At 62.9% G+C, this 45,553-nt stretch carries 43 protein-coding genes and 1 pseudogene; 17 read left to right on the forward strand and 27 right to left on the reverse strand.

The genetic code is table 11. The features are described 5' to 3' along the window. Positions 1-180 precede the first annotated feature (180 nt). The 3 genes from ACVOLS_RS15510 to ACVOLS_RS15520 all read left to right on the forward strand — a co-directional run bounded on the left by ACVOLS_RS15510 (position 181) and on the right by ACVOLS_RS15520 (position 3,978). Positions 181-969 (forward strand): ferredoxin--NADP reductase, encoded by a 789-nt coding sequence (locus tag ACVOLS_RS15510; RefSeq protein ID WP_481546348.1) that lies wholly within the window; start codon positions 181-183, stop codon positions 967-969. Between the two features lie 112 nt (positions 970-1,081). Beyond that, positions 1,082-3,490, forward strand: coding sequence for an AAA family ATPase (locus ACVOLS_RS15515; RefSeq protein WP_481546349.1), 2,409 nt, complete (start codon positions 1,082-1,084; stop codon positions 3,488-3,490). Positions 3,491-3,600: 110 nt separating this feature from the next. Next, positions 3,601-3,978, forward strand: a complete 378-nt coding sequence (locus tag ACVOLS_RS15520; RefSeq protein ID WP_481516121.1) for a DUF6970 domain-containing protein — start codon at positions 3,601-3,603, stop codon at positions 3,976-3,978. Between the two features lie 62 nt (positions 3,979-4,040). Here ACVOLS_RS15520 and ACVOLS_RS15525 read toward each other — a convergent pair whose 3' ends face one another. Further along, positions 4,041-4,523, reverse strand: a complete 483-nt coding sequence (locus tag ACVOLS_RS15525; protein WP_481546350.1) for a glutathione peroxidase — start codon at positions 4,521-4,523, stop codon at positions 4,041-4,043. A 154-nt stretch (positions 4,524-4,677) separates the two neighbouring features. On the opposite strand from ACVOLS_RS15525, the gene ACVOLS_RS15530 reads away from it, so the two are divergent. Continuing rightward, the gene (locus ACVOLS_RS15530; RefSeq protein ID WP_481546351.1) at positions 4,678-6,849 is read left to right on the forward strand and encodes a M3 family metallopeptidase; all 2,172 of its coding nucleotides are present in this window, start codon (positions 4,678-4,680) and stop codon (positions 6,847-6,849) included. 435 nt (positions 6,850-7,284) lie between these two features. Here ACVOLS_RS15530 and ACVOLS_RS15535 read toward each other — a convergent pair whose 3' ends face one another. The 7 genes from ACVOLS_RS15535 to ACVOLS_RS15565 all read right to left on the reverse strand — a co-directional run bounded on the left by ACVOLS_RS15535 (position 7,285) and on the right by ACVOLS_RS15565 (position 13,534). After that, positions 7,285-8,286 carry an HlyD family secretion protein gene (locus ACVOLS_RS15535; RefSeq protein WP_481546352.1) on the reverse strand — a complete coding sequence of 334 codons (1,002 nt, stop codon included), beginning with the start codon at positions 8,284-8,286 and terminating at the stop codon, positions 7,285-7,287. 9 nt (positions 8,287-8,295) lie between these two features. Then, the gene (locus ACVOLS_RS15540; RefSeq protein ID WP_481546353.1) at positions 8,296-8,493 is read right to left on the reverse strand and encodes a DUF1656 domain-containing protein; all 198 of its coding nucleotides are present in this window, start codon (positions 8,491-8,493) and stop codon (positions 8,296-8,298) included. Beyond that, a complete protein-coding gene (locus ACVOLS_RS15545; RefSeq protein ID WP_481546354.1) occupies positions 8,483-10,627 on the reverse strand; it encodes an FUSC family protein in 2,145 nt (714 codons plus the stop codon). The genes ACVOLS_RS15540 and ACVOLS_RS15545 overlap by 11 nt, the downstream gene beginning before the upstream one ends. A gap of 7 nt (positions 10,628-10,634) precedes the next feature. Further along, positions 10,635-11,129 (reverse strand): MarR family winged helix-turn-helix transcriptional regulator, encoded by a 495-nt coding sequence (locus ACVOLS_RS15550; protein ID WP_481546355.1) that lies wholly within the window; start codon positions 11,127-11,129, stop codon positions 10,635-10,637. 90 nt (positions 11,130-11,219) lie between these two features. Continuing rightward, positions 11,220-12,335 (reverse strand): cyclopropane fatty acyl phospholipid synthase, encoded by a 1,116-nt coding sequence (gene cfa, locus ACVOLS_RS15555; RefSeq protein WP_481546356.1) that lies wholly within the window; start codon positions 12,333-12,335, stop codon positions 11,220-11,222. A gap of 17 nt (positions 12,336-12,352) precedes the next feature. Next, the gene (locus ACVOLS_RS15560; RefSeq protein ID WP_481546357.1) at positions 12,353-13,180 is read right to left on the reverse strand and encodes a DUF3298 and DUF4163 domain-containing protein; all 828 of its coding nucleotides are present in this window, start codon (positions 13,178-13,180) and stop codon (positions 12,353-12,355) included. Positions 13,181-13,240: 60 nt separating this feature from the next. Further along, entirely contained in the window at positions 13,241-13,534 is a 294-nt protein-coding gene (locus ACVOLS_RS15565; RefSeq protein WP_481546358.1) for a GNAT family N-acetyltransferase, read from the reverse strand. Between the two features lie 199 nt (positions 13,535-13,733). Between ACVOLS_RS15565 and ACVOLS_RS15570 the strand changes: the two genes are divergently transcribed. Next, a complete protein-coding gene (locus tag ACVOLS_RS15570; protein ID WP_481546359.1) occupies positions 13,734-13,898 on the forward strand; it encodes a hypothetical protein in 165 nt (54 codons plus the stop codon). Between the two features lie 132 nt (positions 13,899-14,030). Here the strand turns inward: ACVOLS_RS15570 and ACVOLS_RS15575 are convergent, their stop codons facing one another. Then, positions 14,031-14,651, reverse strand: a complete 621-nt coding sequence (locus tag ACVOLS_RS15575) for a rhomboid family intramembrane serine protease (protein ID WP_481546360.1) — start codon at positions 14,649-14,651, stop codon at positions 14,031-14,033. A 2-nt stretch (positions 14,652-14,653) separates the two neighbouring features. Continuing rightward, positions 14,654-16,222, reverse strand: a complete 1,569-nt coding sequence (locus ACVOLS_RS15580; RefSeq protein WP_481546361.1) for a POT-type proton-dependent oligopeptide transporter — start codon at positions 16,220-16,222, stop codon at positions 14,654-14,656. Between the two features lie 226 nt (positions 16,223-16,448). On the opposite strand from ACVOLS_RS15580, the gene ACVOLS_RS15585 reads away from it, so the two are divergent. Then, positions 16,449-17,210 carry an endonuclease/exonuclease/phosphatase family protein gene (locus ACVOLS_RS15585; protein WP_481546362.1) on the forward strand — a complete coding sequence of 254 codons (762 nt, stop codon included), beginning with the start codon at positions 16,449-16,451 and terminating at the stop codon, positions 17,208-17,210. A 222-nt stretch (positions 17,211-17,432) separates the two neighbouring features. On the opposite strand, the gene ACVOLS_RS15590 is transcribed toward ACVOLS_RS15585, so the two are convergent. After that, positions 17,433-18,044, reverse strand: coding sequence for a superoxide dismutase (locus ACVOLS_RS15590; RefSeq protein WP_481546363.1), 612 nt, complete (start codon positions 18,042-18,044; stop codon positions 17,433-17,435). A gap of 261 nt (positions 18,045-18,305) precedes the next feature. Here ACVOLS_RS15590 and ACVOLS_RS15595 point away from each other — a divergent pair, with 261 nt between their 5' ends. Beyond that, positions 18,306-18,770, forward strand: coding sequence for a guanyl-specific ribonuclease (locus ACVOLS_RS15595; protein ID WP_481546364.1), 465 nt, complete (start codon positions 18,306-18,308; stop codon positions 18,768-18,770). Further along, entirely contained in the window at positions 18,767-19,213 is a 447-nt protein-coding gene (locus ACVOLS_RS15600; RefSeq protein WP_481508428.1) for a barstar family protein, read from the forward strand. The genes ACVOLS_RS15595 and ACVOLS_RS15600 overlap by 4 nt, the downstream gene beginning before the upstream one ends. A 3-nt stretch (positions 19,214-19,216) precedes the next feature. Here the strand turns inward: ACVOLS_RS15600 and ACVOLS_RS15605 are convergent, their stop codons facing one another. The 4 genes from ACVOLS_RS15605 to ACVOLS_RS15620 form a co-directional block, all read right to left on the reverse strand. Beyond that, entirely contained in the window at positions 19,217-19,744 is a 528-nt protein-coding gene (locus tag ACVOLS_RS15605) for an SRPBCC family protein (protein WP_481546365.1), read from the reverse strand. A gap of 322 nt (positions 19,745-20,066) precedes the next feature. Then, positions 20,067-20,495: a VOC family protein gene (locus ACVOLS_RS15610; RefSeq protein ID WP_481546366.1), complete on the reverse strand. Its 429-nt coding sequence runs from the start codon at positions 20,493-20,495 to the stop codon at positions 20,067-20,069. An 86-nt stretch (positions 20,496-20,581) separates the two neighbouring features. Beyond that, positions 20,582-22,471, reverse strand: a complete 1,890-nt coding sequence (locus tag ACVOLS_RS15615) for an ATP-binding cassette domain-containing protein (RefSeq protein ID WP_481546367.1) — start codon at positions 22,469-22,471, stop codon at positions 20,582-20,584. A gap of 35 nt (positions 22,472-22,506) precedes the next feature. Then, positions 22,507-23,412, reverse strand: coding sequence for a LysR family transcriptional regulator (locus ACVOLS_RS15620; RefSeq protein WP_481546368.1), 906 nt, complete (start codon positions 23,410-23,412; stop codon positions 22,507-22,509). Positions 23,413-23,539: 127 nt separating this feature from the next. Here ACVOLS_RS15620 and ACVOLS_RS15625 point away from each other — a divergent pair, with 127 nt between their 5' ends. Further along, positions 23,540-24,568 carry a YeiH family protein gene (locus ACVOLS_RS15625; protein ID WP_481546369.1) on the forward strand — a complete coding sequence of 343 codons (1,029 nt, stop codon included), beginning with the start codon at positions 23,540-23,542 and terminating at the stop codon, positions 24,566-24,568. Between the two features lie 241 nt (positions 24,569-24,809). Here the strand turns inward: ACVOLS_RS15625 and lysS are convergent, their stop codons facing one another. Together lysS and prfB are read right to left on the reverse strand one after the other, a co-directional pair. Then, a complete protein-coding gene (gene lysS / locus ACVOLS_RS15630; RefSeq protein ID WP_481546370.1) occupies positions 24,810-26,330 on the reverse strand; it encodes a lysine--tRNA ligase in 1,521 nt (506 codons plus the stop codon). Positions 26,331-26,430: 100 nt separating this feature from the next. Further along, positions 26,431-27,556 (reverse strand): peptide chain release factor 2 gene (prfB, locus tag ACVOLS_RS15635; protein ID WP_481546371.1). Its coding sequence is split into 2 segments (ribosomal slippage): positions 26,431-27,480 and positions 27,482-27,556, totalling 1,125 coding nucleotides; the frame shifts between segments, so codons are not numbered across the junction. 173 nt (positions 27,557-27,729) lie between these two features. Here prfB and ACVOLS_RS15640 point away from each other — a divergent pair. Then, positions 27,730-28,893: a pre-peptidase C-terminal domain-containing protein gene (locus ACVOLS_RS15640; protein ID WP_481546372.1), complete on the forward strand. Its 1,164-nt coding sequence runs from the start codon at positions 27,730-27,732 to the stop codon at positions 28,891-28,893. Positions 28,894-29,007: 114 nt separating this feature from the next. Further along, positions 29,008-30,354 (forward strand): ABC transporter substrate-binding protein, encoded by a 1,347-nt coding sequence (locus ACVOLS_RS15645; protein WP_481546373.1) that lies wholly within the window; start codon positions 29,008-29,010, stop codon positions 30,352-30,354. A 182-nt stretch (positions 30,355-30,536) separates the two neighbouring features. Here the strand turns inward: ACVOLS_RS15645 and ACVOLS_RS15650 are convergent. The 6 genes and pseudogenes from ACVOLS_RS15650 to ACVOLS_RS15675 all read right to left on the reverse strand — a co-directional run. Continuing rightward, positions 30,537-31,031: pseudogene (locus ACVOLS_RS15650) on the reverse strand (YfaP family protein); the annotation flags it as partial. Continuing rightward, the gene (locus ACVOLS_RS15655) at positions 30,982-31,629 is read right to left on the reverse strand and encodes a VIT domain-containing protein (protein ID WP_481546374.1); all 648 of its coding nucleotides are present in this window, start codon (positions 31,627-31,629) and stop codon (positions 30,982-30,984) included. The gene ACVOLS_RS15655 and the pseudogene ACVOLS_RS15650, both read right to left, overlap by 50 nt. A 552-nt stretch (positions 31,630-32,181) precedes the next feature. After that, complete coding sequence (locus ACVOLS_RS15660; protein ID WP_481546375.1) at positions 32,182-32,532, reverse strand: hypothetical protein; 351 nt, start codon at positions 32,530-32,532, stop codon at positions 32,182-32,184. A gap of 284 nt (positions 32,533-32,816) precedes the next feature. Continuing rightward, on the reverse strand, positions 32,817-33,275 hold the full coding sequence (locus ACVOLS_RS15665; protein ID WP_481546376.1) for a hypothetical protein: 459 nt from the start codon (positions 33,273-33,275) through the stop codon (positions 32,817-32,819). Between the two features lie 215 nt (positions 33,276-33,490). Continuing rightward, positions 33,491-34,273 (reverse strand): hypothetical protein, encoded by a 783-nt coding sequence (locus ACVOLS_RS15670; protein WP_481546377.1) that lies wholly within the window; start codon positions 34,271-34,273, stop codon positions 33,491-33,493. 79 nt (positions 34,274-34,352) lie between these two features. Continuing rightward, entirely contained in the window at positions 34,353-35,258 is a 906-nt protein-coding gene (locus ACVOLS_RS15675; RefSeq protein ID WP_481546378.1) for a LytTR family DNA-binding domain-containing protein, read from the reverse strand. Between the two features lie 154 nt (positions 35,259-35,412). On the opposite strand from ACVOLS_RS15675, the gene ACVOLS_RS15680 reads away from it, so the two are divergent. Next, positions 35,413-36,606, forward strand: coding sequence for an acyltransferase family protein (locus tag ACVOLS_RS15680; protein WP_481546379.1), 1,194 nt, complete (start codon positions 35,413-35,415; stop codon positions 36,604-36,606). A 14-nt stretch (positions 36,607-36,620) separates the two neighbouring features. On the opposite strand, the gene ACVOLS_RS15685 is transcribed toward ACVOLS_RS15680, so the two are convergent. Further along, a complete protein-coding gene (locus ACVOLS_RS15685) occupies positions 36,621-37,208 on the reverse strand; it encodes a TetR/AcrR family transcriptional regulator (protein WP_481546380.1) in 588 nt (195 codons plus the stop codon). 101 nt (positions 37,209-37,309) lie between these two features. Here ACVOLS_RS15685 and ACVOLS_RS15690 point away from each other — a divergent pair, with 101 nt between their 5' ends. Beyond that, the gene (locus tag ACVOLS_RS15690) at positions 37,310-38,248 is read left to right on the forward strand and encodes an ABC transporter six-transmembrane domain-containing protein (protein ID WP_481546381.1); all 939 of its coding nucleotides are present in this window, start codon (positions 37,310-37,312) and stop codon (positions 38,246-38,248) included. A gap of 130 nt (positions 38,249-38,378) precedes the next feature. Here ACVOLS_RS15690 and ACVOLS_RS15695 read toward each other — a convergent pair whose 3' ends face one another. Together ACVOLS_RS15695 and ACVOLS_RS15700 are read right to left on the reverse strand one after the other, a co-directional pair. Beyond that, positions 38,379-39,506, reverse strand: coding sequence for a fatty acid desaturase family protein (locus ACVOLS_RS15695; protein WP_481546382.1), 1,128 nt, complete (start codon positions 39,504-39,506; stop codon positions 38,379-38,381). A gap of 3 nt (positions 39,507-39,509) precedes the next feature. Then, positions 39,510-40,562 carry a ferredoxin reductase gene (locus tag ACVOLS_RS15700; protein ID WP_481546383.1) on the reverse strand — a complete coding sequence of 351 codons (1,053 nt, stop codon included), beginning with the start codon at positions 40,560-40,562 and terminating at the stop codon, positions 39,510-39,512. Between the two features lie 93 nt (positions 40,563-40,655). Here ACVOLS_RS15700 and fabR point away from each other — a divergent pair, with 93 nt between their 5' ends. Further along, positions 40,656-41,318 carry an HTH-type transcriptional repressor FabR gene (fabR, locus tag ACVOLS_RS15705; RefSeq protein WP_282266051.1) on the forward strand — a complete coding sequence of 221 codons (663 nt, stop codon included), beginning with the start codon at positions 40,656-40,658 and terminating at the stop codon, positions 41,316-41,318. 359 nt (positions 41,319-41,677) lie between these two features. Here the strand turns inward: fabR and ACVOLS_RS15710 are convergent, their stop codons facing one another. Next, positions 41,678-42,760 carry a DUF1615 domain-containing protein gene (locus ACVOLS_RS15710; RefSeq protein WP_481546384.1) on the reverse strand — a complete coding sequence of 361 codons (1,083 nt, stop codon included), beginning with the start codon at positions 42,758-42,760 and terminating at the stop codon, positions 41,678-41,680. 119 nt (positions 42,761-42,879) lie between these two features. Here ACVOLS_RS15710 and ACVOLS_RS15715 point away from each other — a divergent pair, with 119 nt between their 5' ends. The 3 genes from ACVOLS_RS15715 (at position 42,880) to ACVOLS_RS15725 (ending at position 45,357) form a co-directional block, all read left to right on the forward strand. Then, positions 42,880-44,073, forward strand: coding sequence for a GGDEF domain-containing protein (locus ACVOLS_RS15715; RefSeq protein WP_481546385.1), 1,194 nt, complete (start codon positions 42,880-42,882; stop codon positions 44,071-44,073). 137 nt (positions 44,074-44,210) lie between these two features. Then, a complete protein-coding gene (locus ACVOLS_RS15720) occupies positions 44,211-44,987 on the forward strand; it encodes a HipA family kinase (RefSeq protein ID WP_481546386.1) in 777 nt (258 codons plus the stop codon). After that, positions 44,965-45,357: a DUF3037 domain-containing protein gene (locus ACVOLS_RS15725; protein ID WP_481546387.1), complete on the forward strand. Its 393-nt coding sequence runs from the start codon at positions 44,965-44,967 to the stop codon at positions 45,355-45,357. The genes ACVOLS_RS15720 and ACVOLS_RS15725 overlap by 23 nt, the downstream gene beginning before the upstream one ends. Positions 45,358-45,553: the final 196 nt, after the last annotated feature.

The following is a 45,553-nucleotide window of genomic DNA, read 5'->3' on the forward strand; positions in this document are numbered from 1 at the left end:
GTTATTTCTGTTGGTGTTGTTCTCCTCTGGCCTGGCCGTGCGTTTGTGGGGTCTTTTTAAATACCTTCCCTCCCGCCGCCCTGCCCCCCCCCCCACTACAGCAACCCGGTCAAATGAGATTCATTCCCATTTATGGGAAATCGGCTAGAATAGGCCGGTCTCCAATCTACGAATCACGGCATGTCTTCCGCTTTTGGCGCCGAAACGGTGCTTGAAGTCCGTCATTGGACGGACGCCTACTTCAGCTTCTCCACCACCCGCGACAGCGGCTTCCGCTTCGAGAATGGCCAGTTCGTGATGATCGGGCTGGAAAACGAAAACGAAGGTGCCCGTCCGGTATTGCGTGCCTATTCCATCGCCAGCGCCAACTGGGAAGAGCAGCTGCACTTCTTCAGCATCAAGGTGCAGGAAGGTGCGCTGACCTCGCGCCTGCAGCACCTCAAGCCCGGCGACAAGGTGCTGGTCGGCAAGAAGCCCACCGGCACGTTGCTGATCAGCGATCTGCACCCCGGCAAGCACCTCTACCTGCTTGGCACCGGCACCGGTCTGGCACCGTGGTTGAGCGTGGTCAAGGACCCGGAAACCTACGAGCGTTTCGAGAAGGTGATCGTCTGCCACGGCGTGCGCTACGAGAAGGACCTGGCCTACCGCGAGTACTTCGAACAGGAACTGCCGAACGACGAGATCCTCGGCGATATCGTCCGCGACAAGCTGCTGTACTACCCAGCGGTAACCCGCGAGGCCTTCCCCAACCAGGGCCGCCTGACCTCGCTGATGGAAAGCGGGCAAATGCAGGAAACACTCGGCCTGCCGCAGCTGGATCCGGCCAACGACCGCTTCATGATCTGCGGCAGTCCGCAGATGCTGGCCGACCTGCGCAGCGTGTTGGACGCACGCGGTTTTGAGGTGTCCACGCGCATCGGCACCGCAGGCCACTACGTGTTCGAGCGCGCCTTCGTCGAGAAGTAAGGCTTGTAGGGTTTTTACCGACCATTGGCGGCTATGAACCCGGACAATGATGGCGTAGCTTAACGGCCGGATCACACTGATCCGGCCGTTTTCAGTTCAGGGGAAAGGATTCATGGTTCCAAGTAGTTCCCGCAGCAGCTTCATCGACAACCAGCGCAGTGTTTTGCTTGAGGAGCTGGCGCAATGCCAGCAACGTGCCCAGACTGCCAAGCAGGCGATGGGCGCTGCCTACCCCGCCGCATGTGAGGCCGCCCAGGCAATGCGCCCGGCGTTCGAAGAAGGTCTGGCGCAGGCGCGCCGCAACACCCTGCAACATGGCCGCAAAGGCACCTTGGGGCCAGCGCTGAGTTTGCGCGCGACCTTGGGCAGCGGCGGCGTCCGCACCGTGACCTGGCTGCTGCTGCTCGGCAGCCTCGCGTTGTATGGACCGGTTAGGAACTTCTGCGGCCACCTGTCGTACACACTGCCCTTCCCGGCCAGCACGCTGTTCCTGTTGTTCGTCTACATTCCGCCTGGCCTGGTCCTGTATGCGCTGCTGGTCTGGTTGGGCCGCTACCGTATGTCAAAGCGCAATGCCGCTGCAGGGCTGGCATCGATCGATGCGCTGGGCAAACGCCAGCTGCAGCTGCACGCCTTCGGCAAGAAGAACGACGATGGCCGCAGCCACCCCTACCCTGTCATCCGCGCGCCCGCACCCTCGGTGGAGAAGATGGGCAACAGTTGGCAGCTCGGTGACAAGCACGACAACTCCAACGCGGTGATGGTCGGCGTGAGCACCGATGTCGCCAACGACAAGGACCCCGACATCTTCATCCGCCTACCGCTCAATGGCCACCCCGGCGGCCTCGTACGCGTCCGCGCCGAAGCGGATGAACACGCCGCGACGTGGACTCCAGTGGCCGCCGAACTGGCACCCATGCTGGCACCGCTGGCCCAGCCCATCCTCGACCTGCAGGCATTGAGCGCACCGCACGAGCGCGAGCTGCAGCTTCAGCAATCGCTGCTGGCCCGGCTGGCCTCGCTGGACAAGCTGGAAGCCAACTGGAAGGACGTCGCCATCCCGGAGCAGACCCTGGAACAGGTGATCAAGCTGGTGGACCGTTTTGCCGCTGGCACCCCGCCGCTGCCCAAGGGCATGCTGCTGTGGGGGCCGCCCGGCACCGGCAAGACCCTGATCGCGCGCAAGCTGGCCGAACACGTGGACTGCAACTTCGTCGCGGTGACCATCGCCGACCTGAAGGGCGAACACATCGGCCACACCGGGCCCAAGGTCAAGAAGATCTGGGAGAATGCGCGTAGCAAGGGCCCGACCATTCTGTTCGTGGACGAATGCGAAAGTGCCTTCGCCCGGCGTGGCAGCCGCGACACCGACAATTTCGGCAACGAACTGGTGCAGACCTTCATCGCCGAATGGGATGGTTTCAACCAGGGCAGCGGCAACGTGCTGGTGATTGGCGCCACCAACCGCCAGGAGCTGATTGATGACGCGGTGCTGTCGCGCTTCACTGTTTCCATCGAGCTTGCCGCGCCCAATGCCGAAGCGCGCGAGCGCATCCTGCTGGCTGAGTTCGGCAAGGCCCAACTGGCATTGCCGGTAACCGAAGCACTGGTGCGCGAAACCGCCGGCATGTCCGGCCGCGACCTGTCCACTCTGGTCACCAGCGTGGTTTCCACCCATCCGGCCGGGCGCCCTGCGCAAAGCGATTTCAGCGCTGCCATCGCGCGCCTGCGCGGCAAGAGCTCCACCTCGGTGCAGACGCTGGGTTGGGACGATGTGATCGTGCCGGCCAGCACCCGTGCCGAGTTCGAAAGTCTCGGCAAGGAATTGCTGCATGCCGAAGAACTGGCGCGGATGAACATCCCGGTGCCACGCGGCATCCTGCTGTATGGCCCGCCCGGCACCGGCAAGACCCAGATCGCGCGCGTACTGGCAAGCCAGTCCGGGCTGTCCTTCATCGCCGCCTCATCGGCGGAGGTCAAGGGCCAGTTCCTCGGCGACGGTGGCGCGCGGGTCAAGCAGCTGTTCGAGAAAGCTCGGGCGCAGGCACCGTGCATCCTGTTCCTCGATGAGATCGACACCATCGCCCCGCCGCGTGGCAGCGGCAACTCGGACAAGTTGAACGCCGAGATCGTCGCCCAGCTGTTGCAGGAACTGGACGGCATCAGCACCAAACAAGGCCAGGTATTCCTGCTTGCCGCCAGCAACCACCTCGAAGCCATCGACAGCGCCCTGCTGTCGCGGTTGGAGCGCAAGATCCAGATCGGCCTGCCAGACATCGACGCGCGCGCCGCCATCCTGCGCCTGCAGCTGGCCGGCAAGCCGCTGGATTTTGCCGTGGACGAGGTGCTTGGCACCTTGGCAGCCGCCACCGAAGGCAGCTCCGGCCGCGACCTGCAGTCACTGGTCACCGCCGCCACCCGCCGCGCCCTGCAACGGGCCATGGCCGAACACGGCGACCCGACCAAGGTGCAGCTGCAACAGAAGGACCTGCTGGACGAAGCGGAAACCGATCCGGTCTAGTTACCATCGCCCGGCGCCACTCAGCGCCGGGCACTCTTTGACACCTCAGCAACAAGCCAAATACCTTGTTCGCGAATTGAGATCGCCCATCTGTCAGCTGGGGTACGAGCATGAATCCGCGATTACTTCTGATCCTGCTTGGTTTATCCGCTACCAACACCTGCTTTGCGGAAGACCCTCCGCCTTTCGTCAAAGCGCTGATCAAACAATATGAGTCAGCCTCGCCCAGCGCGAGTCCCGGCTCGATCTGGCGCTACCAGTACGGCCGCCGCACGGTGTACTACGTACCCATGGGGCGCTGCTGTGACTTTCCGAGTGAGTTATACGAGCGAAATGGGCAGCGAATCTGCTTCCCCAACGGCGGTCTGTCAGGCAGCGGAGATGGTAAATGCCGCGACTTCTTCCAGCAACGAACTGCAGGCACCCGGATCTGGAGCGACCCACGAACAGTCCCGGCAAACGCAGCACCGGTGACGGTGCGCCCATGATTCAAGGTCTGAGAGCCAAGATTGATCCGGTTCTCAACTCAAACTGATCCCGACACCATTCCTCAACCCAACGCAGCCCGGATATCCGCTTCCAACGCCTCCGGGCGCGCGGTCGGCGCGTAGCGGGCAAGCACCTGCCCGTTGCGGCCGATCAGGAACTTGCTGAAGTTCCACTTGATCGCGGCGATGCCCAGCGCGCCGCGCTTCTGCCGCTGCAGCCACTGCCATAGCGGATCGGCATCGGCACCATTGACCTTGAGCTTCGCCGACAGCGGAAAACTTACGCCGTAGTTGATGCTACAGAAGTCCTGGATGGCGGCAGCATCGCCCGGCTCCTGATGGCCGAACTGGTCGCAGGGACAGCCCAGCACCACCAGCCCTTGCGGACCCAGTTCCTGCCACAGCTGCTCCAGCCCTTCGTACTGCGGGGTGAAGCCGCACTTGGACGCGGTATTGACGATCAGCAGCGCCTTGCCGTCAAAGGCCGCCAGCGGCAGCGGACTGCCATCCAGCGCGGTCAGCTCGAAATCGAAGGCATTGGGCATGGCGCGACTCCTGACAGGACCGCCAGCGTACGCCATCACGGCGCCAACGGCATGCAAGATGTGGCCTTTCAGCGCAACCATGCCATTCGACACACCCGTGCGGGCGCGCTGGCAGGTACCCTGAAAGATCAGTCTTTTTACCGGAGTTTCCGCCTTGAACACCCGTCTCGCCCTCGCCCTTGCCGCGACCCTGGGTCTTGCCCTGCCGGCTTACAGCCAGGCCGCACCCACTGCGACCACCCAATCGGCCCAGCAGGCCAATCCGTTCTTCGCTGAAAGCCCGCTGCCGCTGCACTACCCGCAGTTCGACAAGATCAAGGACGCCGACTTCGCGCCGGCCTTCGACGCTGGTATGGCCCAGCAGCTGCAGGAAGTGGAAGCAATCGCCAACAACCCGGCCGCTCCCACCTTTGAAAATACCCTGGTCGCGCTGGAAAACAGCGGCGCCGTGCTGGACCGTGCCACTACCGTGTTCTTCGCGCTGATCGGCGCCGACACCAACGACGCACGCAAGAAGCTGCAGGCCGACTACTCGGCCAAGTTCGCCGCGCACAGCGATGCCATCAATCTCAACGGCAAGCTGTTCTCGCGCATCGAAACCCTTTACAACAACCGCGCCAACCTGGGCCTGGACGCTGAAAGCCTGCGTCTGGTCGAGAAGTACCGCGACAACTTCGTCCGCGCCGGTGCCAAGCTGGGCGACGCCGACAAGGCCAAGCTCAAGGACATGAACGCCGAGCTGGCCAACCTGGGCACCAAGTTCAGCCAGAACGTGCTGGCCGAGGTCAACGCCTCCTTCATCGTGGTTGATGACGTCAAGCAGCTTGATGGCCTGTCGGCCGAGCAGATCGCTGCCGCCGCCGAAGCCGCCAAGGCCCGCAAGCTGGATGGCAAGTACGTCATCGCCCTGCTCAACACCACCGGCCAGCCGCCGCTGACCAACCTGGCCAACCGCGAGCTGCGTCAGAAGATCTACGAAGCCTCGGTCTCGCGTGGCAGCAAGGGTGGCGAGTACGACAACACCGCACTGGTGTCGCGCATCATGACTCTGCGCGCCGAGAAGGCCGCACTGATGGGCTTCCCGAACTTTGCCACGTATTCGCTGGGCAACCAGACCGCCAAGACCCCGGAAGCAGTCAACGCCATGCTCGGCCAGCTGGCCCCGGCCGCCGTCACCAACGCCAAGCGCGAAGCCGCTGACCTGCAGGCAATGATCGACAGCGAGCAGAAGGCCGCCGGCAAGCCGACGTTCGAGCTGCAGCCGTGGGACTGGGCCTTCTACAGCGAGAAGGTTCGCCAGGCCAAGTACAACTTCGACGAATCCCAGCTCAAGCCCTACTTCGAGCTGAAGAACGTGCTGGAGAACGGCGTGTTCTTCGCCGCCGGCAAGGAATTCGGCCTGAGCTTCAAGCAGCGCACCGACCTGCCGGTTTACCACGACGACGTCACCGTCTATGACGTGTTCGACGCCGATGGCAGCCAGCTGGCGATCTTCATCTTCGATCCGTATGCACGCGAGTCCAAGCGTGGCGGTGCGTGGATGAACGCCTACGTGTCGCAGTCGGGCCTGACCGGCGACAAGCCGGTGGTCGCCAACCACCTCAACATCCCCAAGCCGCCGGCGGGCAAGCCAACCCTGCTGACCTGGGACGAAGTGACCACCACCTTCCACGAGTTCGGCCACGCCCTGCACGGCATGTTCTCGGACGTGAAGTACCCGTACTTCGCTGGCACCGCGGTGCCGCGTGACTTCGTCGAGTTCCCGTCGCAGGTGAACGAGATGTGGTCCGACGAGCCGACCATCCTGGCCAACTACGCCAAGCATTATCAGAACGGCTCGGCAATGCCGCAGGCGCTGCTGGACAAGGTGATCGCCGCGTCCAAGTTCAACCAGGGCTTTGCCACCACCGAGTACCTGGGCGCAGCGATGCTGGACCAGAACTGGCACCAGATCGGTGTTGGCCAGATCCCGGCACCGAAGGACGTGATGAAGTTCGAGCATGAAGCGCTGGTCAAGGACGGCATCTACTACGCGCCGGTCCCGCCGCGCTACAAGACCCCGTACTTCAGCCACATCATGGGCGGCTACTCGGCTGGCTACTACGCCTACATCTGGTCGGAAGTGCTGGATGCCAACACCCAGAAGTGGTTCCGCGAGAACGGCGGCCTGTCGCGCGCCAATGGCGACCACTTCCGCAAGACCCTGCTGTCCAAGGGCGGCAGCGTCGATGCGATGGAGCTGTTCCGCAACTTTGCCGGCCACGAGCCGCAGATCGAGCCGCTGCTGGAGAATCGTGGCCTGACCACCGGTGCTGCTGCCAAGTAAGCAGTTGCTGGTTTTGATGGAAAGAAACGCCCGGCTTTGCCGGGCGTTTCTTTTGCTGCGTGCGGCAGATCAAAAGCCCCCCTCATCCGCCCTCCGGGCACCTTCTCCCGCAGGCGGGAGAAGGGAGTGGTCAGGCGCCGCGGGGGGCTGATGCATTGCTTGACTTCACGCATTGCGCGGCAAGCCATCAGTTCAAACAGCGCCTGCATTCCCTTCTCCCGCCTGCGGTAGAAGGTGCCCGGAGGGCGGATGAGGGCGCTTTGTGCTTCTCGCTTTGTGCTTCTCGCTTTGTGCTTCTCGCTTTGTGCTTCTCGCTTTGTGCTTCTCGCTTTGTGCTTCTGGCTCTGTGCTTCTGGCTTCTGGCTTCGGACTTCGGACTTCGGACTTCGGACTTCGTTCAACCAGCATCCGGTCAGCAAAAAATCCAACCCAACCTTACCGCCCCCGCTCCACAATCACCGTAGCGGTCATGCCATTGGCCAACACAACACCTTTCGCAACCGAGCCCGCATCCAGCTTGATCCGTACCGGAATCCGCTGCGCCAAGCGCACCCAGTTGTAGGTCGGATTCACATTCGCAAGCAGATCACTGCCAGTCGGACTATCCGCATCGGTAATGCCATGCGAAATACTTTCGATGTGCCCGTGCAGCTCCTGCCCGCTCATCAGCTGTACGCGCGTGCCATCGCCAACATGCAGCTGTGCCAGCTTGGTCTCTTCGAAGTAGCCGTAGACCCAGAACGAATCGGTATCGATCACCGCCAGCTTGGCCGCACCAGCGGTGGCGTAATCACCCTGCCGCACTTCGAGGTTGGTCACATAGCCATCCACCGGTGCACGCACCTGGGTGCGCTCCAGATTCAACTCGGCCGTATCCAATGCGGCCTGCGCCTGCTCTACCGCCGCCATTGCCTGCTGCTGCGAAGCACTGGCTTGCTGGCGACTGGCCTGCGCCTGCGCCACACCGGCACGCGCGGCCTGCGCGGCACTGAGCGCATCAGTCCGCGCCTCTTCGGAGATCAAGCTGCCCGTGATGCGCTGGCGTCGCTCGTACTGTTGCTCGTAGCGACTGGCGTTGGCGCTTTGCTGCGCGGCACCGGCTGCCGCGACCTGGATGCTTGCACCCGCTGCGCGTGCCGACGCCTGCGCTGCGGCCAGGTTGCCTCGTGCCTGATTCAAAGCGTTCTGGTAGCGCGCCGGGTCGATCTGATAAAGCACTTCACCGCGCTTCACCAACTGATTGTCACGCACCGCCACCGCGCTGACCGGGCCTGAAACATCCGGCGCCACCCGCACCACTTCCGCGCGCAGGCGACCCTCGCGGGTCCATGGCGAGTACATGTAATGACGCCACATCGCCATCGCGATCAGGGCGGCAATCACCACTGCCACTGCAGTGATGGAGAAACGAAGAATGGATTGGACTTTGGGGGTCATGGGAAGTTCTCAGAACAGCAGCAGGCCGAAGCCACCAAACAAGCAGATGAAGATCGCGGTACGGAACAAAGCCGGGTGCCAGACGTTGCGATACCAGCCACGACGGCCGGCCAGCGTGTCCAATGCCCACAGCACGATGCAGACCAGCAGGAACAACAACAGCAAGCCGGGAAACAGGGTTCCGGCGAATGCGATTTCAATGGGCATGTCGGGGTGTCTCCAGAATGTGATCCGCTGGCGCGATATAGGTCGCCATGACCGAGCTGTCATCCACCATCGCCAATCGCACAAGGCGCAGATGCAGCAGCACTCGCGCAGCAACACCACCCTCAACTGCCTGTATGCGGGCGAGCGCGATCGCCTCGGTCAGCGCAGCATCTGCGCGCTGCCATGCCTTCGCATCTGGCAAGGCGAAGAACTCGGCCAACGCCAGCACCACTGCGTCAACACATTGGTGCAACTGCGTCGATGCCGGCTCACGTGCAACATCCTGGCGCAGGTGGATCAATGCGCGGCCAGTTTCATTGACTGCCAAGGCCCAGGCCAACTGCTCGCGTGACTCATCGCTGCCGGCTGCGGTATGGGTGACGATCTGATGCAGCAGATCGCTGTTGATGCTCTCGAACCGGTGCTGGAGCCCACGCAGCGGCGCCTGCGCAGCCGAACCTACCTGCGCACGCAGAGCGACCATCTGCCGGCGGCGCAGCCAGGCCGTGCCCACCAGCGGCGGTATCAGCGCGAAACTCAACACCGCCGCCCCCATGGCGATCATATGTGACGTGCCTTCGTTGAAGAAGCGCACCGGGTCGAACGCGTGCACACCGGTAATGGCCAGGATGTTGACCAGCCCCATGGTGTAACCCAGACCGAATACCGCCAGCTTGGGCCGGCTGACCATGTAGGGCCCGACCATGAAAAACGGCAGCAAACCGGCAACCAACAAGGTAAAGCCCTCCATCCGGGTCAGCACCATGTAGTCACAGACGTAAGCCGCCAACACACCCACCAGATAGCCCCAGGCCACCTTGCTGGTCATCTGCGCGGCGTTCGGCATGGTGGCAAACAGGCCGGAAAAGATCGTCGCCAACAGCATCACATTGACCGCCATCGCCCAACCGCTGGCAGCCCACAATGCGCCCAGCAACAACATGGTGACGGCCGTGCGGGCGAACGCCACCGCGGCACCGAGATAGTCATTGCCGCGGATGAAGTGGGCACGTGCGTCCTCCTCGGTCGGCGCGACCTGCAGGGTCAGCTGCCGACGTGCATGCACGTACTGCTCAAGCTCCTTCACGAAGCGCCGCAACAACTGCGCGCCAACATCGAAGTCCTCTGTCTGCGCAGCACCGCTCAGTTCTCTGCGTAATTGGGCACCACGCGCCGCCAGGTTTCTACGCACATCATGGATCTGCTCGGCCAGCTGCGCCGGCGTCTGCTCGCTCGACTGCAGGGCCGTGCCCAGCGGCTGGTACAGCGTCTGCAAGGCCTGGCCGGCAGCTTGGTCTGGCTGACGCAACAGACGATTGATCAGATGGTGCAGCGACTGGAAACTGGTCGATGCCGCCATGAACCGTTGGTTGAAGCGCTGCAGATGCGCGCTGCGTGCACGTGCTTCACCGTCCTCGAAGATCACAGAACTACGCAGGTCTTCCAATGCCACCGCGTCCCGCACCACCCGCAGATGCGCCTGCTCCATGCGTTCACGCGGAACCTCCCCAAGCAGCGCACCGCGCATGAAACCCAGGAAGTTCTGGTACTGGTTGTTCACCGCCATACGCAAGGTGTCGCGCAGGCGCACCGGAAACACGGTGTCGCTGACCACCGCGGTCACCAACAGGCCCAACAGCACTTCGCTGATGCGCGCCACCGCCGAATCGAAGACCTGCCCCGGATGGGTGGAGATCACCGGCAAGGCGATGATGGCTGCGGTATAGCCGGCCAGCACGAAGGCATAGGATTTGAAGTTGCGATGCAAGGTAGCTCCGGCGGTGCAGCCGGCGATCCACAGCGCCATCAGCAGCAGGAATGGCTCGCGCTGCTGCGGAAACAAGCCCACGATCAACAACGCACCGGCCGCACCTACAAAGGTGCCGAGTACCCGGTAAAAGGCCTTTGCCAGCACCATGCCGCTTTGCCGGTGCATGACGATGACCGTGGTCATCATCGCTGTGCCTGGCTGCGGCAACTGCAGGCGCATCGCCAGCCAACCGGTCAGGAAGAACGCCACGGTCGTGCGCAGCACGAACAGCCAGGTGTCGGCCTCGCCCTTGAGGAAGCCGCGCATGCCGGCATGCCAAGGCGTCGTCGTGGGCGCGCTTACCGATGATGGGATGGCAGACATGGTGTACTCAGATGGCCTCGATGCCATCCAGCATCTTCTTCAGCAGCCGCTCGAGCTGATGCTGCTCACCCTCATCCAAGCCCTGCACCTGCAGGACCAACAGCTCCGCCATCTCCGGCAAAAGACGCTGGATGCAGGCCAGCCCCTTGTCGGTCAGGTGCAGCCCAAGTTTGCGTCGGTCATTGGTGTCGGGAATCCGCTCCAGCAGACCCTTGTTGCAGAGCTGGTCGGTGAGCCGGGTGATGTTGGCCGACTTCTCGGTGGCGGCCTCGGCCAGCTCCGACGGGGTCAGCGGGTGATCCGGCGTGCCGTACAACATCATCAGGATGTTGTATTCGGCGTGGCTCAGGTCGAAGTCACGCAACACCGCGTTGGCGCGGTCATGGACGGTCTTGTAGATGCCCTTGACCAGGCGCACCAGCACCGCCGGCTCACGCGGGAAGCCCGGCCAGCGGGCGCAGGTGGCATCAATCCGGGTTTCGGTCGCGTCGAAGCTGCTCATGGGCTATCCGGCTCATCGAGGAATGAGGCGGATAATACACATATGTAATATAAACTTCTAAAACAGTTTTGCGGTTACAGCGTTCCATGTTCAGCGTGGCGCCAGATAGCCCTCCCGAACCCCGCGTGGCGACAACAGCAACTGCCACAGCTGCGAGTGGCGGGTACGGAAGGTCGCCATCGAAGCAGCCAGATAGAAGCGCCACATGCGCCGGAAGCGCTCGTCGTAGCGCGCATCCAACTGCCCCCAGGTCGCCTCGACATTATCGCGCCAGGCCTGCAGGGTACGGTCGTAGTCGGTGCCGAAGTTGTGCCAGTCCTCCAGCACGAACAACCCTTCCATCGCATGGGTGATCTGCGCCGCCGATGGCAGCATGGAGTTGGGGAAGATGTACTTGGCGATCCACGGATCGGTGCGATCGCGGCTGACGTTGGTGCCGATGCTGTGCAGCAGGAACAGGCCCTGCTCGCCCAGGCAGCGCCGGGCGACTTCGAAGTAGCTGCGGTAGTTCTTGACCCCGACATGCTCGAACATGCCCACCGAAAACACGGCGTCGAAGTGCTCGTCCAGCTCGCGGTAATCCTGCAGGCGTATCTCTACCGGTAACCCGGCGCATAGCTGGCGGGCAAACTCCGCCTGCTCCTGCGAGATGGTTACGCCAACACCGCGCACGCCATAACGTTCGGCCGCGAACTTCAGTGCCTCGCCCCAGCCACAACCTATATCCAGCACGCGCATGCCCGGCTGCAGGCCCAGTTTGCGGCAGATCAACTCGAGCTTGGCTTCCTGTGCGTCATCCAGGGTGCTGGCATTGCGCCAGTATCCGCAGCTGTAAACCAACCGCTTGCCAAGCATGGCCCGGTAAAGATCGTTGCCCAGGTCGTAATGCCGCCTGCCGACTTCGTAACTGCCCTGCCCGCTCTGCAGGTTGAACAGCTTGGCCTTGAGCGCGTCCCAGACTTCGCCGCTGCCGTGCACGCGCTCGTCCAGCCGTGCATCCAGCAGGTGGGTGAGCAGGCCATCCAGCGAATGCGCCTGCCACCAACCTTCCATGTAGCTCTCGCCCAGACCGAGCGAGCCGTCGGCCAGCACCCGCGCATAGAAGCGCGGGTCGAGGATGTCCAGGTCCTGTGGCCTATCACCGCCAGGGGTGATATCGGCCTCCTGCAGCAGTGCTTCCACACGTCGTTGCAGCCCTGCATCCATCACTGACCTCCTGTGTTTCAGGGGTGCGCGAACAGCCCCTGGTAAGCCGCCGCCACATGCGGCAACAGCACCGCCGCCGGCACATCCACCGTCTGCGTGCCATCCGAATACGGCCCCACCTGATAGGGCGGGAACACGAACCGCAGTGCCGAAATCTTGCCCGCCGCGTCCAGCACCGGCTGGAACTGGCCGAAGTTGGTGGCGTCGGCCGTGGTGCCTTCGTCGATCATCTTGGACAGGTTGCGGACCTGGGCCTGCTGCTCTTCCGGCGACATGTCCTCACCCTGGGCACGCACCGTAGCCTGCTCCAACAGCTTGTCCTCGGTGAAATCACTGATCGCCTGCCAGCCCTTGGTCGTAGTGATCAGGTCTTCCGCCTTGAGCAGCTGCTGTTGCTCGGGCAGCCATACAAAACGCGCTACCAGCGGCTGGCCATGCGCGCCACCGGTGTAGCTGCTGCCATCGGCGGACACCGCGACCACCGTCGGCGATTCCACCAGCATGTCGAAGGCCAGCGACAGTTCGTACGGGGCGGTGGGCTTGTCATTGCCCAGCTCGGACACCGACTTCAACAGGTCAGCCTTGGCATGGCCTGCATAGTCGCTCAGCGCATTGGCCAGGCCCGGATACTTGGCGGCTGCCGGCGGGTAGCTGATACCAATGACATAGCTTGGGGTGTTCTCAATCACATCGCGCAGATCAGCTGCCGCAGGTGCGACCGCAACCGGTGCCTGCACCGGTTCCGCGGCCGGTGCGACCGGCGCACCTTGCTCATCCTGCTTGCAACCAGCCAATGCCAGCAGCAATACCGCTGCGGCAGACGATCCCCGTACCAACCTGTTCATGCCCTTTGATCCCTTGGAGGTGTGTGCGGCCGCCCGGTCGGGCTTGGCCATGCCAGCGAATTATCCCAGCAGGTCCGCATATTCGCCATGACGTTGCATGAAAGCGGCGGCATAAGCGCAGGCCGGTATCACCTTCCAGCCTGCAACACGCGCATGCTCCAGCGCGGATCGGGTCAATGCCGCGGCAATGCCACGACCGCCGATGGCCTCGGGCACCCCGGTATGGGTGATGACCATCACTCCGCCATCCAGCTCGTAATCCAGCACCGCGCGCTGACCATCGACCAGCGTCAGGAAGCGGCTTGCGGCTGCGTCATGTTCAATATCTGGAACTGGCGGTTTGTTCAAGCTCATGATTACTCCTGCTCAACTCGTGGGATTTGGTGAAAGCGAGGTGATGACGCGCGCTATAGGTCGGAAGCGCCACTTTGCGTCACTTTCCGACATCGGCGCCAGCTGCGCTACCGCAATCAAAGCATGGACTGCGTCTCAAAAGCTGGCACGGGATTTGCTGCGTATACCCGCAAACAACAGCTGATAGCCGAGGTGCCCCGTGTTCGACAACGACCGCACGATGCAGATCCCGTCCAACGACCACGACTCCACCCTGCTGGAAGGCCTGTTTCAACTGGCCGTCGCCGGCGACACCGACGGCTGGGAATTCAAGAAGATCGACAGCGAAGTCTATTCGCGCCTGCTCGACAGCTACGCCGCCTGAGCCAGCCACCAGCGTTCACGCACGCGGCGCGCCCAAGGCGCAGCGGCCATGAACGAAAAGGGGCCGCGACGACACGATGCGCGCGGCCCCTGGCATGTGGGGCGATACAGCCCCCAGCTCCCTACCCGCCGATCAGAAGCGGAAAGTAGGATTCATCAGACTCTGCAGGAAGTGCTGCACCAGCTCCGGCTCCATGATCAGCATGAACATCACACCGAAAGCGGCACCGGCCAGGTGCGCGCTGTGATTGACGTTGTCCCCGCCCTTCTTGTCCATCCAGATGCTGTAGCCGACGTAGAACGCGGCATACACGATGGCCGGGGCCGGGATGAACATCACCAGGATCAGCTTCCACGGCGCGATCAGGATGTAGGCGAACAGCACCGCCGACACCGCGCCTGACGCCCCCAGGCTCAGGTAGTTCGGGTTCTTCTGGTTCTTCAGGTAGGTCGGCAGGATCGATACCACCAGCGCCGACAGGTAGAACAACGGATAGACCCACCACTGCCCGGTCGTGCCGAGCATGATGACCTCGATCGAGCGCCCGAAGAAATACAGGGTGACCATGTTGAACAACAGGTGCCCGAAATCAGCATGGATGAACCCATAGGTCACCAGCCGGTCGTACTGCTTGTGTTTGTCGATGGCCGGCGGCCACAGGATCAAGCGGTCAGCCAGCTTGCGGTTGTTGAACGCCATCCACGACACCAGGGCAGTGACGGCGATCAGGATCAGGGTTATCGGTCCTTGCATGTTCAAACCGCCCGGTAGTTGTCGACCATCTTGTAACGGCGTGCGTAGATGCCGAATGCCAGTGCCGCAATGAAGGCAAAGCCGGCGAAGAAGAACATCAGGAACGCGGTCTCGCTCAAGCCGGTACTGGCAATACGGTCGGTGACCGCGTGGTTGCGCACCGCCGCATTGGACAGAAGCACCCACAGGTTACCGATGGTGGTGGTCAGGTTCCAGAAGCTCATCACCACGCCCTTCATCGACGCCGGCGCCTGGCTGTAGGCGAACTCCAGACCGGTCGCCGAAACCAGTACTTCACCGAAGGTCAGCAGCGCGTACGGCAGCACCTGCCAGAAGATCGACATCGCATCGCCACCGTCCATCACCACCTGGATGCCACCCACCACGATCCAGGCCAAGCCGCTGAAGGCGATACCGGCGGTCATCCGTCGCAGCGCGGTCGGCTCGAAGCCGAAGCGACGCAGGGCCGGGTACAGCACCAGATTGTTGAACGGGATCAGGATCATCACCAGCAGCGGGTTGAGCGCCTGCATCTGCGAGGCGGTGAACCAGCTCGGCATGCTCATCTGCTGGCCCTGCAGCACCCAGGTCGAGGCCTTCTGGTCGAACAGCGAGAAGAACGGGGTGGTCAGGGCGAAGATCACCAGCACCTTCAGCACCGAGCGCACGCCTTCGACAGCCGCCTCCGGGTGCACGCCACGGGCGCGGTCCAGCTGCAGCATGGTGCCGCCGCCAATACCGGCCAGCAACGAGACCAGCGCCAGACACAGACAGATCACGATGCCCAGGCTGGGCACCAACGCGAACGAAGCCAGCGCCAGCACCACGCCCAACACCGCCACCACAAGACCCATGCGGCCCTGGCCCGGGGCTTGTGCCAGCAGCGCTGTACGCACCACGTTGGCGAAGGAATGCGGGTCCTTGGGCGGCAGCGGCACCAGCACGTAGCGCTTGCGTCCCAGCCAGAACACGAAGGTGGCCACGAACATCAGGATGCCGGGAATACCGAACGCCCACTGCGGACCGAGGTTCTTCAGCGCCAGCGGGATCAGCAGCGAGGCGAACAGCGAGCCGAAATTGATGATCCAGTAGAACGCGTCAAACACGATCTTGGCCAGGTGCTTGTTGCCCTGGTCGAACTGGTCGCCCATGAACGACGCCACCAGTGGCTTGATGCCACCTGCACCCAACGCGATCAGCCCCAAGCCCAGGAAGAAGCCTTGCCGGTTGCCCTCGAACAGCGCCAGGCACAGATGGCCGACACAGTAGATCAGGCTGAACCAGAGAATGGTGTGGTACTTGCCGAAAAAGCGGTCTGCCAGCCAGCCACCGAGCAGCGGGAAGAAATACACGCCGATCATGAAGCTGTGCATGATGTCCTTGGCTTCGCCGGCCCGGCCTTCGGCGGTGATCTCCTGCAACAGCAGCGAGGTGATCAGGAACTGCACCAGGATGTTGCGCATCCCGTAGAAGCTGAAGCGTTCGCACGCCTCATTACCGATGATGTAGCCGATCTGGCGCGGCATCTTTGCCTTGGGGTTCGGGGCTGCTGCCACGTCGTTGGTCGTCATCTGCGGGCGATCCGTGAATACAAAGGTTGCAAGCGTAACGCATCAGGCTGCCCGCCAGACTGGATCCAACAGGTAAAACACCTACCGCCCACACCAGCAAGACCCCATTACAGCCGCCTGCACGCCCCTTCTACGCGGAAAGCATTAGGATGACAGTCCCTCATCTTGAGGCGTTGCAATGCTGCGCTGGGGCTGTTTCGGACTGCTTGTCCTGTCATTTGGCGTCATGGCTGAGCCGGTCATACCGGTCATCAAGATCGCCAACCTGCGCCTGCCCGACAGCGGCGAAATCTGGACCGGCCAGCGCGACCGGATCGCCGCGCTGATGGAAGACCTGCGGCCGGACGTGATCGTCGTGCAGGACGTGCGCCAGCTGGCCAACACCCCCAACCCCGCCTGCTGGCTGGGCAGCCGCCTCAAGTACAGCTGCGACTTCATCAGTGCCGACCGCCCCAGCCAGCCGGTGCGCCGCGGCAATGCGGTGTTGACCCGCCTGCAAGCCCAGCAGGACGGCATCACCCTGCTGCACGGCGATGACGCGCCAACCGCCGCCGGCATGCAGCGCCTGCAGCTGCAGCAGACCCAACTGAACATCTATGCCGCCAGTATGTGCCCCAGCGACAACAGCCCGGTCTCGCGCGGCCACCAGGCTGCGGATCTGCGCTCCTGGATGGATGCCACCGCCGAAGGCCTGCCGTCACTGATCATCGGCAACTTTGCCGCGCCCACCGAGGAACTGGTTCGGCAACTGCCCGGTTATCAGCCGGCACGCAGGAATCCGTCCAATCGCCGTGGTGATGCCCGCCTCGCAGCCGACGCCCAACACGGGCTGGACGTGCTGTACCAGGTCCGCAGCTTCGCCGACATCACCCAGCAGGCGATCCAACTACCGGCCAGCGACGCACAGCCGGCGCCCGAGCCGCTGGGCATGATGGCAACGTTGCGCGTCACCCGCATCCCCGCAACCGGGGACGCTGAGCAGCCCTGAGGCGGCAGTTGTCTACGGTCGTTTGTGGGAGCTGCGTAAGCCGCGAAGCTGAGGTTGTTGCAGCTGCGGGCATACATGCACTCCGATGATGTGTGTGCTTCGCGGCTGACGCCGCTCCCACAACATGGGGTTTGGGACGCCAGCAACGACAAAGGCCGGGCAATGCCCGGCCTTTGCTGGACCGGCCGTCCCAACCGGAACAGCCGCTTCATGTCACCGCTATCAGGCAATCGCTTCCTGGTAACGACGCTCGACTTCGTTCCAGTCGACCACGTTGAAGAACGCGCCGATGTATTCCGGGCGACGGTTCTGGTACTTCAGGTAGTAAGCGTGTTCCCACACGTCCAGCGCCAGGATCGGGGTGTTGCCGTCCATCAGCGGGCTGTCCTGGTTGGCCGAGGACTCGACGACAACCTTCTTGTCCGGGGTCACGCTCAGCCACGCCCAGCCGCTGCCGAAACGGGTCAGCGCAGCCTTGGTGAAGGCTTCCTTGAACTTCTCGAAACCGCCCAGCTGCGATTCGATGACCTTGCCGACGTCACCGACCGGCTGGCCGCCGCCGTTGGGCGACATCACGGTCCAGAACAGGGAATGATTGGCATGACCGCCACCGTTGTTGCGCACCGGGCCCTGCAGGTTCTCCGGCAGCGACTTGGTCTTCTTCACCAGCTCATCAACCGGCAGGTCGGCGTACTCGGTGCCTTCCAGCGCAGCATTGATGTTGTTGATGTAGGTCTGGTGGTGCTTGCTGTGGTGGATCTCCATCGTGGCCGCATCGATATGCGGTTCCAGGGCGTCGTAGGCGTAAGGCAGCTTGGGCAGGGTGTAAGCCATGAGGGATCTCCTTTGGATAGCCGGTTTCTGTGTCTGGTCGAAAAACCAGACGGTGCGCTGTCAATGGTAGGGACGAAGCAGCAACTTACCAAGGGTGTCGTAAAGGAAACTTTGTCCCGCACGCGGGCGGTGGACAGTGCAGGCGCGATCTGCGCGGACGTTGTTACTGCCACGTGAAACCTGCGTACTGAACCATCTGTTCAACAAAGACGCTGTCATGGCGTGATAATCACCGCCTGTTCCGGACTTCTCCTACTGCCCATGCGCAAGCCCATGCTCCTTGTCGTCGCCATCGTCCTGCTCATTGGCGGGCTGTGGGGCATGCGCGTACTGCAGCAACCTGCGCCTCCGCAGTTCGCGCCATCGCTTTCGCAGGACTTGCCCGCAGCGGCCGGGACCAGCCAAGCCGCACGCGCCGACGAACGCAGCAGGGACCCGCTCCCGGCTTTCCTGCCGGCAGAAGCGCGCGACACCATCGCCCTGATCCAGCGCGGCGGCCCCTACCCGCACCGCCAGGACGGCAGCACCTTCGGCAACCGCGAGCGCCAGCTGCCGCAGCGGCCGCGCGGCTATTACCGCGAGTACACCGTGGATACACCCGGGCTGAGTCATCGTGGCGCCAAGCGCATCGTCACCGGCGGCGACCCGCCGGATGCCTGGTATTACACCGATGACCATTACGAGAGCTTCCGCAGCTTCGAAGTCCCCGCCAGGAGTACGCCATGAGTGACAGCGGTTTTGACATGGGTCTGGAAGATGTCAGCCAGGCCGGCGTCTACGGTGTTGGCGACGGCGACCTCGGCGGCTTGGCAGCGGTAGCCCGCGATGCTGGCTTGCGCGTGTGCCGCATCGATCTGGAAGGCTGCGCCGACAAACGCACCTTGCTGATGCGCCTGGGCACCCAGCTCGACTTCCCCGCCGGCTGGAGCCGCAACTGGGATGCGCTGTCCGATGGCTTGCGTGACCTGTCCTGGTTGCCGGCCAACGGCTATGCCTTGCTGTTCAGCGATGCCAACGATCTGCGTCAAGGCAGCCCGGCTGACTTCGATACCTTGTTGGACGTGCTGTCCGAAGCCTCGGCCAGCTGGGCCGAGGACAAGGTGGCGTTCTGGGCCTTCCTGGAGCTGCCGGGTGGCGGCGAAGAGGCAGCTGGTGACGAGGAAGAATGATCCTCAGCGGGCGGCCTGCAGCCAGCGCGCCAGGCCATCCAATTGCTGCGCCTGGACCTTGTCCACAACTGGCGCCAGGGCACTGAGATCATCGGGGCTGTAACCGCCTGCGCGGTAGCGCCAACTTACCCGGGTTGAAGTGCCTTCTGCCTGCAGGGTCCACTCGGCGACACCGTGCAGGCCCATGCCCTGCATCGGCCCCAGCCCGCCGGTCATGCGCAGGGTTTTCTCCGGATCTACGAACACGACCTGCAGGTGTTGCGCCTGCTGTGCGCCTGCGCGCTCGCAGAAGCAGCCACCGGCGCGGGCATCGATGGAGAGCGTTGCAGCCTTTCCCCACCAACTGTGGTCTTTTGGCCACCAATGATCGATATCAGCCGTCATCGCCTGCCAGACGCGCGCTGGCGTGGCTGCGATCAGGACACTGTTTTCGACGGTGAAGCCACTGGGTGTGGCGTCTTTGACTTCGGCGTGCGCCGGCAAGGCGAAGGGTGTTGCGAGCAGCAGTAACGTATTGAGTCTGCGATGCATGGCTGCTGCTCTTGTTGAATGGCACGAGCATGCGCGGAGCGTGCTTGGCCCGCAAGCGCTAGCTCGTGCCAAGAGCCCTCCCCTGCACCTGCGCTGCAATGGAGGGAGCGTAGTGCCGAGCCATGCTCGGCAGGAGCGTTCCCAGCACCCCATCAGCGCCACAGCACCAAGCCGAACAACCCGTAGATCAACCGCCCAAAGCACCCCTCCCCGGCCCTCCCCTACGCCTTCGGTGCAAGGGAGGGAGCAAAACGTTCAGCCCTCCATTCTGCCGAGCAGCTGCTCCCTCCCTTTCGCGCAGCGAAGGGGAGGGAGCAGAGCATCAGTCCAAGTGCGCCGAAACCGGCCCCTTCAGCTCGATGGTGTTGCCATCGGGGTCCCTGAAGTACAACGACAGCCCATCCCCTTCAGCACCGAAATTCACCTCGGCAGCCGCCGACGGCGTTGCGCCGTGCAGGGAGAGATACGCAACCAGGCCCGCCTCATCGAAAGGCTCGATCCGCAGGCAGAGATGATCAACATTGCGCGCCTCCGGTCCCGGCCCGGCACCACCGCGCGCACCCAACGTGCCATCCAGACTGATCAAGTCGATCATCGACGCACCGGCACGCAGATGCACCAAACCAAGATGGTCGCGTCGTCGCACCACCTCGCAGCCCAGCACGGTTGAATAGAACGCAATGCTGCGCTCCAGGTCGCGGACCCGGAACACCACATGATCGATACGTGCAACGTCGAACGGCCGTTTCATCATCACCTCGCAGCATCCATGGACACCATCCTGCCGTCCTCGACGAGGACGGCAGGTGAAGCAACGCGTAGACCGTCAGCGCCGGATCAGGCGTCCAGTTCCTGCCAACGTGCGTAGGCGGCATCCAGTTCGGCCTGCACCTTGGTCAGCTGCTGCGTGTGCGCAGTGACTTCGGCGCTGGATCGGGTATAGAACGAGGGATCGTTCATCGCCGAGGTCAGGCCTTCCACATCCAGTTCCAGCTTCTCGATCTTCGCCGGCAGCTGCTCCAGCTCGCGCGCGTCCTTGAAGCTGAGCTTGCGCTTGGGCGCGGCATCGGCCACCGGAGCGGCAGGCGCAGCTGCAGGTGCTGCCGTCGCCGAAGCCTTGGCCACCGCCATCGCGGTCTGGGTCGGTGCCGGACGCTGGCGCAGCGAGTCACTGTAGCCGCCGATGTAATCGCCCACCTTGCCCTCGCCTTCCAGCACCAGCGTGGAGGTCACCACGTTGTCGAGGAAGTCACGGTCATGGCTGACCAGCAGCAAGGTGCCGGTGTAGTCGGCCAGCAGCTCCTCCAGCAGCTCCAGGGTTTCCACGTCCAGGTCGTTGGTCGGTTCGTCCATCACCAGCAGATTGGACGGCTGTGCGAACAACTTGGCCAGCAGCAGGCGGTTGCGCTCGCCACCGGACAGGCGGGTGATCGGCGCGCGTGCGCGTTCCGGGGTGAACAGGAAGTCCTGCAGGTAGGCATGCACATGCTTGCGCTTGCCGTTGAGATCGATGAAGTCCGCGCCTTCGGCCACGTTCTCGATCGCACTCCAATCCTCGCGCAGGGTGGCGCGGTACTGGTCAAAGTAGGCGATCTGCAGGTTGGTGCCCTGGCGCACTTCGCCGCTGTCCGGCTGCAGTTCGCCCAGCAGCAGCTTCAGCAAGGTGGTCTTGCCGCTGCCGTTGGGGCCGATCAGGCCGATGCGGTCACCACGCAGGATGGTGGTTTCGAAATCCTTGACCATCACCCGCTCGCCGAACGAGAAGGAGATGTTCTTGATGTCGATGACCTTCTTGCCGGAGTTCTCGGCACCGGCCGCTTCCAGCTTGACGTTGCCACCGAGCTCACGCCGCTGGCTGCGCTCGTTGCGCATGGCCTTGAGCCGGCGTACACGACCTTCGTCGCGGGTACGGCGCGCCTTGATGCCTTGGCGGATCCAGACTTCTTCCTGCGCCAGCAGCTTGTCGAAGCGGGCGTTTTCCTGCGCCTGCGCGTTGAGGCGCTCCTCGCGACGGCGCTCGTAGTTGTCCCAGTCACCCGGCCAGCTGGTCACCTGGCCGCGATCGATCTCGACGATGCGGGTGGCCAAGGCACGCAGGAAACGGCGGTCATGGGTGACGAACACCACGCAGCCGTTCCAGCCCTTGAGGAAGGTTTCCAGCCAATCGATGGCTTCGATGTCCAGGTGGTTGGTCGGCTCGTCGAGCAGCAGCACGTCCGGGCCGGCTACCAGCGCACGCGCCAGCAGCACGCGGCGCTTCATGCCGCCGGACAGACGGCCGAATTCGGCATCGCCATCCAGGTCGAGCTTGGTCAGGGTTTCCTCGACGCGCTGATCCAGACCCCAGCCATCGGCGGCATCGATCTTGGCCTGCACATTGCCCATGGCCTCGCCATCGAAGACTTCGGCGTGGCTCAGGCGATGGAACTCGGCCAGCCAGTGGCCGAGCTCGCCGAGGCCATCGGCGACCACGTCGAACACGCTGCCGGCAGCGCCATGCGGCACTTCCTGCTCGAGTCGGGTGACGCGCACGCCCTGCTGCACGCGCACCTCGCCGTCATCGGGCTTGAGCTCGCCAGCCATCAGCTTCATGAGAGTGGATTTGCCGGCGCCGTTGCGGCCGATCAGGGCGATACGCTCGCCAGTCTCGATCGACAGTTCGGCTTTTTCCAGCAACAACGGGCCGCCGACGCTGTAGTCGACGTTCTGCAAGGTAATCAAAGGCATGGGCGTATTGTACGGGCTCTGGCGGTCGACCGCGCTCAATCGTCGCTAAACACGTCCGCCGGCAGGCCGAGCAGCTGGCGCAGGCTGGCCGGAATCCGCTTGCCAGGGTGCCGCACCGCCCATAGCTGACGCTGCAATGGCGGCATGGGCGTCGCCAACACCTGCAGCTTGCCCAGCGTCACCAGATCAGCCACCGCATGCCGCGACAGGCAGGCCAGCCCCAGCCCGGCGACCGCGCCCTGCTTGATCGCTTCGGTGCCGCCCAACTGCAGCACTTCCGCGAAGCCATGCAGATGCGGCAACAAGGCCTGTTCGGCAGCCTCGCGAGTACCTGAACCGGGTTCGCGCAGCAGCCAGCGCGCCTGCCGCAGCATCGTCAGGTCCGCTCCACTTTTGAACTGCACGGCGAGCGGGTGGCGTTCGCCAAACACCACCACCAGCTCGTCCTGCTGCCAGTGCGCCACTTCCAGCCCAGGCTCGTGGCTGGGCCCTTCAATCAAGCCGACATCCACCTCCAGCCGTTGCACGGCGGTGGTGACCTCGCGGGTATTGCCGATCACCAGTTCGACATGGGCGTGCGGATTGGAGGCCTGCAGGTCGGCGATCCGCGCCGGCATCAGGTAGTTGCCAATGGTCGTGCTGGCGCCGACCTGCCAGCGCACGGCCGCACCGGTCTGGCTGTCTGCTCGGAACCGACGCTCGATATCGGTCATACCCGCCAACAACGCCCGCGCCTGCGGCAGCAAGGCTCTGCCGTGGCCGTTGAGCACCAGCCGGCGCCCAATCCGGTCGAACAAAGCCAGCCCGAGCAGGCTCTCCAATTCGACCAGGGCGGCACTGACCGCCGATTGCGACAAGCCCAACAACTCGCCCGCGGCCGTAGTGGTACCGGCCTCCGCGATACCGGAAAAGATCTGCAACTGGCGTAGGGAGAGATGCACAACCTACCTCTAAAATCGGTTGATTCAACCAATATTATCCGTTTTACAGGTAATAACCGTAGGTGCAGCATGGGCTATCTTCTAATAACCCAATGTTATGAACACCTCGACCCAAGGGCTGACCTCGATGCCCCTCTCCCGCCTCCCCGGCCTGCTGCTGACGGCCGCCGTCGCTGGCCTGTCGATCTGGCTGGGCACCTTGCCGTGGATGCAGAACCACGGCATCAGCGCGCTGACCCTGGCCATCGTCATCGGCATCGTGCTGGGCAACACGGTTTATCGCAGCTTGGCTACCCGCGCTGACGCAGGGGTTGGTTTTTCCAAGGCCACCCTGCTGCGCGCCGGCATCATTCTCTATGGCCTGCGCCTGACCCTGCAGGATATCGGCCAGGTTGGCGTCGCTGGCGTGGCGATCGATGCGCTGGTGCTGTGTTCGACCTTCGGCCTGGCCTGGTGGCTGGGCACCAGATTGCTGGGCATGGATCGCAACTCGGCACTTTTGATCGGTGCCGGCAGTTCGATCTGTGGTGCTGCCGCGGTGATGGCGGCCGAGCCGGTGATCAAGGGCCGTGCCGAACAGGTCGCCGTTGCCGTGGCCACGGTGGTGGTGTTTGGCACGATCGCGATGTTCCTGTACCCGCTGCTGTATCAGTGGGGCGTGTCGGCGGGCTGGATGCCGCTGGATGAAACCGCGTTCGGCGTGTTTACCGGCTCTACCGTGCATGAGGTTGCGCAGGTGGTGGCTGCAGGTCGTGCGGTCAGTGAACCTGCCGCCGATGCCGCGGTCATCACCAAGATGGTGCGGGTGATGATGCTGGCGCCGTTCCTGGTCGGCCTGTCTGCATTGCTGGCGCGTGGCCAGAACAGCGGCAATGGCGAGCGGTCGAAGATCACCATTCCTTGGTTCGCGTTCGGCTTCATCGCCATGGTCGGTTTCAACTCGCTGCAGTTGCTGCCGGCTGAGCTGGTGAAGGTGTTGGTGGATCTGGACACCGTGTTGCTGGCAATGGCGATGGCTGCGCTGGGTTTGACCACGCATGCTTCGGCACTGCGTCAGGCAGGTGCCAAGCCGATGTTGTTGGCTTTGTTGTTGTTTGGTTGGTTGTTGGTTGGCGGGATGCTGATCAATCTGGGGGTGCGGGCGGTGCTGGGCTGAGGCGCTATTGGAAGGCCTCTGCCGAGCATGGCTCGGCACTACATGCGATCCCCTGCGCGGAAGGCCGATTCGCGGCGCTTTAGCCCCTCTCCCGCGTGCGGGAGAGGGGTTGGGGTGAGGGCAGCTTTTCGCTGGTAAAGCCTCTGCCGAGCATGGCTCGGCACTACATTTGGCAAACAAAAAGGCCTTCCCTTAACCGGGAAGGCCTTTGTTCTTGCGGCTGCAGCCGGGTCGCCCTGGATCAGGCTTCCGGGCGCATGTACGGGAACAGCAGCACGTCGCGGATCGAGGCACGGCCGGTCAGCATCATCACCAGACGGTCGATGCCGATACCCAGGCCGCCGGTCGGTGCCATGCCGTATTCAAGCGCACGGATGTAGTCGGCGTCGTAATGCATGGCTTCGTCGTCACCACCGTCCTTGGCTTCGACCTGGGCCTGGAAACGTGCGGCCTGGTCTTCCGGATCGTTCAACTCGGAAAAGCCATTGGCCAGCTCCTTGCCGTTGACGAACAGTTCGAAGCGGTCGGTGTAACCAGCGTCGTTGTCGCTGGCGCGGGCCAGCGGCGAGACCTCGACCGGGTGATCGGTGATGAAGGTCGGCTGGATCAAGGTGTGTTCGACCGTGGCCTCGAAGATCTCCAGCAGCAGCTTGCCCCAGCCGTAGCTCGGCTTTACGCGGATCTTCAGGCGCTCGCAATGGCGCAGCAGCGCATCACGATCGGTGCAGTCGGCGGCGGTGATTTCCGGGTTGTGGTGACGTACGGCTTCGTCCATGCGCCAGCGGCGGAACGCCGGGGCCAGATCGATCTGCACGCCATCCCATTCCACCACGGTGGTCCCGAGCACGCTCTGCGCGACATCGCGGATCACGCCTTCGGTCAGGTCCATCACTTCGTTGTACGTGGCATAGGCCTCGTACAGCTCCATCATGGTGAATTCCGGGTTGTGGCGGGTACTGACGCCTTCGTTGCGGAAGTTGCGGTTGATCTCGTAGACGCGCTCAAGGCCGCCAACCACCAGACGCTTCAGGTACAACTCCGGCGCAACCCGCAGGTACAGCTGCATATCCAGCGCGTTGTGATGCGTGGTGAACGGCTTGGCCGTGGCGCCGCCGGGGATGTAATGCATCATCGGCGTTTCGACTTCGAGGAAGTCGCGGTTGTCCAGCCATGCGCGCATGGCGCGGATGATCTTGGAGCGCTTGATGAAGACGTCGCGCGATTCCGGGGTGACGATCAGGTCGACATAACGCTGACGGTAGCGCTGTTCGACATCGGCCAGACCGTGCCACTTGTCCGGCAACGGGCGCAGCGACTTGGTCAGCAGGCGGATGCTGGTCGCCTTGACCGACAGTTCGCCGGTCTTGGTGCGGGTCAGGCCACCTTCGACGGCGATGATGTCGCCAACGTCCCAGCCCTTGAAGGCGGCATAGATGTCACCCAGTGCGGTGGCCTGCAGGAACAGCTGGATACGGCCGCTCTCGTCCTGGATCTGCGCGAAGCTGGCCTTGCCCATGATGCGCTTGGCCATCAAGCGGCCGGCCATCTTCACGGTGCGGCCGGTGGCTTCCAGCGCTTCGCTGGTCCAGGCCTCGGCATCGGCGTACTCGGCCTGCAAGGTGCCGGCGAAGTCTTCGCGGCGGAAGTCGTTCGGGTAGGCAATGCCCTGCCCGCGCAGCGCCGTGAGTTTCGCGCGGCGCTCGGCGATGAGGCTGTTCTCGTCGACGGGGAGCTGCTGCGTTTCAGGGGTCTGTTCGGTCATGGCATTCATTTGATTTTGGGGGGAGATGACAAGGTGCGGCCACCGCCTGGTGAAACCGCACCGTACAACAAGGGAATGGCCCGCGCAGGGCCATTCCGGATTACGCGTCGCTGCGTTTGGCGCCTGCTTCCAGGCCCGACTTGAGGCTGGCCTCGATGAACTCATCCAGGTCGCCGTCCAGCACCTTCTGCGTATCGGTACGCTCAACGCCGGTGCGCAGGTCCTTGATACGGCTCTGGTCGAGCACGTAGTTACGGATCTGGCTGCCCCAGCCGATGTCCGACTTGGTGGCTTCCAGCGCATCACGCTCGGTGTTCCGCTTCTGCACTTCCAGTTCATAGAGCTTCGCGGCCAGCATCTTCATCGCGGTGTCGCGGTTCTGGTGCTGGCTGCGGCCGGTCTGGCAGGCAACCACGGTATTGGTCGGGATGTGGGTGATACGCACCGCCGACTCGGTCTTGTTGACGTGCTGACCACCAGCACCGGAGGAACGGTACACGTCGGTGCGCAGGTCGGCCGGGTTGATGTCGATCTCGATGTTGTCATCGACTTCCGGCGACACGAATACCGAGGTGAAGCTGGTGTGGCGACGGTTGTCCGAGTCGAACGGCGACTTGCGCACCAGGCGGTGCACGCCGATCTCGGTCTTCAGCCAGCCGTAGGCGAACTCGCCTTCGACGCGGAAGGTAGCCGACTTGATGCCCGCGACGTCGCCACCGGACACTTCCATCAGCTCGGTCTTCCAGCCGCGCGATTCGCACCAACGCAGGTACATGCGCAGCATCATTTCGGCCCAGTCCTGGGCTTCGGTACCGCCAGCACCGGCCTGGATGTCGACGAAGGCGTTGCAGCTGTCCATCTCGCCGGAGAACATGCGCTGGAATTCGAGCTTCTCGATGTGCGCCTGGAATTTTTCCAGGTCGGCCACCACGGCCAGCGCCGTGTCCTCGTCCTGCTCGCTTTCGGCAAGCTCAAGCAGTTCGGTGGCTTCAGACAGGCCGTCCAGTACATCGGCAATGCCGGTGACGGTCTTGTCCAGCACCGAGCGCTCGCGGCCCAAGGTCTGGGCGTACTCTGGGTTGTTCCAGATGTCCGGGTTTTCGAGTTCGCGGGTTACTTCTTCGAGACGTTCTTTCTTGACGTCGTAGTCAAAGATACCCCCTGAGCGATAGCACGCGATCGGTGAGATCGGTGATTCGCTGGCGGATGGGATTGAGTTCGATCATGGTCGGTCTAGTGAGGCAGACAAGCTGTCAATTCTAGCATCCAGCTGCCTCCTGAATTGGGCCTTTGGGGCGTGAAGACGTTCTCGCTGAATAGACACAACTTAACGTTAGAATCGCCGCCTGACCCGCGAAGACGGGAAAAGGAGACATTTCTGACCATGAAGGACCTAAGCTTGAACACCAGACACGCTCGCCTGTTTGCAGCCATCACCTTGACCTTGGCACTTGCTGCCTGCCAGAAGCTGGGTGGCCTCGCCCCCACCGGCGGCGACAAGGCCTCGAACCTGACCGTCGGGGAAACGGTCTCTGGTGAAATCACCTCGTCCAGCACCCTGAACTACAACGACGGCAGCCGTCACCAGGGCTACAAGATCACCATGAAGAACGGCGAAGCCGTCTCCCTGGAACTGGGTGGCTCGCTCAGCGGCCAGCTGGCGGTGTTCGACGGCCAGAACATGATTGCCAATGCCTCCTCTTCGGGCATGAGCGAAGGCGACTCCTCCAGCTCGGTCAACCTGGCCTTCCGCGCCCCCAAGGACGGCACCTACCTGGTCGCAGTCAACAGCGCCAGCGCCGACGCGTTTGGCCCGTTCAAGCTCAAGAGCGCCAAGGTCGTGCCGTATGACGGCAAGCCGCTGGGCGCCGAAAGCGAGATCACCGACTGGCTGATGGGTGACAAGCAGGAGTACAAGCTGAAGGTCGACAAGGCCGGGCTGTACGCCATCACCGTGGAGTCCAGCGCATTCGACTCCTACCTGCGCCTGAACGGCCGCAACGTCGAACTGGAAGACGATGACAACGGCGGCAACCTCAACGCCCGCATCCGCACCTACCTGGAGCCGGGCGAGTACACCGTCGCCGCGTCCTCGGTGAATGGCAACACCGGCTCGTTCAAGCTAAACGTCAAGCTGACCCCAACCGAGAATGGCCTGGTTACCCGTGACGGCACTGCGCTGACCGTAGGCCAGACCGCACAATCGATGATGGATTCGCGCGGCCGCCGTACCTTCGTGCTCAACCTGGATGCACCCAAGCACATCCAGTTCGACGCCATCGCCGATGGCTTCGATTCGGTGCTGCACATCACCGGTCCGGGCGTCGACGAAGAGAACGACGACGGCGGCAATGGCACCAACGCGCAGCTGACCCTGAATCTGCGTGCAGGCCGCTACATCGTTGCGGTGACCAGCCTGGGCAGCCAGCAGGGCGTGTTCGAGCTGGAAACCACTGACCTCGGTGGCGGCGATGTCGCCGCCCCTGTCAACAACAACCGCAAGGATGCAGCCGAAGAGGCCGCCAGCGCCGCTGCCGACGCAGCCGCCGCCGTCATCCAGTAAGCCACACCGCCCAACTCGCCAGCCGGCGTGTTGGGCCCACGGCCACGCCGCCTGCCCCCGCAGGCAGCGTGGCCGTTCTTTACCTACCCCTGCTTCCCACCTAAAGGAGTTCAAGTGAAGCGACTTGCAGCCGGACTGCTGTCCCTTGCCATTGCCGCCGCCGTGCACGCCCCCGCGTATGCCGCCGGCCCGGCCCGCCCCCTCGCCATCGATGGCGATGTCAACGGCGAAATCACTTCTTCAAGCCCGGTCAACTACAGCGACGGCACCCGCAGCCAGCTGTTTTCGTTGCAGATGGGCGCCGGCCAAGCGGTTTCGCTGAAGCTGGAAGGTGCGCTCAAGGGCGCCCTGGCCGTGTTCAATCGTGATGTCCTGGTCTCGCGCACCGACGCCGGCAGCGAAGGCAGCACCACGCTGAGCATGCGCGCCGACAAGGCCGGCCAATACCTGGTCGCCGTCAGCGGCGCCGACGCACGTGCGTTCGGCCCGTTCCAGCTGTCGGCCGAACCCATCGTCGCCTATGACGGCAAGCCGCTGACCGCCGGCCGCCGGGTCACCGATTGGCTGAGCAACGGCGACAAGACCTTCGTCCTGCAGGTCGACAAGCCCGGCCTGTACACCATCAACCTGGAGTCCAGCGAGTTCGATTCGCGTCTGGAGCTGAGCGGCAACGGCCTGAATCTGGAAGATGACGATGGCGGCAACAACCTCAATGCGCGCCTGGTCGCTCCATTGCAGCCGGGCCGCTACACGCTGACCGCCGGAGGCCTGGGCGAAGCCTCAGGTGCGTTCTACCTGGGCGTCGAGCAGTCGGACTTCCCCGAAGGTCTGGTCTTCAACGACGGCACCAACCTGCCGCTCGAAGGCACCGTCAGCGGCTTCATCGGTGCCGACGACACCCGCAGCTTCGTGCTGAACCTGCCGGAACGGCGTCGTGTGCAGCTCGATGCCAGTGGCAAGGAGCTGGACACCATGCTGACCATCCAGGGCGGCGACATCACGCTGAGCGATGACGATGGCGGCGGTGGTGTCAATTCGCGCATCAGCCAGGTGCTGGATGCCGGCGAGTACAACGTCTCGGTGCGTTCGGTGAACAGCCGTGGCGGCGTGTTCCAGTTGGCTACCGCCACTGCAGCCGCGCCCGATGGCCCCATTCGCCCCGAGCTGAAGATCGGTCGCGAAGTACAGGGCCAGCTGCGTGCTGGCAACCGTGACATGTACACGCTTGAGATCCCGCGCAAGGGCAAGTACGTGATCAGCATGACCGCCGGCTCCTCGAGCCTGGATGGCATGATCACCGTGATGCGCAATGGCGAAGAAGTCGCCCAGCAGGATGACAGCGACTCCAGCCTCGATCCGAACCTGGAGATCGACCTGGAAGCCGGCCGCTACATCGTGTTCGCGCATAGCTTCGATCCGAACGCCACCGGCAGCTACCGCCTGCTGGCACGTCGCAAGTAAGCGAGCAAGCGAGCAAGCGTTAGCAAAACCCCGATGCCAGCTCTCTGACATCGGGGTTTTCTTTTTGTGGGAGCGGCGTGGGCCGCGAAGCTGGTGCTGCCAGATTCTCGTGCTGGTGCCTTGTTTGCTTCGCGGCTTACACCGTCCCCATATACAAATAGCAGATTGCTACAGCAACCGGCTCAACGCACTTCGAACTCACCTACCAGCACGGTATCGGTGGCGTCCTGCAAACGCATGGTCACTGCCTGATCCTTCTGCTTTGGCGTACCCCAATGGGTACTCAAGCGCAGCATCAAGGTAGCCGCACCAGTCACCAACTGCTGACGACTGCCAAAGTAATTGGCCTCCACCTTGTAGATACCGGGCTTGGCATCGCGCAACGAGAACTGCTCAGGCCCGTAGCCACCAGTGAAATCCTGCGACATCTGTCCGCCCTGATAGGTCAAACGATTGCCGTAGTACGCACGTTCGCCATTGGGGTCGGTCACCCAAAGATCCATATCACTGTTGTCCGCATCCCAGGCCAACACCACGCGCAGATCCAGCGGCATTGCCTTGCGCAAGCGTGGATCAACCTGTGTGGCATCCAGCGCCGTGCCACCGCGTGCAATCAGGCTGGTCAACTCATCCAGCGCGATCAGCGCAACGCCATCGAAGCGCCCATCCCATTGCCGCCTGGCCAAGCGTGTCCGCACCGCTCGCACGCATGCGAAGGCCGACCTCACCTGCCGCGGCTGCGAACTGCAGGGGCAAGCGCCACTGCCAACCCGCGCTGGACAACGGCATCGCTTCGCGGATGGTCAACTGCACCCGCCGGCTACCACCAGCAGGCAAGGGGTACACCCGGAGACGAAATTGGTTGCCGGCGGTCTGTTCCAGCAGTGCAGGATCCTGACCCTGTCGCGTGATCGCTTCGAACACCTGACGGCCGCGCTCCTTCGGCACCGCCACCGCGTCGCGGAGCTGCCCGTCAATGTCCAGGGCGAAGCCACTGATCTGCTGACCTTCGGCCAAAGGGAACTGCAGCTCGCCCTCCATCACCCGCCGATTGGGGTTGTGGAATACCAGCTCGATCCGGGTCTGGGCGACGCCAGCCTGTACCTCGCCGTCGATAGTCACCCGTCGCAGCTCGATTGGCTGCTCAGCCTTGGAAACCGCAATGAGAACCGGCGGCCGGACGATCTCCCTGCCCTGCTGTGCCGCAGAGGGTGTTGTCACCGCACTCAATAACACGCCAAACATCCAACAACGCCGCCAGATAACCAGGCTCATCGCAGCACTCCGTCCAAGGCTTGGGAGATCAAACGTGCCAACACCCGCAACGGGGTTGAAGAATCAATCAATCCGCTCTTGATCGCCGCCTCCGTCACCAGATAGGTCAACTCAAACCCCCTTGCTTGGGGCATTGTGCCGCGTCTCGGCAGCCTGGAAGACGAGCCCTGGCCGCATCCTGAGTGCCGCCATGCAGAAGCCCCACTACTGAATCTGATCGGCTGAAACAGCCCAAAGCGATCAACAAACCGACGCTGATCAACCGGGCGAAAGGCGGCAAGTGACAAGGAGCGGACCTTTGGCTATCCAGAGACTCTTCGACGATTCACTCCCGCCCTTACATGTAAGAGAGCGCCTTCCGGGAAAAAAGATTCGCAACTCTCATTGAATCGCACAAACCTGCCAAGACTGCAGACATCCAGCATGCGCCGGACAACGCTCTTCGGCCAGCGGCCAACACTCACTGCGCCATTCGAGGTTCGCGCCTTCTACGGGACATCAGGCCATGGTGGTCCAGCCTCGGATGGATTCCCCATTGCAGCGTCGCCAGAACTACCGCTCCAGCACATAGACAGCGGCCTCCTCGCCAAATTCCAGCTCCATGGCTTGCCGAACGAGACCGGAAACGGCGTACCAAGATTTCCCGGCGAAAGCGTCGAGACCTGCAGAATCGGCTTCATGCATCAGCCACAGAGTCTCAGCACGACTCATTCTGACTTTTTCATCCTTCAACAGTGTCCGCCTGTGCCTCTTCACCAGAAGTCGCAGGTCTTTGACCGTCAAGATCCCAAATCTACTGAGTTCAGAGGGCAACTCGTCGAGAGTTGCTTGGCTGTAATCGTTCCGGCGGCGAAACAGCGATCGAACTACCTTGTGAATGGCCTGCGCATCCAAGGATGCCAAGTCGACTTTTGCGCGAGCACCTTGATATCTCATCTAACTGCCTCACCCTGTAGCAAAACCGACAACTACGCGCCTTCTGGACAGTATTCAACTTTAGGACTGCAGGGTCTGGCCAACAAACGATGCATTGCCGCTACCGGTGATGCGATCGCGAGCCGTGGCCAGTACCGCACAGCAGGTATGCGAGGGTCCGCTTCGGTTCGCATGTGGTCCTGCCGATGGGCCGGTCGTTCTCGTGCCTGTGTGCCCACGTCTCCAGTTTCGGCTTCAACTTTAGTGAATCGTCAGAGCTTTCCGACGGGTGCCCCTCCCATGAAGCTCTTGCAACCGCCATTCTCCAGCTCGCGAACGAATATCGCCTTGGTTCTTTCCAGACAGCCTCTGGAGCCAAACCGTAAGCCCCGCACACTACACGAGCCAGCCGCGGATCGATAAGAGCCATCGGCTGAAATGAATATCAGCCCCCAGGCCTCATCCTGACGTCGAGAAGCCGGCTCGAAAACCTTGTTGTAACGCTCCAGGTACTTGGGGCCATCGTAGCCATGGCTCTCACAGACAAGCTCCCAATTCCCAGGCATCAACTCAGCCAGATCCAGCTCTTTGGCTCCGGCAGCGATCTGGCTGGATGCTTTGTGCAGAAATCTGGCTTCGTCCAGCGAATACGGGTAGCCGAGCACATGCCAGCCCAGAAAGAGGGCTGCTGTAGCACCGAACAATACAAGAAACACTGAAACGAGCCGCATGATCGCCAATCCGCGTGGGACGGCTGGATCTTATGGACACTGGTTTCAGTTGGCAAATGATCACGTAGTCGAAGCTTGCGATCCAGGCGAAGTGTCAGAAAATGTTGATGCTCGCGGGCTGTCCAATGCCCACCTTGGTCTGCAGGCGGCCCTTGGCATTTTTTTGGTTCACCCCGGCCTCCGCAGAGATTCAAGCCTGGAGCACCCAGCATCTATCAGAAGATCAAACCCATTTCCGAGGAAAGCACCCGCCACCCTGATGCGTCATGCCGCAGCACTGCCTCATATTGGGATCCACATACGGAGCCACAATGGAACCCGAACTGGAGGTCGTAGTCCCCATCCGCACGTCGTGTGGGGATACCCAAGCCCATGCTCATTGTTTTCCCCACACGCGTGCCCTCAGGTGGCACCTCCCATGCCGAGCCCGGCATGAGCTGGACTCCGATGTCCCCAAGATCGCGGATTGATTCCGGCGACAGGTCGATCGCACTGTCGCCCTTGGGCGATCCGATGCTCACGTACACCGGCATGCGATTGCTTGCGAGATAGCCGCCGGACGTTAGTTCGTGACGCAAGACCGCTTTCATCACACCTTGCAGATCGGGCGGCGGATACAGCGCAGCCTCGGCCAGTCCCTGCCGTTTGTCACGTGCTGCCTGCAATGCAGCTTCCGCGTTGCCCTTGGTGACACAATCGGTGGCTGGTAGTTCGCGCACGCAGACCTCACACGAGGTCTCGTTGACGGATATCTGGTAACGGTGGAGCCCTCTGGATTCACCACGTTCGATCAACAGCATCCACACGTTGTTGGCTGGGTCAAAACGCGGTCCATTGACCATCGAGTCAGCGCGGCCGAACTTTGCGTTCAGCGCCTTATCTGCCTCCGCCATCACCTGCATCTCGTTCAACAAGGACTGTGTCTCCTGCGCCTGGACGACAAGCGCAGCGAGCGAAACCGTTGTCGCCAATACTGCTGCAAGAACCGACTTGTGCATCGTGATGGTTTCGTGTCGACCGGATGAACGCATTGTGCCGCTTTTCGCCAGCGCGCCAAGAGCCCCGCCCCAGACCTGCTCAAGCCGAGGCAGGTTCCTCCCGGTGGTTGCTAAACCTTGATTTGAGCGCCGGCAGATAACGCCGACTGCAGGCAACTTGCTTGCCGTCAGCCATATGCAGCAGGGCCTCGCCACCTTCCAGCGGTTCGATCGACACTAGATGGCCCAGATTGATCAACCAACTGCGATGGACACGGACGAAGCATCCAGCATCCAGCTTCTGTTCCAGCGCAGCCATGGTGATCCGCAGCGGGTAGTCGTGTCCACGAAGGTGCAGGTTGACGTAGTTGCCCGCGGCCTGCGCCCATTCGATATCGGCCGTTGCGATCAGGAAGTCGCGGCCCAGCTTGCGTACCAGCAGCCGCTCCGGATGATCGATGGGCTCCACCGGCGGCCCTTCATCAGGCTCGGCCAGCAACTGTGCCTCGCCTTGCAGACGGCGAAGCAGAAAGCGGTAGCCATCGATGCAGAACAGGATGGCGGCGTAGGTGCGCACGTCCTTGAGGTATTCGTATAACAGCTCGTCCAGCCAGGAGCCGACCTGATAGCGCTCCCCCACCATTGCATAGGCGAGCATCCTGATCCCGAACATGGCCAGCACATGCAGCAGCGAGATCGGCACACTGGCCAGCAGGTACCAGGGCAGGCGTCGTCGCCAGTTGTCCAGATGCAGTGGCCAGCGCCTGCTGAACCAGACGATTGCTGGTACCAGCAACAGCAGCCAGACCAGTCCACTGGAGAACTCCCAGACCCAGGGTTCCCACCATTCCATGGAAGGCGCACCGGAGCGGTTGGCATCCATCCAGGTGGTGATCGCATTGCCGCTGCAGTTGATCAACACCAGCAGCAACCAGAACAGCAGCTCCATGCTTTGCCGCCAGGGGCTGGAGCGATTCAACGTGATCGATGACGCAGCTTGATTCATCTGCGCATTCTAGACGGCGTGGCCGCCGCAGCCCTCGCTGCCCGTCCCCCGATGCCCGCCACTCGTCCCCAAGCGCCCGCAGATCGACCCTTCCGGCACCGCGGGGGCCCGTCCCGGGTTGCAATGACACCCTTCTCCATCCGCTGGACACGCAATGCACAGGCGCCACGATCTGGATTGGCTGCGGGTAATCGCCTTTGGCCTGTTGGTCATCTACCACGTTGGCATGTACTACGTGAGCTGGGACTGGCACGTCAAAAGCCCGGCCGCGAGCATTGCGCCGGAGCCGTTCATGCTGCTGACCTCGCCGTGGCGGATGTCGCTGCTGTTCCTGATCTCGGGCGTGGCTACCGCCTTCATGTTCGAGCGCCAGCCTGTCGGCCTGCTGCGCCGCCGCTCCTGGCAGTTGCTGCTGCCGTTGCTGTTCGGGATGGCGGTGATCGTGCCACCACAGGCCTACTACCAGGTGGTCGAGCAGCTACCCGGCGGATACAGCGAGTCCTACTGGGCGTTCTACGGCAAGTACCTCAGCGGTTACCAGGGTTTCTGTGACAGCGACGGCTGCCTGCGCGTCCCGACCTGGAACCACCTCTGGTTCCTGCCCTATCTGTGGAGCTACACCCTTCTGGCCTGGCTGTTGTGGCGGCTGTTGCCCAGCTCCGTATTGCAGCGCCTGCGCCAATCGACCGGTGTCGTCCTGAACGGCTGGGGCGCGCTGATTGTCCCGGTAGTCATCCTGGCAGCAGCACGCCTGCTGCTGGTAAGCCGCTTCGAGCAGACCCACGCACTGACTGACGACTGGTACAACCATGCCCAGTACGCCTGCATCTTTCTGATCGGTTTTCTCGCCGCCTTCAACACCCGCTTCTGGGAATCGCTGCAGCGCCTGCGCTGGTTCTCACTGGCGGCAGCCGGTGCCTGCTACGCCGCGATGATCCACGTCTGGTACTTCGCCGGCTACAACGACGCGCAACCGCCGCCGCAGGAGCTTCGCCTTGCACTCCGGGTTGCCTGGGCGCTGGACCAATGGTGCGCGATAGCCGCCTTGCTGGGCTTTGCCTACCGTTGGCGCGAGGCCGACAGTCCGATCCTGCGCTATCTCACTATGGCGGTGTTCCCACTCTACATCCTGCACCAGACTGTGATTGTCGTGCTTGCACACAAGCTCAAGCCACTGCAACTGAATCCTGGCATCGAGGCAGCCATCCTGATCGCGGTAACCTTCGCTCTGTGTCTTGGCGCCTACGAACTGATCCGCCGCTGCGCGCCGCTACGGCCACTGTTTGGGCTGCGTACGCAGCCTGCTGCAAAGCTCAGCCAATCATTGGCCAAGCCCATGAGGGACTGAACCGAGGGCCTCGATCAACCACGTGGCGTTGCGGTGCCGAGCAACAACCGCGCAACCTCGGCCAGCTCACTTTCCATCGCTGAGCGCTCATCGTCCGAGCGCAGCAGCATCAGGTCGTTGGCATAGCCCATTGCCAGGGCGAACAGCTGCCGGGCCACACGCGTTGGCGACGCGCACCGGAAAGCACCAGCATCCACGCCGCGCTGCACTATTCCGGCCAAAAGGTCCTGCCACTGCTGGTTCACGGCCAGATAGGTCGCCGACAGCTTGGCGTCATGCATGGCCTCATCCCAGGCATCGAGCCACAACATCCAGGAGTCATCGTCGGTCGTCGGCAAACAGTCGCTCAGAAAGAACGCGAGTGCTTCGTCCGGCGCCAGGGGTTGGACCGCTACCTTCACCTGCTCAAGCTGCTCGTTCGCGAAGCGGGCGAATGCTTCGCGGCGGAGCTCGTTCCAGTCGGCGAAGTAGTGGTAGATGTGGCTGCGCGAAATGCCCGCGTGGGCGGATATGTCGCGTGTCGAGACATTGGCCAGGCCATTCGTTCGAAACAGATGCAACGCCGCTTCAATGATCTGATCTCGACGGGAAGGATTGGCCAAACGACACCTGTTGGGCAGAACTGAATGGACAGCATATCGACTCAAGCACTTGAGCGGTCGCTCAAGTAGAATTGAGCGACCGCTCAAATCCACATCTCGACATGAAACGCTTTCCATCTTCAGGGCCGCTCTCAGCACCCGCCACCCAGATCGGCCAACAGACCGCAGCAAGCACTCTGGTTGCCTTGGCGAAGGCTTATCCAGGGCAGATCAGCCTGACGCTCTCGCTCGTTGCCGCGGAAAATGCGCTACTGCTCGCCTACCCGCTGTTCGCCGGTTTCGCCGTGGACTCGATCATCAAAGGCGATGTGTACAAGGCGATCTGGTACGCAGGGGTGGTGTTGTCGTTCTGGCTGATAGGCGCGGCGCGCAGGGCGATGGACACCCGCGTATTCACCCGCATCTACGCGGATCTGGCGGTCGGCGTAGTGCTGGCACAGCGGCAGCAGATGCAGGCAACCTCCACGGTCGCAGCACGGGTCGTGCTGGCCCGGGAATTCGTCGACTTCTTCGAGAAGCACGTGCCGATCATCACCACCGCGTTGGTATCGATGGTCGGTGCAGCGATCATGTTATTGGTGATCGAGCCGTGGGTCGGCATCGCCGCCCTGTCGGTGTTGCTGCTTGGAATGACGGTACTTCCCCGCTACGCACGCCGTAATGAGCGCTTGCATGGGCGTCTGAATGACCGGCTGGAGCATGAGATCCGGATGGTGGAGCGGGTCAATGCCAGAACCCTTCTTCGCCACTACACGGTGCTTTCCCGCTTGCGCATCTGGCTGTCTGACCGGGAAGCCGGTGCCTTCCTCGTGGTTGGGACCGCCGCTGCGGCCTTGTTCGCACTGACCATGATGCAACTGGCCACCACGACGGACGTCACGCCAGGGCATGTCTATGCAGTGATGACCTACCTCTGGACCTTTGTTACCAGTCTGGATGACGGTCCAACCATGGTCGACCAGCTGGCTCGGCTGAAGGACATCGGCAAGCGAGTGAATCCCGGCCTGGAAGAGACTGCACCGGAACAGACCGAGCGCTGAGCCGATGCGCTGGATTCGCCACCGGGAACAGCGCTGCGGGCCGAGGCGCGCGGCCGAACGCCAAAAACAGAGCGCGACGCCCCTTACGGGTAGCGTCGCGCTCTTCAGGCCATCAGCAGACTCAACTGCCTCAGCTTGCTTCCGCCTGCGGCTCAGCAACCAGCGGCCGTTCCGGCGCCGGCTTGCTCGGGAAGGCATGGCGCAGGATCCGCCACATCACCTGGCCAAACTGGCGCGGCAGCGAGCCGGTGTTGTAGTGCTGGCCGTAGCGCGCGCAGATGTCCTTCACTTCCACCGCCATCGCCGCATAGCGGTTGGCAGGGATATCCGGATAGAAATGGTGTTCGATCTGATGGCTGAGATTGCCGGTCATCACGTCCATCCACTTGCCACCGGTCAGGTTGGACGAGCCGCGCAGCTGGCGCAGGTACCAATGGCCACGGCCTTCGTTGCGGATGCATTCCTTGGGGAAGGTCTCGGCATCGGCGGTGAAATGGCCGCAGAAGATCACCACATAGGTCCAGACGTTGCGGATGATGTTGGCCGCCAAGTTGCCCAGCAGCACCGGCAGGAAGAACGGGCCGGCCAATGCGGGGAACAGCACATAGTCCTTCAGGACCTGCAGCAGCGCCTTGCGGCCGACTGGGCGCGCCTGGTTCCACAGCTGCTTGAGGGTCATCTTGCCGACCAGCACGCGGCCGATGCGCAGATCCTGTATGGCGATGCCCCATTCGAACAGCAGCGCGAACACCACCGCCACGAACGGCTGGGCGAGGAAGAACGGATGCCAGCGCTGCTCCGGGAAGATCCGCAGCAGGCCGTAGCCGATGTCATCGTCGAGCCCGCGTACATTGGTATAGGTGTGGTGGCGGAAGTTATGTGTCTTGCGCCAGTTTTCCGAGGTGCCGGCGATATCCCACTCGTAGGTCTTGCCCTGCAGCTGCGGGTCGCCCATCCAGTCGTACTGGCCATGGATGACGTTGTGCGCCAGCTCCATGTTTTCCAGGATCTTGGACAGTGCGAGCAGCAGCACACCGGCAATCCATGCCGGCACCAGCACGCTGTGCACGAATGCGCCAAGGAACAACAGCGCACGCCCGGCTACGCCGGTCCAACGCACGGCTGCCACGATTCGACGGATGTAGCGCGCATCACTGGCACCCAACAAGGCCTGATGGCGGGCTTTTACGGCGTCGAGTTCATCACCGAAGGTCTGCAGCTCGGCGGGAGAAAGCACGCGGTTATGCACGGAGGACATGACTTACAGCTCCAGGGTCAGATCGGTACTGGCGCTGCTGACGCACAGTTTGAGCGGCACGGACGGTTCGCTGGTGTAATCACCCGTCACGGTGTGGCGGGTGATGCCCGAGGTCTTGCCGCAGACACAGGTGTTGCAGATGCCCATTCGGCAGCCGCTGGCTGGCTTGATGCCGGCCGCTTCCAGCGCAGGCAGCAAGGCAAGTCCGCGCGGCACGGTGAGCGTGCGACCGGTCTTGAGCAGTTGGATCTGCACACTGCCCTGCTCCACTTCGGCCAGCTGCGGCGCGCTGAACGCCTCGCTGTCGAACTGTGCCACCTGTGCCTGAAGGCGGGCACGTGCCGCATCGACAAAGCCGCCGGGACCGCACACCAGCACATGCGCTGCGCTCAGATCACCAAGGTTGTCGAGCTCATGACTGCCTACGCGCCCTGCGCCCTCGCCGGTCACCGCCAGATGCAGCCGGAACGACGGGTGGCGGGCGGCAATGGCATTGAACTCGTCAACGAAGCACAGCTGTTCGCGCTGACGCGCCCAGTAGATCAGGTCAACCGAGCCCGGCATGCCCTGTGCATCCAGCTGCCACAGCAAGGCCCGCATTGGCGTGATGCCGCTGCCTGCAGCCAGCATCACCAGCTTCGGCGCCGGGATTGCCGGCAGCAGCATCTCGCCAAAGGCCTGGCCCAGCGCAAACACCTCGCCGACGACCGCCTGTTCAGACAGGTACTGACTAAGCTTGCCACCGGCAATACGCTTGACTGTGATCGCCAGACGACCATTTTCAAGCAGGACAGGACTGTAGCTGCGCGTAGTCAGGCGGCCGTCCAGTTCCGCGCCCAGATTGACGTGCTGCCCGGCTCGCAGGCCTCGGAAGTGGCGATTGGGCTGCAATTCCAGGGTGACGGCGTCGGCGCTGGCCTTGTGGCGCGCCACCAGCCGGGCCAACGGGCGCCGCAGCGTCCACAGCGGATGCACCCGGGAAGACCAGAAATCAAAGAAACCTTCACTCAGCCAAGGAATCGGCGGCGGCGAGGCATTGCGGTAGACAGCACTCATGCCGCGCACTATACGGCCGAGCATACGACTGTGTATACAGTTGTATATTGCGAGTACAGGCTATGATTCACGCACCTGACCGGCCCGAGCCTCATGACAGCACGCGAACAGCCCCTGCCCGCACAAGACGACCTGCACCCGGCGCGCAAGGCTTCCATCTCGCGTGACGACCTGCTGGCCGCCGCCTTAGCTCTTATCGGCCCGCACCGTAGCGTGTCCACCCTGAGCCTGCGCGAAGTCGCGCGCGAGGCCGGGATTGCACCGAATTCGTTCTATCGCCAGTTCCGCGACATGGATGAACTGACGGTTGCCCTGATCGATCTGGCGGGTCGTTCACTGCGTACCATCATCGGACAGGCGCGGTTGCGCGCGGCCGACAGCAATCGTGGGGTGATCCGCCTGTCGGTTGAAACCTTCATGGAACAGTTGCGCGCCGACGACCGCCTGATGCACGTGCTGTTGCGTGAAGGCACTGCCGGCTCGGACGCCTTCAAACACGCCGTGGACCGCGAGCTGGGTTATTTCGAGGAAGAACTGAAGGCCGACCTCGTTCGGCTGGCCGCACTGGACGGCGCCACCCTGCACGAACCAGCGCTGGCGGCCAAAGCCATTACCCGCCTGGTGTTTGCCATGGGCGGCAGCGCGATCGACCTGCCGGAAGAGCGTGACCCGGAATTGATCGAAGAGATGTCGCAGATGATCCGCATGATCATCACCGGCGCCCGCGCGCTGGCACGGCGCCCAGTCAAGGCCTGAAGCAAGCCAAACGATTTTGCGCGGTTGTAGGAGCGGCGTCAGCCGCGATGCTGGTAGTCCATCTGATCACGGTTACTCCTGCAATTTCATTGGCGTCGGCTTCGCGGCTTACGCCGCTCCTACAACCTGTCTATCGGTAACGCCCCTGCCGAGCATGGCTCGGCACTACGCTGCGCCTCTGGCCGTAGCGGTCATCGAGCTGACGCGCGGATCAGGATTTTGTTGGAGCGGCGTAAGCCGCGAAGCTGATGATCCGCCAGATCACTGCTTTCCCTGCACTTCATTGGTGCCGGCTTCGCGGCTGACGCCGCTCCTACAATCTGCTTATCGGCAACGCGCCTGCCGAGCATGGCTCGGCACTACCTTTGCAGGCACTGGCGGTAACGACTGTCCACGCGGTTGGCAAACCATTCGGTGGTCAGTTCGCGGGTGATCTTTGGGCTGTCCAGGCGGATGCCGGGGATCAATGCACGCGGCAAGGTCTTCCCGGCGCGTGCATCGGCCAGCGCAAACACCTGCGAATGCAGCGCGCTGCTGCTGAATTCCAGGCGATCCGACCCCGCAAGGGCATGCCGTATCTCACGGTCATCCATGCCCAATCGCGAGGCCAAGCTGCGCACCGCCAATTCGGTCTGACCAGGCTTGTCGATGGGCGCATCCGGCACCAGCAGATCACCATCCAGCGCCAACGAAACACCTGTCAGCGCGCTCACCGCGCTCTGGAACGCCGCATTGCGACTGGCGTAGCGGCCCGCGTTGTAGTCGGCAAATCGATGTACTTTCTGCGTGTATGGCGTCTGGTAGTCGAGCAAGTGTGCGATGCCAAAGTACACACCGCCGCGCCGGGTGAAAACCTCATCGCGGATGCTACGCGCCACTGGGTACGGGTAGTTCTGCGCATTGGCCTGGGCAAATGGAATGCTGACCTGCATCGCGCCACCGGTCTGCACCGGATTCTTGCCGGCAAACAGACGTTGCCCCATTGGCACGCGGCCAATGATTTCCTCGTACAACTCGCTCAGGTCCCGTTCGCTGCGCACCCGTGCCAACTGCTCACCATAGCTCCTGCCATCACTGCCCTTCACCTTTAGACCTGCGTCCACCAACAACTTCGGTACATGCACGGCAGCAGCACGGCGATCTATTTCGCTGCGGGCAATGCGCGGCAGATTTGGCACCTCAGGATTGGCACGATAGCCAGATTCCTGCTCAATCACCGCCAGTGTTGCGCAGATGTTCTCGACCGAAGCGTCGATGCGCTGTGCGTCGAAAGCCACCCGGATATCGCCTGCCCAGCCAACGCGATCAGCAACGGTCGATGGAATACGCCGGACGATCTGATCCTGCACCACAGTCGGTGCTGGTCCCGGTGGAGGCGATGGCACCGTACTGCAGGATGCCAATGCCAATGCCGCCAGCAGGCCCATCAGCCCCTTCGTCATCGCTCCGGCACACCGCCGAGGGAAAACCACGCGCGTACCGTGCCAACCATCGCATGTCGCCTGCCTGCCCATATACTTCGCACCTTCGCCTGTCCAAATCGTCGAACGTGGCTTGACCCTTGAGCGCCACCGCTGAACAGTACTTCCCGCTCGTGGTCCCCGCCACCTCCCTGCTGCTGGGACTGGCGTTGTTGGCCGGTTGGCGTTCATTGCGCGAACACCGTTACCTGCTGTGGTTGGCGGGTGGCTACATCTGCACCGCCTTTCCATTGGCCGCGCAGATCCTGATGGACAACGCCCGGCTGGCAACCTGGTCGGTACTGACCGGTGCCTTGTACTGTGCGGGCAGCTGGGCCACGGCGCAGGGCTTCGCACTCAGATCCGGCGGCAGAGTGCCGGTACCGGCCGCGCTGACCATCAGCCTGATCACCCTGCTCGCGTTGTTCTGCTTCTCCAGGCTCAGTGACCTGCTGGGCGCACGCATCGTCTTCCTCAACCTCGGCATGGGGCTGCTGCTCGCCCTGGCACTGCCGGTACTGTTCAGCCGCGAGCAACCCGACACGCTCTTCGAGCGCCTGCTGCGCAGGACGTATCTGCTGCTGGTGGCGTACGCGATCCTGCGCCCGCTGTTGGCCTGGTTGCTGGCCGGCTGGTTCACCAGCAGCGGCTTGCCGCGTTCTGGCCTGTGGCTGTGGATGCTGGCCTTCAACCTGCTGCTCAACCTATGGCTGCTGTTTCTGCTGCTGGGAGGGCTGGCCCAGCAGTTGATGGGAGAACTGCGCCATGAGCGCAACCACGATCCGCTCACCCTGCTGCTCAACCGCCGCGCCTTTTTCGAGATCGCAAACCAGCGCCTGCAACACGGCCCCGCCAGTCACTGGGCGTTACTTGCCTGCGACGTCGACCACTTCAAACAGGTCAATGACACCTGGGGCCATGCCGCCGGCGACAACGTGCTGCGACAGGTCGGTGTACTGCTGCAGCAGATGACCCGCCCAGGCGATCTGGTCGCACGCTTCGGTGGTGAGGAATTCGTGCTGCTATTGCGCTGCACTGATCTGGCCACCGCGACCCGGGTCGCCGAGCGCATCCGTGTCGGTGTCAGCGAGATGCACTGTTCACCGGCAAAGCAGACCATCACCGCCAGTTTCGGCGTCACCATGGTGGCAGCAGCGGACGATCTTGAAAGCGCCTTGGAGCGCGCTGACCTGGCCGTGTATCAGGCCAAGCGCGAAGGGCGCAACCGGGTGATCGCCAGTCCATCGCAGGTCGGCACTGACAGTATCCAGCCGACCCAGCACTTTTCACTTTGACTCACGACTCGACGCCACGGATCGCGCAGCTACGCCATGTCATCCACGGCATGCATCCAGCGCCTGGCGCATGCGACGAACCACCGGACACACCGGCTTTGCGCTAGGCTTGCTTTTCTTTTTGACCGCGTAATCCCGTGAAAACTGTTCATGCCACCCGCTACATCACCCCGCTGCGCGAGGGCGGCTCATTGCCAGCGGTGATCGAAGCCGATGACGATGGCATGTACGTCATCAAGTTCCGTGGCGCCGGCCAAGGCCCCAAGGCCCTGATCGCCGAACTGGTGGTTGGTCGGCTTGCACAGGCGCTGGGCCTGCCGATGCCGGACATCGTCCTGGTCGAACTGGACCGCGAGTTCGCCCGCACCGAACCCGACCCGGAGATCCAGGACCTGATCCGCGCCAGCGAGGGCACCAATCTGGGCAGTGACTACCTGCCCGGCGCGATCAATTACGACCCTGCCGCAATGCAACCCGATGCCGACCTGGCCTCGCGCATCGTCTGGTTTGATGCCTACACCAGCAACGTGGACCGCACTGCGCGCAATCCCAACCTGATGGTCTGGCACCGCAAGCTCTATCTGATTGATCATGGCGCGGCGCTGTACTTCCACCACGATTGGGAGAACGCCGGCGAAGCCTGCGGCAAGCCTTTCGTGTTGATCAAGGACCACGTTTTGCTGCCCTTCGCCAGCCGCATTGCCGGCGCCGACGCGGCGCTGGCCCCCTTGCTGACCGACGCGGTCATCGACGGCATCGTCGCGCAGATTCCGGACAGCTGGCTGCAGACCGAGCCCAGTTTTGCCGATGCAAGCGCTTACCGCTCGGCCTATGCAAACTATTTGAAGCGCCGCCTGCAATTGCGCGAAGCCTTCGTACAGGAGGCCATCCGTGCCCACGCTGCATACCTATGATTACGCCATCATCCGCGTTGTACCGCGGGTGGAGCGCGAGGAATTCATCAACGTGGGCGTGATCGTCTCCTGCCCCAGCGCTGGTCACCTGCAGGCAGCCATCGAAATTGATGTCGCGCGTCTGCAGGCGTTTGCGCCGCAGCTGGACCTCGCCGGCGTGCAGCCCTGGCTGGACGCCATTGTTGCGATCTGTCGCGGCGAGCCGGGTGCTGGACCGATCGCCCAGCTGCCGCCACGCGCCCGATTCCACTTCCTTACCGCCAAGCGCAGCTCGGTGGTGCAGACCTCGGTTACCCATGTAGGTCGAACCGCCAATCCGGCCGGCATCGTCGAGCATTTGCTGGAACGTATGGTGCGAACGCCGCGCTGAGTTGTCATCTGGAACATCCAGCCAATCGACACCCGTAGAGCCCAGCCATGCTCGGCTGGTGCTCCACCGGTAGTGGGGGGGGGGGGGGGGGGGGGGGGGGGGGGGGGGGCGGGGGGGGGCGGGCGCCCGGCGGCGGGCCCCGGCGGGGGGGCGGGGGGGGGGGGGGGGGGGCGGCGGGCGGGGGGCGCGGGGGGGG

It is taken from the genome of Stenotrophomonas sp. STEN038, assembly GCF_056759895.1.

What these genes read in the sequence shown, in the direction of transcription:
- ACVOLS_RS15540 (WP_481546353.1), bottom strand. Translation starts at nt 8,493, where the DNA reads ATGCCCATTGAAATCGCATTCGCCGGAACCCTGTTTCCCGGCTTGCTG.
- ACVOLS_RS15595 (WP_481546364.1), top strand. Translation starts at nt 18,306, where the DNA reads ATGCGCAAGCCCATGCTCCTTGTCGTCGCCATCGTCCTGCTCATTGGC.
- ACVOLS_RS15700 (WP_481546383.1), bottom strand. Translation starts at nt 40,562, where the DNA reads ATGAGTGCTGTCTACCGCAATGCCTCGCCGCCGCCGATTCCTTGGCTG.
- ACVOLS_RS15690 (WP_481546381.1), top strand. Translation starts at nt 37,310, where the DNA reads ATGAAACGCTTTCCATCTTCAGGGCCGCTCTCAGCACCCGCCACCCAG.
- ACVOLS_RS15605 (WP_481546365.1), bottom strand. Translation starts at nt 19,744, where the DNA reads ATGCATCGCAGACTCAATACGTTACTGCTGCTCGCAACACCCTTCGCC.
- ACVOLS_RS15550 (WP_481546355.1), bottom strand. Translation starts at nt 11,129, where the DNA reads ATGAGCAGCTTCGACGCGACCGAAACCCGGATTGATGCCACCTGCGCC.
- ACVOLS_RS15590 (WP_481546363.1), bottom strand. Translation starts at nt 18,044, where the DNA reads ATGGCTTACACCCTGCCCAAGCTGCCTTACGCCTACGACGCCCTGGAA.
- ACVOLS_RS15675 (WP_481546378.1), bottom strand. Translation starts at nt 35,258, where the DNA reads ATGAATCAAGCTGCGTCATCGATCACGTTGAATCGCTCCAGCCCCTGG.
- ACVOLS_RS15585 (WP_481546362.1), top strand. Translation starts at nt 16,449, where the DNA reads ATGGCTGAGCCGGTCATACCGGTCATCAAGATCGCCAACCTGCGCCTG.
- ACVOLS_RS15680 (WP_481546379.1), top strand. Translation starts at nt 35,413, where the DNA reads ATGCACAGGCGCCACGATCTGGATTGGCTGCGGGTAATCGCCTTTGGC.
- ACVOLS_RS15615 (WP_481546367.1), bottom strand. Translation starts at nt 22,471, where the DNA reads ATGCCTTTGATTACCTTGCAGAACGTCGACTACAGCGTCGGCGGCCCG.
- ACVOLS_RS15625 (WP_481546369.1), top strand. Translation starts at nt 23,540, where the DNA reads ATGCCCCTCTCCCGCCTCCCCGGCCTGCTGCTGACGGCCGCCGTCGCT.
- ACVOLS_RS15670 (WP_481546377.1), bottom strand. Translation starts at nt 34,273, where the DNA reads ATGCACAAGTCGGTTCTTGCAGCAGTATTGGCGACAACGGTTTCGCTC.
- ACVOLS_RS15575 (WP_481546360.1), bottom strand. Translation starts at nt 14,651, where the DNA reads ATGCAAGGACCGATAACCCTGATCCTGATCGCCGTCACTGCCCTGGTG.
- ACVOLS_RS15655 (WP_481546374.1), bottom strand. Translation starts at nt 31,629, where the DNA reads ATGAGCCTGGTTATCTGGCGGCGTTGTTGGATGTTTGGCGTGTTATTG.
- ACVOLS_RS15710 (WP_481546384.1), bottom strand. Translation starts at nt 42,760, where the DNA reads ATGACGAAGGGGCTGATGGGCCTGCTGGCGGCATTGGCATTGGCATCC.
- fabR (WP_282266051.1), top strand. Translation starts at nt 40,656, where the DNA reads ATGACAGCACGCGAACAGCCCCTGCCCGCACAAGACGACCTGCACCCG.
- ACVOLS_RS15535 (WP_481546352.1), bottom strand. Translation starts at nt 8,286, where the DNA reads ATGACCCCCAAAGTCCAATCCATTCTTCGTTTCTCCATCACTGCAGTG.
- ACVOLS_RS15545 (WP_481546354.1), bottom strand. Translation starts at nt 10,627, where the DNA reads ATGTCTGCCATCCCATCATCGGTAAGCGCGCCCACGACGACGCCTTGG.
- ACVOLS_RS15695 (WP_481546382.1), bottom strand. Translation starts at nt 39,506, where the DNA reads ATGTCCTCCGTGCATAACCGCGTGCTTTCTCCCGCCGAGCTGCAGACC.
- ACVOLS_RS15510 (WP_481546348.1), top strand. Translation starts at nt 181, where the DNA reads ATGTCTTCCGCTTTTGGCGCCGAAACGGTGCTTGAAGTCCGTCATTGG.
- lysS (WP_481546370.1), bottom strand. Translation starts at nt 26,330, where the DNA reads ATGACCGAACAGACCCCTGAAACGCAGCAGCTCCCCGTCGACGAGAAC.
- cfa (WP_481546356.1), bottom strand. Translation starts at nt 12,335, where the DNA reads ATGGATGCAGGGCTGCAACGACGTGTGGAAGCACTGCTGCAGGAGGCC.
- ACVOLS_RS15565 (WP_481546358.1), bottom strand. Translation starts at nt 13,534, where the DNA reads ATGAGCTTGAACAAACCGCCAGTTCCAGATATTGAACATGACGCAGCC.
- ACVOLS_RS15580 (WP_481546361.1), bottom strand. Translation starts at nt 16,222, where the DNA reads ATGACGACCAACGACGTGGCAGCAGCCCCGAACCCCAAGGCAAAGATG.
- ACVOLS_RS15525 (WP_481546350.1), bottom strand. Translation starts at nt 4,523, where the DNA reads ATGCCCAATGCCTTCGATTTCGAGCTGACCGCGCTGGATGGCAGTCCG.
- ACVOLS_RS15520 (WP_481516121.1), top strand. Translation starts at nt 3,601, where the DNA reads ATGAATCCGCGATTACTTCTGATCCTGCTTGGTTTATCCGCTACCAAC.
- ACVOLS_RS15600 (WP_481508428.1), top strand. Translation starts at nt 18,767, where the DNA reads ATGAGTGACAGCGGTTTTGACATGGGTCTGGAAGATGTCAGCCAGGCC.
- ACVOLS_RS15515 (WP_481546349.1), top strand. Translation starts at nt 1,082, where the DNA reads ATGGTTCCAAGTAGTTCCCGCAGCAGCTTCATCGACAACCAGCGCAGT.
- ACVOLS_RS15610 (WP_481546366.1), bottom strand. Translation starts at nt 20,495, where the DNA reads ATGAAACGGCCGTTCGACGTTGCACGTATCGATCATGTGGTGTTCCGG.
- ACVOLS_RS15665 (WP_481546376.1), bottom strand. Translation starts at nt 33,275, where the DNA reads ATGCGGCTCGTTTCAGTGTTTCTTGTATTGTTCGGTGCTACAGCAGCC.
- ACVOLS_RS15560 (WP_481546357.1), bottom strand. Translation starts at nt 13,180, where the DNA reads ATGAACAGGTTGGTACGGGGATCGTCTGCCGCAGCGGTATTGCTGCTG.